This is a genomic window from Stenotrophomonas rhizophila (assembly GCF_000661955.1).
Taxonomy (GTDB): Bacteria; Pseudomonadota; Gammaproteobacteria; order Xanthomonadales; family Xanthomonadaceae; genus Stenotrophomonas; species Stenotrophomonas rhizophila.
In genome coordinates this window covers 1,370,869-1,428,539 of record NZ_CP007597.1, presented here as the reverse complement: position 1 = coordinate 1,428,539, position 57,671 = coordinate 1,370,869, and the positions used below count along the sequence as shown (strand labels likewise).

Annotated in this window: 44 protein-coding genes and 1 tRNA gene (1 of these 45 running past the window's edge); 18 read left to right on the top strand and 27 right to left on the bottom strand. The window is 67.9% G+C overall.

Annotated elements, in window-relative coordinates; translation table 11 throughout:
- From DX03_RS05970 to DX03_RS05955, 4 genes are all read left to right on the top strand, one after another.
- Positions 1 to 1,342, top strand: the 3' portion of a protein-coding gene (locus DX03_RS05970) for a TonB-dependent receptor domain-containing protein (protein ID WP_038687166.1). 1,463 nt of this gene lie to the left of the window's left edge; 1,342 of the gene's 2,805 nt are visible here — the last part of the coding sequence; its start codon lies beyond the left edge, outside the window; it ends in the stop codon at positions 1,340 to 1,342.
- An 836-nt stretch (positions 1,343 to 2,178) separates the two neighbouring features.
- Complete coding sequence (locus tag DX03_RS05965) at positions 2,179 to 5,079, top strand: TonB-dependent receptor domain-containing protein (RefSeq protein WP_051598756.1); 2,901 nt, start codon at positions 2,179 to 2,181, stop codon at positions 5,077 to 5,079.
- Positions 5,080 to 5,191: 112 nt separating this feature from the next.
- Positions 5,192 to 7,192 carry an alpha/beta hydrolase family protein gene (locus DX03_RS05960; protein ID WP_244880187.1) on the top strand — a complete coding sequence of 667 codons (2,001 nt, stop codon included), beginning with the start codon at positions 5,192 to 5,194 and terminating at the stop codon, positions 7,190 to 7,192.
- 138 nt (positions 7,193 to 7,330) lie between these two features.
- On the top strand, positions 7,331 to 8,161 hold the full coding sequence (locus tag DX03_RS05955; protein WP_051598755.1) for an SEL1-like repeat protein: 831 nt from the start codon (positions 7,331 to 7,333) through the stop codon (positions 8,159 to 8,161).
- A gap of 15 nt (positions 8,162 to 8,176) precedes the next feature.
- Here DX03_RS05955 and DX03_RS05950 read toward each other — a convergent pair whose 3' ends face one another.
- Complete coding sequence (locus DX03_RS05950; protein ID WP_038687165.1) at positions 8,177 to 9,775, bottom strand: phytoene desaturase family protein; 1,599 nt, start codon at positions 9,773 to 9,775, stop codon at positions 8,177 to 8,179.
- A gap of 231 nt (positions 9,776 to 10,006) precedes the next feature.
- Between DX03_RS05950 and DX03_RS05945 the strand changes: the two genes are divergently transcribed.
- On the top strand, positions 10,007 to 12,121 hold the full coding sequence (locus DX03_RS05945; protein WP_185753530.1) for a M13 family metallopeptidase: 2,115 nt from the start codon (positions 10,007 to 10,009) through the stop codon (positions 12,119 to 12,121).
- 668 nt (positions 12,122 to 12,789) lie between these two features.
- Positions 12,790 to 14,799 carry a M13 family metallopeptidase gene (locus DX03_RS05940; RefSeq protein WP_038687162.1) on the top strand — a complete coding sequence of 670 codons (2,010 nt, stop codon included), beginning with the start codon at positions 12,790 to 12,792 and terminating at the stop codon, positions 14,797 to 14,799.
- 165 nt (positions 14,800 to 14,964) lie between these two features.
- On the opposite strand, the gene DX03_RS05935 is transcribed toward DX03_RS05940, so the two are convergent.
- The 7 genes from DX03_RS05935 to DX03_RS05905 all read right to left on the bottom strand — a co-directional run bounded on the left by DX03_RS05935 (position 14,965) and on the right by DX03_RS05905 (position 22,184).
- Complete coding sequence (locus DX03_RS05935; RefSeq protein WP_038687160.1) at positions 14,965 to 16,626, bottom strand: saccharopine dehydrogenase family protein; 1,662 nt, start codon at positions 16,624 to 16,626, stop codon at positions 14,965 to 14,967.
- A 97-nt stretch (positions 16,627 to 16,723) separates the two neighbouring features.
- The gene (locus DX03_RS05930; protein WP_038687159.1) at positions 16,724 to 17,395 is read right to left on the bottom strand and encodes a rhomboid family intramembrane serine protease; all 672 of its coding nucleotides are present in this window, start codon (positions 17,393 to 17,395) and stop codon (positions 16,724 to 16,726) included.
- 99 nt (positions 17,396 to 17,494) lie between these two features.
- Positions 17,495 to 17,953: an MGMT family protein gene (locus tag DX03_RS05925; protein ID WP_081797163.1), complete on the bottom strand. Its 459-nt coding sequence runs from the start codon at positions 17,951 to 17,953 to the stop codon at positions 17,495 to 17,497.
- Positions 17,860 to 18,780 (bottom strand): DMT family transporter, encoded by a 921-nt coding sequence (locus tag DX03_RS05920; RefSeq protein ID WP_038687156.1) that lies wholly within the window; start codon positions 18,778 to 18,780, stop codon positions 17,860 to 17,862. Before DX03_RS05920 ends, DX03_RS05925 begins: the two co-directional genes overlap by 94 nt.
- A gap of 96 nt (positions 18,781 to 18,876) precedes the next feature.
- Positions 18,877 to 20,232, bottom strand: coding sequence for a glutathione-disulfide reductase (gene gorA, locus DX03_RS05915; RefSeq protein WP_038687154.1), 1,356 nt, complete (start codon positions 20,230 to 20,232; stop codon positions 18,877 to 18,879).
- Positions 20,233 to 20,346: 114 nt separating this feature from the next.
- Positions 20,347 to 21,606 (bottom strand): DUF418 domain-containing protein, encoded by a 1,260-nt coding sequence (locus DX03_RS05910; RefSeq protein WP_038687153.1) that lies wholly within the window; start codon positions 21,604 to 21,606, stop codon positions 20,347 to 20,349.
- 98 nt (positions 21,607 to 21,704) lie between these two features.
- Complete coding sequence (locus tag DX03_RS05905) at positions 21,705 to 22,184, bottom strand: FKBP-type peptidyl-prolyl cis-trans isomerase (protein ID WP_038691951.1); 480 nt, start codon at positions 22,182 to 22,184, stop codon at positions 21,705 to 21,707.
- A 110-nt stretch (positions 22,185 to 22,294) separates the two neighbouring features.
- Here DX03_RS05905 and DX03_RS05900 point away from each other — a divergent pair, with 110 nt between their 5' ends.
- The 3 genes from DX03_RS05900 (at position 22,295) to DX03_RS05890 (ending at position 25,740) form a co-directional block, all read left to right on the top strand.
- On the top strand, positions 22,295 to 22,822 hold the full coding sequence (locus DX03_RS05900; RefSeq protein WP_425598310.1) for a C40 family peptidase: 528 nt from the start codon (positions 22,295 to 22,297) through the stop codon (positions 22,820 to 22,822).
- A 131-nt stretch (positions 22,823 to 22,953) separates the two neighbouring features.
- On the top strand, positions 22,954 to 23,730 hold the full coding sequence (locus DX03_RS05895) for a C40 family peptidase (RefSeq protein ID WP_038687151.1): 777 nt from the start codon (positions 22,954 to 22,956) through the stop codon (positions 23,728 to 23,730).
- Between the two features lie 672 nt (positions 23,731 to 24,402).
- Complete coding sequence (locus tag DX03_RS05890) at positions 24,403 to 25,740, top strand: sigma-54 interaction domain-containing protein (RefSeq protein ID WP_038687150.1); 1,338 nt, start codon at positions 24,403 to 24,405, stop codon at positions 25,738 to 25,740.
- Between the two features lie 235 nt (positions 25,741 to 25,975).
- On the opposite strand, the gene DX03_RS05885 is transcribed toward DX03_RS05890, so the two are convergent.
- From DX03_RS05885 to DX03_RS05855, 7 genes are all read right to left on the bottom strand, one after another.
- Positions 25,976 to 27,280: a hypothetical protein gene (locus DX03_RS05885; RefSeq protein WP_038687148.1), complete on the bottom strand. Its 1,305-nt coding sequence runs from the start codon at positions 27,278 to 27,280 to the stop codon at positions 25,976 to 25,978.
- Positions 27,281 to 27,328: 48 nt separating this feature from the next.
- Positions 27,329 to 28,087: a hypothetical protein gene (locus tag DX03_RS05880; RefSeq protein WP_038687146.1), complete on the bottom strand. Its 759-nt coding sequence runs from the start codon at positions 28,085 to 28,087 to the stop codon at positions 27,329 to 27,331.
- An 8-nt stretch (positions 28,088 to 28,095) separates the two neighbouring features.
- Positions 28,096 to 28,794, bottom strand: coding sequence for a C39 family peptidase (locus DX03_RS05875; protein ID WP_038687144.1), 699 nt, complete (start codon positions 28,792 to 28,794; stop codon positions 28,096 to 28,098).
- Positions 28,795 to 28,929: 135 nt separating this feature from the next.
- The gene (locus DX03_RS05870; RefSeq protein ID WP_038687142.1) at positions 28,930 to 30,339 is read right to left on the bottom strand and encodes a hypothetical protein; all 1,410 of its coding nucleotides are present in this window, start codon (positions 30,337 to 30,339) and stop codon (positions 28,930 to 28,932) included.
- A 44-nt stretch (positions 30,340 to 30,383) separates the two neighbouring features.
- Entirely contained in the window at positions 30,384 to 31,022 is a 639-nt protein-coding gene (locus DX03_RS05865) for a hypothetical protein (protein ID WP_038687140.1), read from the bottom strand.
- On the bottom strand, positions 31,019 to 31,558 hold the full coding sequence (locus DX03_RS05860) for a hypothetical protein (protein WP_038687138.1): 540 nt from the start codon (positions 31,556 to 31,558) through the stop codon (positions 31,019 to 31,021). The genes DX03_RS05865 and DX03_RS05860 overlap by 4 nt, the downstream gene beginning before the upstream one ends.
- 767 nt (positions 31,559 to 32,325) lie before the next feature.
- Complete coding sequence (locus DX03_RS05855) at positions 32,326 to 33,654, bottom strand: dicarboxylate/amino acid:cation symporter (RefSeq protein ID WP_038687136.1); 1,329 nt, start codon at positions 33,652 to 33,654, stop codon at positions 32,326 to 32,328.
- Between the two features lie 149 nt (positions 33,655 to 33,803).
- Between DX03_RS05855 and DX03_RS05850 the strand changes: the two genes are divergently transcribed.
- The 5 genes from DX03_RS05850 (at position 33,804) to DX03_RS05830 (ending at position 38,592) form a co-directional block, all read left to right on the top strand.
- A complete protein-coding gene (locus tag DX03_RS05850) occupies positions 33,804 to 35,513 on the top strand; it encodes an alkaline phosphatase (protein ID WP_038687135.1) in 1,710 nt (569 codons plus the stop codon).
- Positions 35,513 to 36,073, top strand: coding sequence for a hypothetical protein (locus DX03_RS05845; RefSeq protein ID WP_038687132.1), 561 nt, complete (start codon positions 35,513 to 35,515; stop codon positions 36,071 to 36,073). Before DX03_RS05850 ends, DX03_RS05845 begins: the two co-directional genes overlap by 1 nt.
- A gap of 67 nt (positions 36,074 to 36,140) precedes the next feature.
- Positions 36,141 to 37,427 (top strand): tRNA lysidine(34) synthetase TilS, encoded by a 1,287-nt coding sequence (gene tilS, locus DX03_RS05840; RefSeq protein ID WP_038687130.1) that lies wholly within the window; start codon positions 36,141 to 36,143, stop codon positions 37,425 to 37,427.
- 36 nt (positions 37,428 to 37,463) lie between these two features.
- Complete coding sequence (locus DX03_RS05835; RefSeq protein WP_038687128.1) at positions 37,464 to 37,724, top strand: exodeoxyribonuclease VII small subunit; 261 nt, start codon at positions 37,464 to 37,466, stop codon at positions 37,722 to 37,724.
- A complete protein-coding gene (locus DX03_RS05830; RefSeq protein ID WP_038687126.1) occupies positions 37,714 to 38,592 on the top strand; it encodes a polyprenyl synthetase family protein in 879 nt (292 codons plus the stop codon). Before DX03_RS05835 ends, DX03_RS05830 begins: the two co-directional genes overlap by 11 nt.
- 449 nt (positions 38,593 to 39,041) lie before the next feature.
- Here the strand turns inward: DX03_RS05830 and DX03_RS05825 are convergent, their stop codons facing one another.
- Positions 39,042 to 39,419, bottom strand: coding sequence for a DUF4870 domain-containing protein (locus DX03_RS05825; RefSeq protein WP_038687123.1), 378 nt, complete (start codon positions 39,417 to 39,419; stop codon positions 39,042 to 39,044).
- 78 nt (positions 39,420 to 39,497) lie between these two features.
- On the bottom strand, positions 39,498 to 40,865 hold the full coding sequence (pmbA, locus tag DX03_RS05820; RefSeq protein WP_038687121.1) for a metalloprotease PmbA: 1,368 nt from the start codon (positions 40,863 to 40,865) through the stop codon (positions 39,498 to 39,500).
- Between the two features lie 69 nt (positions 40,866 to 40,934).
- Between pmbA and yjgA the strand changes: the two genes are divergently transcribed.
- Entirely contained in the window at positions 40,935 to 41,552 is a 618-nt protein-coding gene (gene yjgA, locus DX03_RS05815; protein ID WP_038687119.1) for a ribosome biogenesis factor YjgA, read from the top strand.
- Positions 41,553 to 41,635: 83 nt separating this feature from the next.
- Here yjgA and tldD read toward each other — a convergent pair whose 3' ends face one another.
- From tldD to DX03_RS05795, 4 genes are read right to left on the bottom strand one after another with little or no spacing between them, the layout of a single operon-like run.
- Entirely contained in the window at positions 41,636 to 43,081 is a 1,446-nt protein-coding gene (gene tldD / locus DX03_RS05810) for a metalloprotease TldD (RefSeq protein ID WP_038687117.1), read from the bottom strand.
- A 54-nt stretch (positions 43,082 to 43,135) separates the two neighbouring features.
- Positions 43,136 to 47,014: a YhdP family protein gene (locus tag DX03_RS05805; RefSeq protein ID WP_038687116.1), complete on the bottom strand. Its 3,879-nt coding sequence runs from the start codon at positions 47,012 to 47,014 to the stop codon at positions 43,136 to 43,138.
- Between the two features lie 45 nt (positions 47,015 to 47,059).
- Positions 47,060 to 48,547, bottom strand: a complete 1,488-nt coding sequence (rng, locus tag DX03_RS05800; protein ID WP_038687114.1) for a ribonuclease G — start codon at positions 48,545 to 48,547, stop codon at positions 47,060 to 47,062.
- On the bottom strand, positions 48,540 to 49,148 hold the full coding sequence (locus DX03_RS05795) for a Maf-like protein (protein ID WP_038687112.1): 609 nt from the start codon (positions 49,146 to 49,148) through the stop codon (positions 48,540 to 48,542). The genes rng and DX03_RS05795 overlap by 8 nt, the downstream gene beginning before the upstream one ends.
- A gap of 131 nt (positions 49,149 to 49,279) precedes the next feature.
- Here DX03_RS05795 and DX03_RS05790 point away from each other — a divergent pair, with 131 nt between their 5' ends.
- The 3 genes from DX03_RS05790 (at position 49,280) to DX03_RS05780 (ending at position 53,887) form a co-directional block, all read left to right on the top strand.
- Positions 49,280 to 50,014: an SIMPL domain-containing protein gene (locus tag DX03_RS05790; RefSeq protein WP_038691947.1), complete on the top strand. Its 735-nt coding sequence runs from the start codon at positions 49,280 to 49,282 to the stop codon at positions 50,012 to 50,014.
- Positions 50,015 to 50,234: 220 nt separating this feature from the next.
- Positions 50,235 to 50,894, top strand: coding sequence for an energy transducer TonB (locus tag DX03_RS05785; protein WP_038687110.1), 660 nt, complete (start codon positions 50,235 to 50,237; stop codon positions 50,892 to 50,894).
- Between the two features lie 194 nt (positions 50,895 to 51,088).
- A complete protein-coding gene (locus DX03_RS05780) occupies positions 51,089 to 53,887 on the top strand; it encodes a TonB-dependent receptor (RefSeq protein ID WP_038687108.1) in 2,799 nt (932 codons plus the stop codon).
- A 156-nt stretch (positions 53,888 to 54,043) separates the two neighbouring features.
- On the opposite strand, the gene DX03_RS05775 is transcribed toward DX03_RS05780, so the two are convergent.
- The 6 genes from DX03_RS05775 to DX03_RS05750 form a co-directional block, all read right to left on the bottom strand.
- Positions 54,044 to 54,120 (bottom strand) — tRNA-Asn (locus DX03_RS05775).
- A gap of 69 nt (positions 54,121 to 54,189) precedes the next feature.
- On the bottom strand, positions 54,190 to 54,660 hold the full coding sequence (gene rlmH / locus DX03_RS05770) for a 23S rRNA (pseudouridine(1915)-N(3))-methyltransferase RlmH (RefSeq protein ID WP_038687106.1): 471 nt from the start codon (positions 54,658 to 54,660) through the stop codon (positions 54,190 to 54,192).
- Positions 54,661 to 54,744: 84 nt separating this feature from the next.
- A complete protein-coding gene (gene rsfS / locus DX03_RS05765; RefSeq protein ID WP_051598970.1) occupies positions 54,745 to 55,149 on the bottom strand; it encodes a ribosome silencing factor in 405 nt (134 codons plus the stop codon).
- Between the two features lie 97 nt (positions 55,150 to 55,246).
- Positions 55,247 to 55,912, bottom strand: coding sequence for a nicotinate-nucleotide adenylyltransferase (gene nadD / locus DX03_RS05760; RefSeq protein WP_038687102.1), 666 nt, complete (start codon positions 55,910 to 55,912; stop codon positions 55,247 to 55,249).
- Between the two features lie 5 nt (positions 55,913 to 55,917).
- Positions 55,918 to 56,955 carry a DNA polymerase III subunit delta gene (holA, locus tag DX03_RS05755; protein WP_038687100.1) on the bottom strand — a complete coding sequence of 346 codons (1,038 nt, stop codon included), beginning with the start codon at positions 56,953 to 56,955 and terminating at the stop codon, positions 55,918 to 55,920.
- Between the two features lie 25 nt (positions 56,956 to 56,980).
- On the bottom strand, positions 56,981 to 57,580 hold the full coding sequence (locus DX03_RS05750) for an LPS-assembly lipoprotein LptE (protein WP_038687098.1): 600 nt from the start codon (positions 57,578 to 57,580) through the stop codon (positions 56,981 to 56,983).
- Positions 57,581 to 57,671 lie beyond the last annotated feature (91 nt).

Sequence of the window (57,671 nt, the reverse complement as noted above, 5' to 3'; positions counted from 1 at the left end):
GAACCTGGGCCGCGTGCAGATCACCAACGGCTCGCTGTTCACCCTGCCCGGCGGCGATGCGGGCTTTGCGGTGGTCGCCGAGGGCGGCAGCGAAGGCTGGTCCTACCGTCCCGACCAGCGCCTGCTTGATGGCGAGGTGTGGGGCACCACGGCCGTGTCCGGCGCCGGTCACCGCAGCAACTACGCGCTGACCACCGAGCTGCGCATGCCCTTGCTGGAGTCGCTCACCGTGACCGGCTCCGGGCGCTACGACGCGTTCAAGATCGCCAACAACACCGTGGACAAGGCGACCTACAGCATCGGCGTGGAATTCCGCCCGATCGAGAGCCTGCTGTTCCGCGGCAAATACGGCACCGCGTTCCGAGCGCCCAGCCTGTCCGACGCCTTCCAGGGCCGCAGCGGTTACTACGCCAACGCCTCCACCGACTACTACCGGTGTGGCCAGCTCGGCTATGACCCGGCCGATACCCTCGGCTGCGCCTACGACAACGAATCGGTGTTCGGCGAGCAGTCGGGCAACCCCGACCTGCAGCCCATCACCGCCGATGTCTGGAACGCCGGCATCGTGTGGGCACCGATGAACAATCTGTCGGTGTCGGTGGACTACTACAACTGGAAGATCAAGAACGAGGTCAACACCCTGTCCTCTGACCAGCTGCTGCTGGCCGAGTACTACTGCCGCAACGGCCTGACCAACAACACCTCGGCCAGCTGCCAGAACGTCGACGACTGGATCACCCGCGACGCGGCCGGCAACCTGGAGCAGATCTACACGCCCAAGTTGAATGTCGCCGCGCAGAACCTGCAGGCGGTCACGGCCAGCTTCAAGTACGTGCAGGAAATCGGCCGTTTCGGTGCACTGCAGTTCGGCGCCAACTACACCAACATGATCAAGCGCGAACTGCAGCCGCAGCCGGGCGATGCATTCCTGGACCTGCTGCGCGACCCGTACGCGATGTGGAACTACGACCAGTACGCCAAGGTGCGCACTGACGGTTCGGTCGGCTGGGCGAAGGACAAGTGGACCACCACGCTGTACTTCAACTACATCGGCAAGACCCCCAACCGCATGGCCTACCTGGGCAACGGGTACGACTACGTGCATTCGTCCGGTTACAAGGCGGGCAAGTGGGGCTCCTACACCACCTACAACCTGAGCGTGAACTACCAGGCGCTGGAAGACCTGACCCTGTCGGTGATGGTCAACAACGTGTTCAACAAGATGCCCGACGGGCAGGCGCACAGCTACGCCGGCAACGTGGGCGCGCCGTACAACAGCAACATCTACAACCCCTACGGCCGCGCGGTGTATGTGCAGGCCAAGTACGACTTCGGCAGGTAAGCGACGGCGTCAGCGGTCAGAAGGGCCCCGCTTCGGCGGGGCTTTTTTTTGGTTCTTCGCCCTTATTTCGGGCAAGCAGCAACGTGCCGTGACGATTCCCAACTACAGCGGTCGGTGGGTCGGGCGCTGGGGCCCCAGCGCCCGACCCACCGAAAGCGCCAGAAGAGCCTGGCTTCCCCCCGGCGCACCGCAAGCCGAGCCGCGTAGCAGCCGGTAGGCTCCTGGGCAAAATAAAGGAGGAGGCCGCCTCGCGGCCGGGGGACATTTGCACCAGGGGCCTACCGGCTGCTACGGGGCCCTCACGCTCGCGACCGGCCCGGTCGGAGACGCCAGCCGATCCAATCGGCGCCTGCACACCCGGCCACCCGCGTAGCGTCGTGCTCACTCTGGGACGGCCCTTGCAACAAGACGCCCTCCTCAGATGGGAGAAGAACCGTTTTTTTGCTCTGACGAGGGCTTATTCCAATATGTCATCAGCCATGAAAATGAACGGTCAATGTACGTCCCGCCGTGTCGCCCGGACAGCGCGGGACAGGCCCGAAATCTTCACATGGTCGTTTCAACCGCAACTAATTTTCGTGTAATCAATAACTTGGGCGAATCGCCCGCCATCATTGGCTTCAGCGCACCTATGTGCCGATCCTGCCTTTATGACGCGGTGATGAACAGTTGACAGTGCAAGTTAAGCTCGTGTTAACTTCTGGTCATCGGCTTGTGAAGCTGATTACAGGGGGCAGCGGTTGGGGCCCGTCGGGAGCACAAGGGTGTCGGATCCGGCCAAGAAGGCCTACATACCGCCACCTGGCGCACAGAACTGATTTCAAGGGGAACTATTCATGGCAAATCGCAACCTGCTCAGCCGCAACCCGCTGAGCTTTGCGCTGGCATCGGCGCTGCTCGTTTCGGCCGTCGCACCGGCCTTCGCACAGGAAGCCGGCAACGAGGTCGGCGGCAAGAACGCCACCAACCTGGACCGTGTTTCGGTGGTGGGCTCGCGCATCAAGCGGTCCGAAGTTGAAGGCCCGGCGCCGGTCACCGTGATTACCCGCGGCGACATCGACCGTGAAGGCTTCCAGACCGTCGGCGACATGCTGCAGACGCTGACCCAGAACACCACCGCCTCGTTCACCGGCGATCTGGCCGTGTCCGGCTTCACCCCCAACGCCCAGGTGGTCAACCTGCGCAACCTGGGTCCCGGCTACACCCTGACCCTGGTCAACGGCCGCCGCCCCGCCCAGTACCCGCAGCCCTACAACCGCGACAACAACGTCGCCAACATCAACTCCATTCCCAGCAGCATCGTCGAGCGCGTTGAAGTGCTGACCGGTGGTGCTTCGGCCATTTACGGTTCCGACGCCGTCGCCGGCGTGGTCAACATCGTGTTGCGCGAGCACTTCGACGGCAACCTGGTGCGCCTGACCACCGGCACCACCGCTGAAGGCGGCGGTGACACGGTGAATCTGGAGCTGACCGGTGGCCGTACCGGCGACCGCTGGAGCGCGGTGTGGGCATTGCAGTACAGCGACCGCGAACCGGTCTTCGCCAGCCAGCGCAAGTGGCTCTCGGACGTCCGCGAAGGGCCGCTGGGCAGCACCGCCACCCCGGGCCTGTCGCTGATCGCGATCCGCGGCCTGGCCTCGGCCAACGGCCCGGTCAACCACAATGCGTACTATCCCGGCCAAGCCAATTGCGATGCACTGGGCTTCACCACCGTAACCACCAACGCCCGCGGTACCTACTGCGGCTCGTATGACAGCAGCGCTTCGCGCTCGATCTCCAACAAGCGCCAGTTCTACTCCGCCTACGGTTACGGCACCTTCGATTTCACCGACACCACCCAGGGCTGGGCCAGCGCGAACTACTACACCACCAACGGCAAGGCCAGCTCCGGCACGGAGTTCTGGGCCACCAACGGTGACAAGTTCAACATCCTGTCCAACGGCAGCACCAGCGCCTTCTACTACGATGCCGGCCTGCGCGACATCGTGCAGCTGCAGCGTGTGTTCACCGCCGATGAGCTGGGCGGCAACGAAGCGGCCAGCACCACCTACGACGAATACACCTACGACTTCGCCGCCGGCGTGCGTGGCACCATCGCCGATCGTTTCGACTGGGAAGCCAGCGGCGGTTACGGCTACTACAACTACAAGATGGACCGCCCGCGCCTGCTGGCAAAGTCGGTGCATGACTACTTCCTGGGCCCGCAGCTCGGCTGGAGCAACGCGACCGGCACCGGTACCGGTGTCTATCCGATCCATGCACTGAACCTGCAGCGCTGGGGTTCGCCGATCACCCCGGAGATCTACCAGTCGTTCGCCACCCGCGTGATCAACCGCTCTGAAACCAGCGTCGCCAACGCCAGCTTCAACATCAGCGGCGACCTGTTCGAACTGCCGGCCGGTGCCGTCGGCTTCGCCAGCGTGCTGGAGTGGAACCGTCAGAAGATGGACATGGTGAGCGATCCGCGCACCGACCAGCTGCGCCCGATCGATGGCCAGACCATCTACAACCTGACCAGCTCCGGCGAAACCCACGGCACCCGCGACCGTTACGCCGTCGGCGCCGAGTTCCGCGTGCCGATCTTCAGCAGCCTGAGCGCGAACGCGGCGGCCCGCTACGACAAGTACGACGATATCTCGTCGGTCGATGCGGCCAGCACCTACAACCTGGGCCTGGAATGGCGCCCGTTCAGCAACCTCATGCTGCGCGGCAGCTACGCCACCAGCTTCCGCGCGCCGGACATGCAGCTGATCTACGCCGGCGGTGCCGCGTCCTACACCACCGAGCTGGATGAGTACGCCTGCCGTTCCGGTACCGGTGCGGGTGCTGCCCAGGGTCCGCGTACGCGCACCCAGTGCAACGCGCCGACCAGCGATCCGACCAAGTACTCGGTGCAGACCCAGGTTGCCGGCAACCCGAACCTGACCGAAGAAAAGGGCAAGTCGTGGGGCGGTGGTTTCGTGTGGGACATCACCGACGGCATGTCGCTTACGGTCGATTACTACCGCATCCAGCTGGAAGACGCCGCCGCCCAGCTCAGCAACGACTACCTGCTGCGTGCCGAAGCGGCCTGCCGCCTGGGCAGCGCCAGCGACGGTCGTGCCGTGCCGAGCCCGTCGGTGTGCGCCAACGTTCAGAGCCTGATCACCCGTGTCAACCTGCCCGGCTCGCCGGATGACGGTCGCATCCAGCTCATCAACAACGCCTACATCAATACCGCTCTGCAGGACACCAGCGGCATCGATGCCAGCTACAAGTACGCGCTGGACACCGACCGTTGGGGCCGTTTCAACGTCGACCTCGGCTACTCGCTGACGCTGACCAACAAGTACAAGCAGACGGCCGACGACGAGCTGATCGACTACCGCGATCTGCCGCCGGAGTTCTTCTACTCCGAACGCAGCCGCGCCCGCGGCAGCCTGACCTGGACCAAGGGTGACTGGGCATCGACCGTCTTCGGTACCCGCTACGGTTCGGCCTTCAGCCAGGCCGAGGCGGACGGCGTCAATGCCGCAGGTGCCTTCTACCCGCGTCGCCTGGCTCCGTACTTCCTGTGGAACCTGAGCGTGGGCAAGAAGTTCGGTGAAAACGTGCTGGCAACCTTCCAGGTGGTCAACGTGTTCGACAACCAGTACCGCAAGGACAACAGCCGCACTGCCTACCCGTTCTTCGACCCGTACATCGGTGCCGATCCGCTGGGCCGCCGCTTCTACGTGAGCCTGCAGTACAAGTTCTGATCACCTCCGGGTGATGTAAGGATGCGTGGGAAAGCCCGGTCCTTGACCGGGCTTTCCTTTTTTGACTGCCGCTGCCGGCGACGCAGCGGCCCTGGACAGGAAACAGGCACACATGCAGATGAAGTCGATGCTGTACGCACCCCTGGCACTGGCGATGGCACTTGCCGCATCGCTGCCGGCGGCACAGGCGGCCTCCCCGGCCAACACGCCTTACTCGATTGAAGATTTCGCCAAGCACGCCAGCTTCAGTTCGGCCAAGATCTCGCCCAACGGTGACTACCTGGCCATCAGCGTCGACCTGGGCGACCAGGACGTGCTGACCATCCTGCGCACCAGCGATCTCAAGGTGCTGAAGGTCAACCAGCTGCCGGACAAGAAAAGCGTCGGCAGCTTCCATTGGATCTCGCCCCAACGGCTGATGTTCAATGCAGTGAAGAAGCAGGGTGGCTATGCCCAGCCCTTCCCCACCGGGGAATGGTTCGCGGTGAACGCCGACGGCAGCCTGGCCCGCCCGGTGATCTTCTACGGCACCCGCGATGCCACCCAGCGCGGCAAGAGCGTCGGCAACGAGTCCTACTCGCTGCTGGACACCCTGCGCGGCGATGACCAGAACGTGATCATGCAGGTGCGCTACCCGCGCTCGTCCGAAGGCGCGGGCACCCAGGTGGTCAGCCTGGACACCATCAGTGGCCGGCGCACCCCGCTGGCCCGCGCGCCCAAGGAAAACTGCGACATCGCGCTGGACGCCGCCAAGGAGCCGCGGTTCGCGGTGTGCAGCTCCAGCCGCGATGAAAGCGGTGAGTACGACGAGCGCAGCGAGCTGTATCGCCGCGACGGCACCAACTGGACGCTGATCAATGCCTCCAAGGCGGACGGCAAGCACCTGCGTGTGCTGCGCACCACCGCCGATGGCACCGTCTACGCCGAGCAGGACGACGGCAAGCTGCCGGCGGCACTGGGTACGCTGGATACGGCCAGTGGCCAGTTCAACAGCCTGTTCCAGGACCCGGTCACCGATGTCTCGCAGATGATGTGGAGCACCGATGACAAGCGCTTGCTGGGCGTGATCAACCAGTCCGGCGCGCCCAAGGTCACGCTGATCGACGAAGACCACGCCGATGCGAAGTTGTACCAGTCGCTGGCCGCGGCCTTCCCCGACCAGATGGTGCAGTTCTCCAGCTATACCGAGGACGGCCAGAAGATCCTGGTGTCGGTCTACAGCGATACCAATCCCGGCGAGCTCTACCTGTTTGATCGCGGTACCGGCCAGGCCCGTTTCCTGCTCCAGGGGCGCGACTGGCTGGACCCCAAGCACATGGCCAGCGTCACCTCGTTCACGCTCAAGGCCCGCGACGGCCGCCAGCTGTACGGCTACCTGACCGTGCCCAAGGGCGCAGAGGGCAAGCGGCTGCCGATGATCGTCAACCCGCATGGCGGCCCGATCGGTCCGCGCGACAACTGGGGCTTCAACCCGGAAGCGCAGTTGCTGGCCAGCCGCGGCTACGCGGTGCTGCAGGTCAACTTCCGCGGGTCCGGTGGCTATGGCAAGGCATTTGAAGAGGCCGGGCATCGGCAGTGGGCCGACGGCATCCAGAACGACATTCTGGATGCGACCCATTGGGCCATCGCCCAAGGCGTGGCCGACAAGGACCGCCTGTGCATCTACGGGGGCAGTTTCGGGGGCTATTCGGCGCTGATGGCACCGATCCGCGAACCGGGCCTGTTCAAGTGTGCGTTCGGCTATGTGGGCGTGTATGACGTGGACATGCTGTTCACCAAGGGCGACATCCCGCAGCGTGAGTCCGGCCAGCGCTACCTGCGCCGCACCCACGGCGTGGATCCGGCCGAACGCGCCAAGGCGTCGCCGGCCAAGCGTGCTGCCGAAGTCCGCATTCCCGTGTTCCTGGCCGCCGGCGCGCGCGATGCCCGTGCGGTGCCTGAGCAAACCGAACTGATGGCCAAGGCGTTGACCGAGGCCGGCAATGCGCCGGAAGAGGTGATCATCCAGTCCGGGGAAATGCATGGCTTCTACGGCGTCCCCGCACGCGTGAACCTGTACACGAAAATGCTGGCCTTCTTCGACCGCCATATCGGTACCGGCAGCAAGCGCTGACCGCAACAGGGGCGCGCGGCCGTCAGGTCGCGCGCCCTGTCTTTTGGCATAGTGACGTACGCCGCATGCGCCCGACCCGATCGCCGCCGGACCATGCCCCCGTCGGCATCCGCCCCGGGCTGATCAAGGAATGATGCTATGAATACCCCGCGTTATCTGCTTTACCCCCTCTTCGCAGCGCTGCTGCTGCCGGCGGTTGCAACCGCCGCGCCACCGGCCGCCAAGGCCAAAACCGGCACCGCGTTGCCCAGTGATCCGGTCGACGATCCGTTGATGATCAGCGCCGGGTTCCTCAACGGCCACCCGGACCTGCGCTTCCGCATGCTGGGCATGGAAAAAATGCGCGGCAACGACCCGACCGCCGCGTTCGCGTTCTTCCAGCGCGCCGGGTTCTATTCGGACAAGGTGTCCCAGGCGATGGTGGCCGAGATGCTGTGGAATGGCACCGGCACGCCGGTCAACCGCGCGTTGGCCTATGCCTGGATGGACCTTGCCGCCGAGCGTGGCTACAAGGGCTTTGTCGAGCTGCGCGAGCGCTACTGGGCCAACTTGAGCGCCGCCGAACAGGCGCAGGCCGTCGCCGAGGGCGAGGCGATCTATGCCCGCTTCGGTGATGAGGCGGCGGCGCCGCGACTGAACCAGGCGATGCGCCGCGAGCAGCACCGCTTGACCGGCAGCCGCACGGGCTTTGCCGGCAACGTGAAGATCCTGGTGCCGGGTCCGAACGGCGTGGTCGAGCAGATCGACGGCTCCAAGTTCTATGACCAGCGCTACTGGGACCCGGACAAGTACCGGCAGTACCAGGACAGCATCTGGATGACGCCGCGGGTGGGCCGGGTCGATGTGGGCACGGTGAGCACGGTGCCGGTCACTGGCGACCGCAGTACGCGGATCCCCGAGGTCAAGCCGCAGGTAGATGCCAGCGAGCCGCAGACCGAAGAGTTGCAGCCGGATCTTGACGGAAAGTAGCCGCGTCGCTGCGGCTCAGCCGCGCAGGATCACCTGCGCGGCGTTATGCCCCGGCGCACCGGTGACACCGCCGCCGGGATGCGTGCCGGACCCGCACAGATACAACCCCGGCAACGCGCCGCGGTAGTCGGCCTGGCCCAGCATCGGGCGTGCACTGAACAGCTGGTTGAGGCTCAGCGCGCCGTGGAAGATATCCCCGCCGATCAGGCCGAAGGTCCGCTCCAGGTCCAGCGGGCTCAGTACCTGCCGGCCCAGTACCGAGGCGGCAAATCCCGGCGCATGCTGTTCCACCGTGGCGATCATCAGGTCGGCCACTTCATCACGATGATCGTCCCAGCTGCGCCCGTGCGGCAGCTGCGGCGCCACGTGCTGGCAGAACAGGCTGGCCACGTGCTGCCCGGGCGGCGCCAGCGAATCGTCCAGCGTGCTGGGAATGAGCATCTCCACGATCGGTTCGCGCGACCAGCCCTGCTGGCGCGCATCGGTGTAGGCGCGGTCCATGTAATCCAGCGACGGGGCGATGATGATGCCCGCGGTCAGGTGGTCGCCCGCACCGGGCAGGCAGCGGAAGTCCGGCAGCTGCGACAGCGCCACGTTCATGCGGAACGTGCCTGAGCCGCAGCGCCAGTTGGCCATGCGTTCGCGCGTGGGCGCCGGTACCTCGTCGGCGGCCAGCAGTTGCTCGTAGAGCAGTTTCGGGTTGACGTTGGCCACCACCGCGCGGGCGTCGATGCACTCGCCCTCCAGCGTCTCCACGCCCACCGCCCTGCCCGCCTCGACCCGCACGCGGCGCACGCCGGCATCGGTGCGGATCTGCGCGCCGGCCTGGATGGCCGCGCGCGCCATCGCCTGGGTGATCGCGCCCATGCCGCCGATGGCGTGGCCCCAGGCGCCCTTGACCCCGTTGCTCTGGCCGAACGCGTGGTGCAGCAGCACGTAGGCGGTGCCCGGCGCATACGGGCTGGCGTAATTGCCGACCACGCCGTCGAAACCGAACAACGCCTTGATCGGCGCACTCTCGAACCAGCGGTCGAGGTACTCGGCGGCGGAAATGGTGAACAGGTCCAGCAGCTCCTGGCGCAGCCCGGGCGACAGCGCGTGCAGCCGCCGCCCCAGCTGCCCCGCCCGCCACAGTTCGGGCAGGGCCTGCAGCCAATGTCCGCTGCCCACGTTGGGCGGCGCCTGCAGTGCAACGGCGCGCAGCACGTCGGCGAACACCTCCAGCCGCTGTTCGTAGGCCGGCAACTGCTGCGCGTCGCGCACGGAGAAGCGGCGCACCTCGGCCTGGGTAAGACCGGTGCCGGCCAGCAGGTAGCCGCCGTCGGGCAGTGGCAGGAAATTGTTGATGCGGCGCGGCACCACCGTCAGCCCGTGCCCGGGCAGGTCCAGGTCGGCGATCACCTTGGGCTGCAGCAAGGACACCGTGTAGGACGCCACCGAATTGCGGAAGCCCGGATGGAATTCCTCGGTGACCGCCGCCCCCCCGACCACCCCGCGGCGCTCCAGCACCAGCACGCGCTTGCCGGCGCGCGCCAGGTATGCCGCGCAGACCAGGCCATTGTGCCCGGCGCCGATGATGACCGCGTCCCACGCCTGCGCAGAAGGGTTTGCCATGGCCGTTGTATACACCGCCACGGCAGGGCGTGTCGCCCCACAGGCCACGACTTTGCCGCTGCGGTCGTCCGGCCGTGCCGAAGGCGGTGGCCGGCCCCACGCAGGGGCGGCTTGCCATCGGCCATGACCTTCGACACCCTTGCAGGCCGGGCCAGCGGCGTATCGTCTGGCCCACGGCCCCGCAGGGGCCAGCCCACGCATGACCCATCGGCCTGGAGGCCATTCACAGTGATCGCTCGCACTCCCAAGATTGTTCTGCTGACCCTGGCCGTTTCGGCCGCGCTGGTCGGCTGCGGCAAGAACGAAACCCCGGCTACGGACAGCGCGGCCTCCACCGCCGCACCGGCCACCCCTGCCGCTGCTGCCACCGAGTACAAGCTCGACGACAGCAAGCTGCCGGCCTACAACGCCTTCCACCCGTCCGACCTGGACACCAGCCTGGACGCCTGCAACGCGTTCGGTGACTACGTCAACAGCAAGTGGCTGGCCGCCAATGAGATTCCGGCCGACCGCACCAGCTGGGGCGCCTTCACCATCCTGGACGAACGTTCGGTTGCCGTGCAGCACCAGCTCGCCGAGCAGGTCGCGGCGGTGAAGAACCCCAGCGGGATCGAGAAGATCGTCGGTGACTTCTGGGCCACCGGCATGGACGAAGCCAAGATCAACGCGCAGGGCATCGAGCCGATCAAGGCCGACCTGGCCGCCATCGACGGCCTGCAGAGCAAGGACGCCGTCGCCGACTTCCTGCGCAGCAGCGCGGCCAAGGGCGAGAACGTGCTGTTCGGCTTCGGTCCGGAAGCGGACTTCAAGAACTCCAGCATGAACATGGCGTACGCCAGCCAGGGTGGCCTGGGCCTGCCGGACACCACCTACTACACCGACGCCAAGAACGCCGACAAGCTCAAGGCCTACCAGGCGCACGTGGCCAAGGTGCTGGAACTGTCCGGCGTTGCCGCCGCCGATGCGGCCAAGCAGGCAGCTGACGTGGTGAAGTTCGAAACCCGCCTGGCCAAGGCCTCCAAGTCCAGCGTCGAGCTGTCGCGCGATGTGTCGCTGTACTACAACCCGGTCACCCTGGCCGATGCCGACAAGCTGACCCCGAACTTCAGCTGGACCAAGTTCTTCGAGGCCCAGGGCGTAGCCGCGCCGGAGAAGTTCTCGCTGGCCATTCCGTCCTTCCACCAGGAAGTGAGCAAGGCGCTGGGTGACACCGATCCGTCGGTGTGGCGCGCCTACCTGCGCTTCCACACCGTGGACGGCGCCTCGCCGTACCTGGCCGATGCGTTCGTGGATGAAAACTACGCGTTCTACGGCAAGACCCTGAACGGTCAGAAGGAACAGAAGCCGCGCTGGAAGCGCGTGCTGGGCACCATCGAGAACGACGCCGGCGATGCGTTCGGCCAGCTGTATGTGAAGGTCGCCTTCTCGCCGGAAGCCAAGGCCAAGATGGAAGAACTGGTCAAGAACCTGGCCGCCGCGCTGAAGGAGCGTATCCAGGGTCTGACCTGGATGAGCGACGAGACCAAGGCCAAGGCCATTGCCAAGTGGGAAACCTTTACCCCGAAGATCGGCTACCCGGACAAGTGGCGTGACTGGAACGGCCTGACCACCGGTCGCGACAGCTACCTGGGCAACGTGCGCGCGGCCAACGCCTTCAACTACAAGTGGAGCCTGTCCAAGATCGGCAAGCCGGTGGACAAGACCGAGTGGGGCATGACCCCGCAGACGGTCAACGCCTACTACAACCCGCTGCAGAACGAGATCGTGTTCCCGGCCGCCATCCTGCAGCCGCCGTTCTTCGACCCGAAGGCCGATGACGCGCTCAACTACGGCGGCATCGGTGCGGTGATCGGCCACGAAATGACCCACGGTTACGACGACCAGGGCAGCCGCTTCGGGCCGACCGGCAACTTCGAGAACTGGTGGAACGCGGCGGACACCAAGAACTTCAGCGGCCTGACCGGCAAGCTGGTCAAGCAGTTCGACGGGTACAAGGTGGACGGCCAGGCGGTCAACGGCAAGCTGACCCTGGGCGAGAACATCGCCGACCTGGGCGGCGTGGCAACCGCCTACGACGCGCTGCAGAAGGCCTCGGCCGGCAAGGAAGATCCGAAGATCGACGGCTTCACCCGCGATCAGCGCTTCTACTTCAACTGGGCCACCGTGTGGCGCACCAAGTACACCCCGGAAAACGCCAAGGTCCGCCTGGCCACCGATCCGCACGCCCCGGCGCAGTTCCGCGCCATGGGCGCGCCGTCGAACCTGCCGACCTTCGCCGCTGCGTTCCAGTGCAAGGCCGGCTCGCCGATGGTCCGCGCCGGCGACCAGCAGGTCGTGATCTGGTAACCCGCACTACCGCCTGATCGGCCGCAGGCGATTGCCCGCGACCTTTCCGGCAATGCGGTTGAGTCAGGAAAAACGCCTCGATTCCTTTGGGAATCGGGGCGTTTTTTTGTCTTCCTTTTGGCGAAGAGGCTTGATAGGCACCGGTTGTGTGCGTCGCGAGCGTTGGGGCCCGTTGGCGGCCGGCAGACCCTTGTGCAAATGTCCCCCGGCCGCCTGCGGCAGCCTCCTCCTTGAGTTTGCCAAGGGTCTGCCGGCCGCCAACGGGCGCGGCTCGCGTCAGCAACGGTCCATCTCGATCCCTTGGACGCTGGCGCTTTCCCACAAAGACACCTGGACGCCAGTCAATGCACTTCCCGCGCCTGGTCGCGGCTGATCCGCCCGACAAAAGTCAGCTGCCATCGGCGCGTAGAGCGTAGGGGACAACTACTGCCGCAAGCCACGCCCCTTGGTGGCGAACAGGCCCTTGGCAAACTCAAGGAGGAGGTCGCCGCAGGCGACCGGGGGACATTTGCACAAGGGCCTGTTCGCCGCCAAGGGGCCCCAACGCTCGCGCGGCCCATTGCCGTTCGCCGTTGCTTCTCGCCCTTCGTAGTTATCCCCCCCATCACGCTCTTTTCGCTTTGCTTGGTACACTCGCGCGATCCCAATCCACACTGGATTCGCTTTACATGTCCAACCTCCGTCCGCTCGCCATTGCCCTGGGCCTTGGCCTGGCCTCCCTGGTCATCGCACACGACGCGCACGCTGCGCCGAAGAAGAAGGCCGCGCGTGCGCCGGCGGTCAGCGTCCAGTGCAGCGACTTCTATGAAGCCAGCAATGGCGCGTGGCTGAAAGCCAATCCCGTGCCGCAGACCGGCGCCACCACCGCCCTTGGGCAGCTGGCCGAGCGTACCCGCCTGCAGCAGCGCGAGCTGCTGGATGCGTCCATGAAGACCCCGCAGGGCACCGTGCAGAAGCTGCTCGGCGACTTCTGGGCCAGCGGCCTGGACGAAGCCGCGGTTGAAGCCGACGGCTCCAACCCCATCGCCCCCCTGCTGACCCGCATCAACGCCATCAAGAAGGCCAAGGACGTCCCCGCCTCGATCGCCGCGCTGCACCAGGTCGGCATCCCGGTGGCCTTCAACTTTGCCCCCGACGTGGACCTCAAGGCGCTCGACCGCCACATCGGGTACTTCATGCAGGGTGGCATGGGCCTGCCCGACCCGGCCTTCTACACCCGCACCGACGCCGACACCGTCGCGCTGATGGCCCGCTACCGCGCCTACGTCAAGCAGATCCTGGCCCTCACCGGCACCCCGGCGGCCAAGCTCGACGCCGAAGCGCAGGCCGTCATCGCGCTGGAAACCGAACTGGCGCGCAACGCACAGTCGCTGGCGGGCATCAACAACCCGTTCAACAACTATGCCCCCATCTCCACCAAGGACCTCAACAGCCGCTACCGCAACCTGCAGCTGGATGCGTTCCTCAAGGTCCAGGGCGTCAACGACGACCTCGTCTCGCTGGCCGACCCCGCGCTGTTCAAGCAGCTGGACGGCATGGTCACCCGCATCAAGCCGGACCAGTGGAAGGCCTACCTGCGCTGGCGCGTGGGCGATGCCATGGCCCCGTACCTGTCCAAGGCCTACCGCGATGCCGAGTTCGAATTCCGCGGCCGCGTGATCCGTGGCGAAACCATCGCCCCGGCGCGTTGGGAACAGACCCTGGATGCGATCAACGTCGCCGCCGGCCCGATGCTCGGCCGCGAATATGCCAGCAAGTACCTGTCCGCCGATGATCGCCGCCAGGCAGCGGTGATCGTCGACAAGATCCGCGAAGTGCAGATCGATGCGGTCAAGCGCAGCACCTGGCTCAGCAACGATGCCAAGACCGAAGCGCAGGCCAAGCTGGCCGCGCTGAAGATCGAAATCGGCACCCCACTGCGCGACCTCGACTACAGCGTGCAGCCGATGGGCCGTGGCAGCTTCGGCGGCAACATGCTGATCGCCTCCACCTGGCGCCACCGCGAAGAAATGAAGCGCATCGGCAAGGGCAACGCCGACCGCCGCTGGGACGTGCTGCCGCAGCAGCCCGCGCTGGCCTATGACATCGCGCAGAACCGCCTGATCGTCACCGCTGCCGTGCTGCAGGGCCCGGTGTTCAACGCCAAGGCCGATGCCGCCGACAAGTTCGGCAGCTTCGGTGCCCTGGTCGCCCACGAACTGACCCGCGCCATCGATGCGAAGGGCGCGCTGGTGGATGCCAAGGGCGAACTGCGCAGCTGGTGGACCCCGGCCGACAAGACCGCCTGGACCCTGCTGGGCAGCCGCGTGGCCACCCAGTACAGCGCGTACGATTTCCCGGGCATCAAGGGTGCCAAGGTCAACGGCGAACTGACCCGCGAGGAAAACCTGGCCGACGTGGCGGGCCTGGAACTGGCGTGGGAAGCCTACAAGGCAGTGGAACCGTCGGCCAAGCCGGCTGCCCAGCAGGGCTTCTTCCGCGCATGGGCCGCGCTGTGGGCACAGCAGCTGTCGCCGAACGAGGCCGCCCAGCGGCTCACCGCCGACGTGCTGGCCCCGGGCCGCTGGCGCACCAATGGCGCGCTGTCCAACCTGCCGGCGTTCGGTGCGACCTTCAGCTGCAAGCCGGGCCAGCCGATGCAGCGCGTGGACAACGACCAGATCAAGGTCTGGCGCTGAGTCCAGCCGCAGGCACGGTCAGGAAAAGGGCGCCTTCGGGCGCCCTTTTTCGTTGCGCGCCGACGGCCGCGACGGACCAGGCATCGACCCGGAACGCCCGCTGGTGGTAGAGCCACGCCATGCGTGGCTGCACGACTGGCTGCAACAGCCACGCATGGCGTGGCGCTACCGTGGGTCCGCCACCAAGCTGCCGCGGTAGCCCACGATCAAGCCGACCCACGGCGCGGCGATCTCCACGTCGAACACAAAGCGCCCATCGCGCTCGGTCTCGAACGTGTTTCCGCCAGGTAGCAGCGCCTTCGGCAGCGGAATGCCCAGGCACGACCAGCGGCGCGCCACCAACCGCAGGCAGTCGGCATCGACCACCAGTGCCAGCGCCACATCGACGATGCCGAAGCGCTCCACCAGCAGGTGCGTGTTCCTGCCCTGCCCGCGGCGCTGCCAGGAAGAAAACCGGCGGCCGCCGAAATCGCGGGTCCAGCGTTCGCCGCCACGCTCGGGGGTAAAGCCCACGCTGACCGGCACCGCGCTGGCCGCCGGTGGAAACCCGATCAGCGCGGCCACCATCCGTGCCAGCAACCCGCGCCCACGCCGCACCTCGGCGGTGCCCCGCCAGCGCCGCGCGCCCGCGTCGGCGTGCAACGCCTGCACCTGCGCCGGCAACTGCGCGAAGGCACTGCCCAGCACCTGCTGGTACAGCGGCGCGTGCGGGTCTTCGCTGCGGAAGCCGGTGAAGATTGCACGGCCCTCGAACAACCGGTCGTAGTCCGACAACGCCAACGCGTGCGTGGCGGGCCGCGCGCCCTCGGCCGGCGTCTCGCCCGCCAGCAGCTTGCGCACCACCGCCTCGATCGCCATCGACGGAATGTACGGGCCGTCCTCGCCCTCGGCGAGCAGGTGCCAGCTTTCCTCCACCGCCTGGCCGCCACGCGTGCCGGTGGCGTGCACGTACATGCCGCCGCGGTGCTCGCCGAACTTCATCCGGTTGAGCACCGTATAGAACAGCCGTGACAGCGGCACCAGCGATGGCAGGCCGAACCGGGCACGCGCCCTGGCCAGCAGGTTGAGCACCCGATGCAGCACTTCCGGCACCGGCCCGGCGCCCATCCAGATATCGGTCAGGGTCGGATGCTCGGGCGGAATCACCTGCAGGTCGGGCACGTCCACCAGCGAAAAATGCAGGTTGCGCAGCGGTACCTTGCCCGGCACGGCGATGGTGAAGCGCCGGCTCTCGGCCAGCCCCAGCCCGTGCGAAGGTGCGCCGTTGCGCTGCAGCTTCACCGGTGCGCCCGCATACCCCACTACCGCGCGCATCACGTTGAGCCCGATCCCGGCGTACGGCGACGGTGCAATGCCGCCTTCCACCGCCACGATATCCATGCGCCCGGCCATCTCGCGCAGCACCGCGGCGGTCAACACCGGAAAGCTGCTGACCCCGGACAGCACGAAGATCCCGGCGGCTTTGGCCTGCGCGTCGAACTGCGCCACGCCAAACACGAAATCGGCCGCATCGGCGAAGTCCAGGTAGGGAATACGCGCGGCAATACAGGCCTCGATCACGCTGTACGGGTGCTCGCCGTAATCCTGGAACGGACCGGAGGCATCCACCAGCAGGTCGGGCCGTTCGGCGTGCAGCAGCGGCGCGATGTGCTGCCGGTCGGCCTGCAGCGGGCGCACCAGCGGCGCGCCGGTGTAGCTGTCGCAGAAGGCGGTCGCCGCGGCGAGGTTGCGGCCGCAGATCAGCAGTTCGAGGTCGGCCCGGTCGCCCAGCAGTCGCGCCAGGCGCCCGCCGAAGACGCCATACCCACCCAGGATCAGTATTTTCATGCGCGAAACGTCCTTGCTTCTGTTCAACCCGTGGCCTGGATACGACGAAGGGCACCGTGGGTGCCCTTCGCGTGATGTGCCGCCTGCATGTTCGCCGCTAGCGGACGCTGCGGAGGTGGTTCTTGCGTGGACCGCCGCCCGGCGGGCGCTTGTTGAACGGCGGTTGGCCGCGCCAGTAACGGATCAGCAGCCAGCCAAACAACATGCCGCCCAGGTGCGCGAAGTGGGCCACGCCGGGCTGCCAGCCGGTGGCGCCGAGCATCAGCTCCATCGCGCCGAACACGATCACGAAGGTGCGTGCCTTCATCGGAATCGGCGGGAACAGCAGCATCACCCGCTGGTTCGGGAACAGCATGCCGTAGGCCAGCAGCAGCCCGAACACGCCGCCGGAGGCACCGAGCACGGTGGCCGGGTCGGCCATCATCATGCCCACCAGCAGCTGGCACAGCCCGGCGCCGACGATGCAGACCAGGTAATAGGTCAGGAAGCGCTTCTCGCCCCAGGTCTGTTCCAGCGGCGCGCCGAACATGAAGAGCGCCAGCATGTTGAAGAACAGATGGCCGAAGCCCCCATGCAGGAACCCGTAGGTCAGCAGCTGCCAGGGCTGGAAGTTGCCGCCCGGCGAGAACGGATCGAAGCCATCGCGCAGCGGCTGCAGCATGAACGGCTCGAAGGTGCCGTTGCCCAGCAGGAACGGTTGCTGCAGCAGGAACAGCACGATGTTGGCAATCAACAGTGCCTTGGTGACGGTGGGCAATCGCGGAAACATGAGGGCATCCTTTGGAACCGTGCCCATCATAGCCGCAGCGCCCCGCCCTGGCCGCCTCCTGCGTCGTCGCATTCAACCACCGCACACCCGTGCCGATGGTCAGCCCGGCCCCCACAGGGAGGCGTCGAGGTCGTCGCCGGTGCTGCGCGGCATCTGCGTGACCCGACCGCGCTCGATGGCCACGCCTTCGGCGCGCAGGCGCTGGCTCTGCTCACGCCACCCGTGCGACCCCTCGGGCATGGCGATGCGACCGTCCGAGCGCAGCACCCGATGCCAGGGCAGGTCCGGGTCCTCGTTCATGCCCAGCACGCGCGCGGTGAGCCGCGCCCTGCCCGGCAGGCCGGCCTTGGCCGCCACCTGGCCGTAGCCCATGACCTGCCCGCGCGGGATCGCGCGGATCACCGCCAGGATGCGCTCGCGCGCCTGCGCGGCCGCATCGGCAGCCGAAGCGACCTCGGCCGGTGTCACGCGCGTACGCGGCTGACCAGCAGCACCCCGAGCAGCACCAGGGCGGTTCCCAGGATCTGCCAGGGACCCATGGGTTCGTCGAGCAGCCATAGACTCATCACGATGGTGGATACCGGGCCGAGCATACCCACCTGGGCCGCCAACGACGAGCCGATCCGCTTCACCGCAAGCATGATGGCCAGCACCGGCAGCACCGTGCACAGGGTGGCGTTGATCAGCGACAGCCAGTACACCGGGGTGGGTGCCTGCCCCAGCGCGGCCAGCGGATGCAGCACCGCAAAGTGCAGCACGCACAGCACGCAGGCCACGCAGCTGGCGTAGGCGGTGAGCCGGATCGCGCCGATCCGCGCCACCACCTGGCCGCTGCCGAACAGGTACAGCGCGTAGCTCAGGGCACTGGCAAACACCAGCGCACTGCCGAGCAGGATGCGCCCTCCCTCCAGCTGCAGGTCATGCCCGAACGCCAGCAGCACGCCCAGGTAGCTCAGCCCCAGCGCGACCAGCTGCCAGCGCCCGGGGCGCTTTTTCAGCAGCACCAGGCTGATCAACAGCACCAGGGTGGGATTCAGATACAGGATCAGCCGTTCCAGGGTCACGCTGATGTACTGCAGGCCCTGGAAATCGAGCAGGCTGGACAGGTAGTAGCCGGTGAAGCCCAGCCACAGCACCCGGCCGCGATCGCCCCACGACAACGCCGTTGCCCGCCGCGCCGACCACACCGCCAGCAGCGCGAACAGCGGGAAGGCCATCAGCATGCGCAGCGCCAGCAGCGTGGTGGCATCCACGCCATGCCGGTAGGCCAGCTTGACGATCACCGCCTTGCCCGAGGCGGCGATGGCACCCACCGCGGCCAGCGCGATGCCGCCGGCAGCGATGCGGGCGGAAGAGGTGGGCAGCGCGGAAACAGGTGGCGGCATCGGGACGGCAGACGGCCGCACGGGGCGGCCGGAGGATGGAATGGAGATCGAATTGTCGCACGCTGGGGGAATGCGCGAATGCGCGAATGCGCGCGCCTACCGCATCAAAACGATCTCTTCGGCCGACGTCGGGTGGATCGCCACGGTGTCATCGAACTGGGCCTTGGTCGCGCCCATCTTCACCGCCAGCGCGAAGCCCTGCAGGATCTCGTCGGCAGCGTCACCCAGCAGGTGCACGCCCACCACGCGTTCTTCTTCGCCCACGCAGACCAGCTTGAACAGGCTGCGCTGGGTGCCGTCGGACAGCGCTTCCAGCATCGGGCGGAAGTTGCTGCGGTACACGCGCACGTCGCCATGCTGCTCGCGCGCCTCTTCCTCGCTCAGCCCCACCGCGCCCAGCGCCGGGTGCGAAAACACCACGCTGGCGACGTTGGCATAGTCCATCTTTGCCTGCGGGTTGCCCCCGAACAGGCGGTCCATCAGCTTGCGCGCGGCCGCGATCGCCACCGGCGTCAGCCCGACCTTGCCGGCAATGTCGCCCACCGCGTGCACGCTGGGCACGGCGGTGGTCTGCCAGTCGTCGACCTCGACCTCGCCCTTGTCGCCCACCACGATCCCCAGCGCTTCCAGCCCCAGGCCGGCGCTGTTGCCACGGCGGCCGGTGGCGAAGAACAGCTGGTCGAACACCGCCTCGTGCGGGCCATCGTGGCCGTACGCCACCACCGCCTCGCCCTCACGACGCAGTTCGCGCAGGCGATAGTTGAAATGCACCTGCACGCCCTGGTGACGCAGGTTCTCGGCCAGCTGCGCGGTGAGTTCGGCGTCGAAGCGTTCCAGCAAGCGCTCGCCCCGCACCAGCAACGTAACCTTGCTGCCCAGCGCCTGCAGCAGCCCGGCCAGTTCAACGGCGATATAGCCGCCGCCGACGATGGCCACGCGCGCCGGCGCGCTGCACAGGTTGAAGAAGTCGTCCGATACCGCGCCCAGTTCCGCACCCGGAATGTCCGGCCGCTGCGGATGGGCGCCGGTGGCAATCAGGATGTGCGTGGCGCTGATGCGCACCCCATCGCTGCATTCCACCGTATGCGCATCCACCAGCCGGCCCTTGCGCGGCACCCGTACCACGTTGTTTTCGTTCAGGCGCTTGAGGTAGCTGGCATGGATGTTGGCGATGTAAGCCTGGCGATGCACCACCAGTTCCTTCCAGTCCAACGCCGGCCGCACCGGCACGTCGAAGCCCATCGCCGCGGCCATGCCGATCTTGGCCGACAGGTCGGCCGCCAGCCACATCGCCTTCTTGGGCACGCAACCCACGTTGACGCAGGTGCCGCCCAGTTCGCCCGGCTCCAGCATCGCCACGCGCTGCCCATGTTGCGCAGCGCGGAACGCCGCCGCCAGGCCGCCGGAGCCGCCGCCCAGCACGATCAGGTCATAGTCGTAGTGATTGCTCATGGATAATGCTCGACTCGGTAAGGTGCGCCACACGGTGCAACGCTGTTGTCGCCACCGCGCATGCAGGCCATGAGCATGCCATGTCCGGCTGCGATCCAGCCGTGAGGACGGCGCTCAACGTGGGGTGGCCGCGCGTCGCAACGGCGGCCAGTGCAGGTAGGTCATCGCCCGCCACACCCACTCCAGCGGGCCGAAGCGGAAATAGCGCAGCCACACCGTGCTGGCCACCACCTGCAGCGCGAACAGCGCCATCGCGAACGGCACCTGGCCGGCGCGTGGCATTTGTTCAAAGGCACCCAGGCCATACCCGTAGAACACCCACGTGCACACCAGCGACTGCGCGATGTACTGGGTCAGCGCGGTCCGCCCGACCGGTGCCAGCCATGCAAGCCGCGCGCGTACCTGCACGATCCAGGCCAGGTAGCCCAGACACATCAGCAGCGACGCCACCGAATTCAGCGCGAAGGCCGCGCCACTGGCGGCGGTGAAGGTTCCCGGCGCCAGGTAGGGCTGCCAGATCGCACTGGCCACCATCATGGCCAGCCCGATCGGCAGTGCGACCCAGCGCAGCCACCGGTACAGCCGCGCGAAATTGTCCGGCGTGGCCAGCGCACCGCTGCGGGCGAACCAGCTGCCGATCAGGAACATGCCCAGCACTTCCGGGCCCACCACGATGACGGCGCTGAGCTGGGCGAAGAAATCACGCAGGCGCTGCACCACCGCCTGCAGGTAAGTGCCATGGCCATACGCCTGGCGCTGCATGTCGATGGTGTGCCCGGCCTGGGCCACGGCATCACGCACCTGCGTGCCCGCCGGTTCCAGGTGCGTCGACAGGCCCATCAACAGGCCCAGCAGCAGCATCAGCGCTGCCGCGCACAGATAGGTCAGCACGCCCATCGCGGGCAACCAGCGCGTGGGGGCCTCGCGGCAGGCCAGCAAGGGCAGCGACACCAGCGCGTACACCACCAGGATGTCGCCGGACCAGACCAGCAGCGCGTGGCACAGGCCGATCAGCAGCAGGGCCGCACTGCGCCGCAGGTAGAACGGGGTGAACGCGCGCCGGGCCGCGTCGGCGCGCTGGGCCATGATCGCAAAACCGGCGCCGAACAACAGCGAGAACAGGGTGAAGAACTTGCCTTGCACCAGCACGTAGATGGCCGCGTCAGCGGCGTAGTCCAGGCCGTGCCAGTGCGGGTCGATGCCGGTGAAGGCCAGGTCCAGCGGACCGCTGAAGGCCTCCATGTTCATCAACAGGATGCCGAACAGGGCGAACCCGCGCAGGATGTCCAGCACCGCGATGCGGTCGCCGGCGGCAACCGGCTGCAGAAGGGGGGAAGCAGCGTTCACAGGCACTCCGTCCGGCAAGGCGGTCATTATGCGGCGGCGTTGGCGCTCACGAACGCAGCGTGCGGGGCGCCCAACGGCAACGGCCCGCCGAAGCGGGCCGTTGGATCAGGCGGGTTGGCCAGCACTCAGTGCTGGTGGCCACCGTCGCCGTGCACGTGGCCGTGCTCGAGTTCTTCAGCCGCCGCTTCACGCACGTCGACGATCTCGACCGAGAAGTGCAGGTCCTTGCCGGCCATCGGGTGGTTCAGGTCGACGTCGACCACGCTCATGCCGACCTTCTCAACGGTGACCGCACGCGGGCCGAAGTTGGTCTGCAGCACGACCTGCTGGCCCGGGACCAGCTTGCTGGTGCCGAAATGCTTCTTCGGCACGCGCTGGGTCAGGCCCTCGCGGCGTTCGCCGTAGGCATCGGCCGCCTTGACGTCCACCTCGAAGGTGGCGCCGGCTTCCTTGTCCATCATGGCGCTTTCCAGGCCCGGGATGATGTTGCCGTGGCCGATCAGGATCGCCAGCGGATCACGGTCCTTGGAGCTCTCGATCGGCTCCTGGCCCTGCTCGGCAACGGTGTAGTGGAAACGGACGACGCGGTCTTTTTCGATCTTCATGCGCAACTCTGGCTGGTCGCTGCCGATGGCAGACGGGTGGGGCGGGTTGTTCCCCGCCGGATACGCCGCCATCATGACGGCCTTCTGAGGCCGCGCATTATCCGGACAACCTGCACATGACGCCAGTTCCGCGCACGACCCGACTGGCCCTGCTGGCCCTCACCGCCCTGTTGAGCGCCTGTGGCGGCGGCAAGACCACCCGCCCCGCCGCCCCGCCCGCCTCCACCCAGGTCTGGCCCAGCGTGGTTCCCAACGACCCGCAGGCGGCCAATGCGGTGCTGATGCGCGCCATCGGCCTGGTCGGCACGCCCTACCGGTACGGCGGCAACACCCCCGAGTCGGGCTTCGACTGCAGCGGCCTGGTGACCTACGTGTACCGCGAGATGCTCGACCTCAAGCTGCCCCGGACCTCGCGCGACCTGGCCGCCGTGCAGGGCCCGAAGATCGAACCCAAGCGCCTGGCGCCGGGTGACCTGGTGTTCTTTGGCAGCCGCGGCAACGTGTCACATGTGGGCATTTACGTCGGCGAAGGACGTTTCGTGCACGCTCCGAGCACCGGCGGCACGGTCCGGCTGGACTCGCTCGGGGGGGCCTACTGGAAGGACCACTACACCGGTGCAAAACGCGTTCTGCACTAAGCTGAACAGGGGTAAGGGTCAAATTTGTGATGTGCATCACGTGTTTGTAAACGAAAAATTAACGAAATTTGTACCTAATCACTGCGCTTACACGGCATCATCACCCATCGTTTTTATTAAGTGACCGCCGCGTGACGACAGCCGACCTGCCAAGCCAAGGCCAGACCGCCGCCCCCCAGCGCTGCACCCGCTCCGTTTTTCTCGCCCTCGCGCTCTGTCTGGCCAGCCTTCCGGCCTGGGCCCAGACCGCACCGGCCACCGCTGTCGATGCCGCTTCGGCCGGCGCCAGCACCCCCGAATCCCCCGCGGTGGCAAAGCCCAAGGCTGACGCCCCCGCCCGCAGCAAGGCCGACGCCGCTGCCAGTGCCACCCTCGCCGCCCTGCTTCCCCATCTGGCCGCGAACGACACCATTCCCCTGATGGACCGCTCGGCGATGTTCGCCGGCGACCTGAGCCGCCTGCTCGCCAACTACGACGCCAGCAGTGGTGCCAACGGCGCCGTTGTAGGCGGCGCGGCCGACAACGGCAAGGTGCAGTCGCTGCTGCGCCGCGCGATGACCCTGCTGGGCACGCCGTACCGCTGGGGCGGCACCTCGCCGGACAGCGGTTTCGACTGCAGCGGCCTGGTGGGCTACGTGTTCCGCACCGCGCTGGGCATCGAACTGCCGCGCGTGTCGCGCGAGATGGCCCATGACGGCGAAGCCGAGCTGATCAACGACCGCAACGCGCTGGCTGCCGGCGATCTGGTGTTCTTCGGTCGCAAGGGCCGGGTTGACCACGTGGGCATCTACGTTGGTGAAGGCCGCTTTCTGCACGCCCCCAGCACCGGCAAGGACGTCCGCGTGGACAGCCTGATGACCGGCTACTGGAGCGCCAAGTTCATGCAGGCCCGCCGCGTCGACCTCTGAGTCACCGCCGCCCGCCTGTTGAAAAAAACCGCTGCCCTGCAGCGGTTTTTTTTTGGGTCTTCTCCCATTTGAGAGGAGCGTCTGTTGCAAGGGCCGTCGCAGAGTGAGCACGACGGTACGCGGGTAGGTGCCGTTTGGATCGGCTGGCGTCTCCGATCGGGCGGTCGCGAGCGTGAGGGCCCCGTAGCGGCCGGCAGGGCCCTGGCGCAAATGTCCCCCGGCCGCGGGGCGGCCTCCTCCTTTATTTTGCCCAGGGGCCTACCGGCCGCTACGGGGCTCGGCTTGCGGTAAGCAGGGGAAGCCAGGCTTTTCTGGCGCTGTCGGTGGGTCGGGCGCTGGGCCCCCATGCCCTTGGAGGCGAAATAAAGGGGGAGGGGGCGGCCGCAGGCCGACGCCGGAGGACATTCGCCGGAAAGGGCATGGGGGCCCAGCGCCCGATCCACCGACGGCTGCGCCTGGAAAGCATCAAGGCACGTTTCTGCGTACCCCGCCTATTGGCCGCTACCGCGCCCAACCCGCGTTGTCCTTCATTGTCGAACACGCAACAGCCAGCAAACCAAGTGCCTGCCCGCCTCGTCGGTCCAGGCCGCGGACCCGGACGTGGGGCGGCACGTCCAAGGCCACCGGACCAGCATCAGATTCCGCCCGTGATCCTCGTCTACAAGGTGACGCATGGCGGCAGTCCCTGAATTTCCGGCCCGGTGTGTAATCTGGTTTGGGTCTCCGCAGACGGCCGAACGCACCGCCCTGGCGGCCGCAGGCTGGCAGGTCCGTGGCGTCGCCACCGACGACTGCGTGGCCATCGGCATGCGCGGCAGTGACCACGTGGTCGGCCTGCTCGACCTGCGCACCGCCTTGCCGGCCAACCTGGCCCGCCTGCAGGCCCTGCTCGACGAACACCGGCACATGACCCTGCTGGCCATCCTGCCCGCCGGCGCCCCGCCGCCCTCGCCCGCCCTGCAGGCACTGCTGGCCGTGTGCGTGGAAACCTTTGCCGCGCCGCTGGACCTGGCCCGCATCGTCCAGCGCCTCCAGCAACTGGCTGGCGATGCCAAGCAGCCGCCCACGCACGGACCGCAGCAGCTCATCGGCGACAGCCCCGTCCTGCAGGTCGCGCGCAGCGCCATCCGCAAATTCGCCCCGGTCGACCTGCCGGTACTGATCACCGGCGAAACCGGCACCGGCAAGGAACTGGCCGCCCAGGCCCTGCACGCATTGTCGCCGCGCCATGCCCGGCCGTTCCTGGCCGTCAACTGTGGCGCCATCCCGGCCGCGTTGGTCCAATCCGAACTGTTCGGCCACGAACGGGGCGCCTTCACCGGCGCCGCCAACCGCCGGCTGGGCCTGTTCGAGACCGCCAGCGGCGGCACCGTGTTCCTCGATGAAATCGGTGACCTGCCACTGGATGCGCAGACCAATCTGCTGCGCGTGCTGCAGGAAGGCACTGTCGAACGGGTCGGCAGCAACAAGCCGCTGGCGGTGGACGTTCGCGTGCTGGCCGCCACCCACGTCGACCTGGAACAGGCGGTGGAGCGCGGCCAGTTCCGCCGCGACCTGTTCTACCGCTTGAATGTCCTGCGCCTGCCGCTACCGCCACTGCGCGACCGCGGCAGCGACATCCTGCTGCTGGCCCAGCACTTCCTGGCCAGCTTCCGCGACCGCCACGTCACCCGCGCACGCGGCTTCAGCGCCGATGCCAGGCGCGCCCTGGAACGCTTCCACTGGCCAGGCAACGTGCGTGAGCTGCTCAACCGCATCCAGCGCGCGGCGATCGTCACCGACGGCGAACTGATCAGTGCCGCCGACCTGGAGCTGGTGCCGGCGCAGCTGGAGATGCCGCAGCGGCTGCTGCATGACGCACGCAGATCGGCCGAACGCGACGCGCTGCTGCACGCGCTGCGCCAGAACGAATTCAACATCACCGCCTGCGCCCGCGACATGCAGGTCTCACGGGTAACGGTCTACCGACTCTGCCGCAAACACCAGCTGGCCCTCCCCGAGTTGCGCTGAGCAGATCTACCGACAGCTGTCGCGCGCCGAACGACACCGACCTTCGCAGCCGGCAGCAGAGCGCGCCGTTGCATCCTGCAAGCCGAGCCCCTTGGCGGCCGGCAGGTCCTTGGCAAAATAAAGGAGGAGGCCGACGCGCAGGCGTCGGCCGGGGGACATTTGCACAAGGGCCTGCCGGCCGCCGAGGGGCCCCGACGCTGCCGGCACGCCCGAACGGAGCCGCACACCCCGCCACTCACAGCATGTACGGCACTTTGAAGGCGAGGGTGAAGTCGGGCGCGTCCGGGGTCAGGCCGATGCCCAGCAGGCTCACCAGCGTGGTATTGCGGTTCAGCGCGTAAGTGATGCCCAGGTTCAGCGTGCCAGCGTTGGCGTCGCTGCCGATCACCTTGAACCACTGCCCATCGCGGTAGCGCGTGGAGGCCCGGCTGCTCAGCTTGTCGCTGAAGGAAATGCTCAGGCTGGTGCGCTCGTTGAAGGCGAATGCCACGCCCGCACCGAAGTAGTACGACCCGCCCAGCTTCACCTCGCCCGGGTTGACCGTATCCGGGTTGGCATCCAGGTCGTCGAAGCTGCGCGGGAAGGAATGGATGTAGCCGATATTGGCGAACAGGATCGCCGGGTCGGCGGTCTTCACCGCCGACAGGCCCACGTTGGCCTGCCACACCCCGTTGCCGGTGGGCTGCTGTTCGGGCACCGCGAAACGGATGAAGTCATCGTCGTCGCGCTCCAGCACCTTCCAGTCCAGGCCATACGGCGCGCGTCCGGTGGGTGCGGTCGCGCCTACGGTAAGCACCGTTTCCGGCCAGCGACCATGCTCGGCGAACAGCCGGTAGTTGGCGCTCAGGCCAACATCCCCGATGCCGTTGCCGGTGGTCTCTTCCTGGGCGATCGCCGCGGCCGAACCGCCGGCACCGCCCTTCTGGAACACGGTCTTGCGCGCCAGGTAGGGCACGTCCAGGTTCAGGGTAAGCCGGGGGCTCACGCCCCAGCGCGCGGCCAGGTTGTAGGTGAGCGTGTCCGACTCGACGTTCTCGATGGCGATGTTGCCCAGGAAGATCGCATCCAGCGCCAGGAAGCCGTTGAGCGTCACCTGCTTGCGGTCATAGCGCGAGTAGGTGAGGCTGTTTTCCACGGTGAAGCGTCGGCTGAACAACGCCGCCTGCTGTTGCTTCACGTCATCCACGCTGCGCCGCGAGGCCTGCTTGGCCTGCTGCGCCTCTTCGGCGCTGCTGGCGTAGCCGTCCGCGCTGGCGGGGGCGGCCGGGGTACCGGCGGGCAGCGGTGGGGGTGGCGGGGCTGCACCGGCCACCGGCGCGGTCTTGCCCGTGAGCCGGGCCTGCATCGCCTGCACCTGCATGTCCAGTTCGCGCAACCGGCGCACTTCCTGCGCGTAGTTGGCCTTGAGGGTTTCCAGCTGCGCGATCAGCGCCTTGACGTCGGCCTCATCGGCCGGCGCGGCCTGCGCATGCGCGCCGGCCGCGGCCATCAGTGCCAGCGCCGCCAGCGCCAGCGGTGTTACGCGTGTCGAGGTATGCATTGCCTTGGTCCACGTTGTGGTGTCACTCCCCCTGCCCGGCCACGGGGACTACTGGCCGGGACCCATGCCGACACCCCGCACCAGCGTCATCGCCTGGGCCACGTTCTGGCTGAGCGGGACGTTGCTGGCCAGCGATTGCCGGACAAGATCGATCTGCATGCGATTGCTTACGGCCTGGCCGTCGCTGCCCAGGGCGATGCTCTGCCCGACACTGCCGCTGCGGATCCACTGCTGTACCGCGCCGACGCCGTCGATCTGCAGCTGCACCTTGGCGTTGTTGCCGTCCAGTTGCGCCACCGCGCTGACCCCGCCCTGCTGCAGGCTGGCCAGGTGCTGGCCCTGCGCCGCCGGTGCGGGTGCATCGCCGTCGCGCACGTTGAGGTGGGTGGTATTGCTGGCCACGTTGCCGTCACCGGCAACCTGGATGCTCTGGGTCAACCCGGCCACGTTCTGCAGGCCGCTGGCATCGATGCTGCGCCCGGTGGAGACCGGCAGCGGCGCATCGGCGGCAGTGACCGTCACCGACGGGGTGAAGCTCACCTTCGGCGCACCGCCGGCACGGAAATCCATGCCCAGGGTGAGCGCGCTGGTGGCGGCCTGGTTGCCGCTGTTCCACTGGGTGATCATGGTCACCCCGAACCACGCCACGCTACTGCCATTGACCGTGTAGCGCCCGCGCATCAGGCTCAGTTCGGGATCGGGGATTTCACTGAGGCCCTTGCCGGGCCGTCCTTCATCGGCGTGTGCCGGCAGGGCCCCCAGCAGGGTCAGCAGCAATACACCGTGCGTCCAGCGTGCGATATTCATGGTGCCTCCTAGAACAAGTCGGCATGGGTGAAGCCGAAATCCACCAACTCCGCGTCGGTGATCGGCCCCTGCCGGGCATACAGCGAGCGCGCACTGGGCCGTTCGCCGGGCTGCAGCAGCACCGTGTTGCGATCGAAGTCACTCCCGATCACGATGAACACGGCGCGCGACGGCCACGCCTGCAGAAATTCGCTGACGGGAATGCTGCGGTTGCCCAGGATCGGGTCGGCCACGTCCACCACATCGTTGCGGACCTGCTTGAGGACCACGAAATGGCGGAAGCCACGCACATCCATCAACACCAGACCGGGCACGCGCAGTGAGCGCAGGCGCTCTTCGTTGACGCGGTAGCCGCGTCCGCGCATGCCCATCGATTCAACGTAACGTTTGATGTCCAGCAGCGAGAACCCCCGCTGGTGGACCAGTTGCGGGTCCGAAACCCCCATCATGCCTTCGATCACCGTTCCTTCGTCCGCCTCCAGGTGGTAGGCGTATCGCAGGATCGTGGCCAGGGCCGCCGCGCCACAGCTGTAATCGGTGTGTTGCCGCACCACGTTGCGGAAGCGCCGTTCCTGCATGCTTTCCACACGCTGGGTCAGCACCGCGCCGTTGGGCAGCACGCCACTGAAGCCGACATCGCCGGCACGCGCGGCGCCGAACGGCAGCATCAGCAGCAACAACGACCCGTACAGCGCGTGCTTGAACATTGGCGTGGCTCCGGATAAGGAAGGAGCCCCTGCCCCAAAGGGGGAGAATGGGACAGGGGCCCCCGGGGGCCCGGCCATTGGCGGATGGCCGGGTTTGTTGCGCTCAACGCGTACTGCTTGCGAAAACGGACAAACTTACTCGCCGGTGCCGCCGCCACCGCCCCCGGTGGACGGCTGGGCAACTGCCAGGGCCAGACTGTTGGCCTGCAGGTTGCCGGTACCGGAGGCCACGTTCACCCCGATGTTGCCGGAGGCGCCGGAGAACGCACTGCCGGACAACGCCGCGGTGTTGGTCGCATCCACGTTCACCCAGCGGGTGGTGGACACGGTGCCGCTCAAGCTGGCATACAGATCGGCCACGCCGAGTTCGACGAACCGGCTGGTGCCGCTCTCATCGGTATCAAAGGCGATACCGCCCACGCCTTCCCGGTTCGGGTTGGCCGTTGCATTCTGGATCTCGTTGTCCATGTCGATGTGGCCGGTTGCATTGCCACTCGGATGGTCGAGTTCACCATTCCAGGTATCCAGGTAGTAGTTGTCCTTCTGGTACGCATTGCCGCTGCCGCTGTAGGTACCGGCGCCGACGGCGAGCGTGCCACCGGCCACGCGCCCACGCAGGCTGACGTTGACGGTGTCGGTCATGGAGCGCAGGTAGCCGGCGTTGGCAACGGTGTTGCCGGTGGATACCTGGTTGGAGCTGATGCTCGAGGTGGCATAGGCACTGGTGGCCACGGAGGCAGCGAGCGCATTCTTCTGCTCGTTGTTGTTGCCCGAGGCGACGTTGGCACCGATGTTGCCCGAGGCGCCGCTGAAGGCATTGCCGCCCAGGCCCGCAGCGTTGGTCACGCCGGAGTTGAGGGTGGTGTTGCCCGCGCCGTACTGGTTGACGAACACTTCGGCGTCGGCCATGCCGAAGCTGAAGGAGGCGTCTGCCGCGGACAGCGAGGCGGCGTTGTCCTGCGCGTTGTTGTCGCCGGCTGCCACGTTGAAGCCGAGGTTGCCGGAGGCATCGGCGCCGACGTCATCGGCGATCGAGGCGCTGTTGGTGACCAGGCTGTTGGCGGCGTTGTTGTTGGTGATCGACTGGCGGTTGTCGATGATGGCGATCGCGGCCGAATCGAGGTCGATCGAGCCGGTGATTTCCGGGTCGCCGGAGAAGTTCACATCCGAGCTCAGGCGCATGTCCTTTTCAAGGTTCACGTCGACGCCGTGGTTGTTCTTTTCCTTGCGCTCGTCAGCCTGGATGTTGCTGTTCTCGTTCACCGTAACGTTGCGGTTGCGGGTGACGTTGCTGTTGACGGTGGTATTGCTGGTGGAGTTGTTGTTGGTGGTGGTGTTGCGGGTCCGGTTCCAGGTACGCGAATCGGTATCCGTATCGGTGTTGGTATTGGTGTTGGTGCGCGTCTCGGTCACGTTGTGGACGTGGTTGATGTTCGCATTCTGGTTCTGGTTGTCGCGATCGTTGCCCCAGCCGTTGGCGCCGGCGGAAGCAGACGCGGCGGCAATGGCCAGCGCAAGTACGGTCCGTTTCATGTTGGTGTTCATGGTGCCCTCTCTCTCATCACAGACAATCGGGTGGATGTGACTACTCACGGGGTGGACTGCACCGAGATGCTCAGTTGATTGGCGGTGGCGTTGCCGGATCCCGCGATCTGATTGAGTTGCAGGACGCCGTCGAAGCCCTGCAGCGCGGTGGCTTCCACCGCCACGCTGCGGGTTCCGGCCGGCCGGCCGCGAGTGACGGCCGCCTGCCCCCCTGCTGACACGAGCGCCCCCGATGAGGCCAGGGCCTCGTCGTTCGACTCGCGTATGCCCTGTTGCGCCAGCGTGGCGGTGACGACGTTGAGCGTCGCGTTGCCGGCCCCGCTGGCCTGGTTGATCATGGCGACGCCGCGGGCGCCGCTCAGTGCCTGTCCGCCGATGGTGGCGCTGGCATCCATCGGGCCGTCGCCGAGCACCTGGTTGGCGCTGTGTTGCTGGCGGGCGTTGATGGCAATGTGTGCGTTGGTGCCGTTGGCGATGCCAAGCAGGTTGGCCTGCTGGTTGAGGTCGCCGGCGGTCATGTTGACGGTGATGGCACCGTCGGCGCCGGACAGCGCGCGGCCGTCGATGCGGCTGGTATTGAGGTAGGTGAGCATGGTGGCGTAGTCATCGGGCTGCTGCGCGTGGAGCGGCAGGGGCGATGCGATGACGGTGGCCAGCAGGAGGGTGCGGTGCAGGCGGTTCATTTGCCGGGCCCGCCCGCAGGTTGGCCGAGCGGGAACTGCGCAAGCGCGCCGCGCACCTGGTCGCCGATGCCGCGGGTGGCGCCAGTGACGGCGCCCATGGGCCCGCCGATGGCGTTGCTGAGCTGGCCGCCGGAGAGCATGCCGCTGTCGGTGACTTTGCCCAGGGTGGAGGTGACGTTGGTACCGGTGACGCGTTCGATGGTGGTCTGGGTGTGGGTTACGCCGGCGCCGGTGTTGGAGCCCAGGGATGCATAGTCGTCGTCGCTGAGTTCGTCCATGCCGGTGGAGGTGCCCAGGGCCTGGCTGACTTCGCGCTTGGGCGAGGGGTCGGCGATGAGGGCCATGCCGGGAGGCGCGGGCCGGTAGGCCGGCCGGGCGGAGACGTCGCGCAGGAGGACGATTTCACCGGGCTGTGCTTTGACGCCCTGGCGTGCGCCGGAGGCCTGGGCGGCCATCGGCAGGGCCAGCGCGGTGGCGAGCAGCCAGAGTGCGGTGGTGGTGGTGGTGGTGGTGCGGTGTGCAACAACGCTGTCCATGGCGCCCTCCTCGAAACATGCGGAGGGGTAACGCAGCAATCGTGCCAACTCCACACGCGAGCAAACACGGGCCTTCGCCGCCGCCCAGGGTGTAACGCCGCAACAGCGTTGTTACAGATTCGTTGGAGATAACATCTGCTGAACAAGCGCATCACACGACCGACAAGCCCGCCGCTGCTCGGTTCTTCGTGGGTGTATCACCTGTGTTACACCGGCTGATACACCGTTTACAGCGCGTAGTCAGGTTGGTCGCACGCACTCCGGGGGCGAAGAGCGGCGGTTGCCTTGTGCTCCTAAGCTGGGCTGGGGTGGGTGGGCAGAGCAACAGGCAACAGCACGGCAATCCTCTGACTCCATTGCGACACCAGCGTTCGAGCTTCGGCTAACTGGGGAAAGGAAGTGCATGTGCCTTTGCAGTGCAACTCTTGCTCTCCTGTGCACACCGACTCAGTGTGGATGGGTCGGCATGGGTGGGTAGCCGGGACCCTGAGCGCCATGGATGGCGCGACGGAGCCTACACGGGTGAGGACGCATTGCTTGCGAGGCATTGCCTCGCATGCGTCCGAACGCACAGCCGCCAGCGGCTGGGCCGGGCCGCGGAGCGGGACTTGCGGCGTGTCCCGGATACCCACCCATGCCGACCCACCCCAGCAACACTCGGACACCGGCTTTGAGCAGTTGAAGTTGAAGTTGAAGTTGCTTTCAGCTTCTAAAAAAAAACAGGCCCGCTTTCGCGGGCCCATCCTCATCACCTTCGAACGTACCACTCAGGACGCGCGTTTCTCCAACTCGTCCACGCCCAGATTGGTGGATGGATTGTCGTACACCGACTTGTCCAGCAACCCGGTCTCCTTGGCCACCAGCACCGGCACCAGCATCTGCCCGGTCACATTGGTCATCGTGCGCATCATGTCCAGGATCCGGTCGATCGCATACAGATACCCGATGGTCTCCAACGGCAGGTTCGCCGCGCTCAACACCACCGTCGCCATCACCACCGCCGTGCCCGGCACGCCCGCCGTACCGAAACTGCCCAGCACCGACGCGATCAACACCACGATGTACTGCTCCGGCGTCAACGGCACCCCCGTGTACTGCGCGATGAACACCGCGCACAACGCCGGATAGATCGCACCACAGCCATCCATCTTGATGCTCGCGCCCAACGGCACCGCGAACGACGCGTAATCCTTGTTCACGCCCAGATTGTGCGTGATCGACCGCATCGCCGCCGGCATCGCCGCAAAGCTCGACGAACTCACGAAGGCTACCTGCATCCCCGGCGCCGCCCCGCGGAAGAACTTCAGCGGATTCAACCCGTGCGACAGCAGCAGCCCGCCGTACACCACCACGATATGGAACGCGCAGGCCACGTACAGCGCCAGCACGAAGTTGCCCAACGGCAGCAGCTTCTCGAACCCATAACTGCCCACCAGCCCGGCGATCAACCCGAAGGTTCCCAGCGGCGTCATCTCCAGCACGAAGCGCGTCACCTGGATCATGATGTCGCTCATCTGCCCGGTCAGCTTGCGCGCCTCGGCCACCTTGTCGCCCAGCTTCACCATCGCAAAGCCCAGCAGCCCGGCGAAGAAGATCACCGGCAGGATCGACCCGCGCCCCGCCGCCAGCACCGTCTCACCGGCCGCGTTCACCCGCGTGCCAATGCCCGTCAGCGCGTAGAACACGTTCGACGGCACCACGTCCATCAGCACCTTCACCACGCTGGGCACTTCGCGCGGCGTGTAGCCGTGGTCCATGCTCAGGCTCAGGTTGCCCGTGCCCGGCTGCAGGATCGTGCCCACCGCCAGCCCCACGCACACCGCAAGCGCCGCGGTGATGATGAACCACAGGAACGTGCGCCCGCCCAGGGCTGCCACCGACTTTTGCCCGTGCAGCGAAGAGATTGCGTTGATCACCGCGAAGAACACCAGCGGCACCGCGATCATCTTGATCAGCGTCACGTACAGGTCGCCCAACGGGCCGAACCAAACCTCGGCCGCCGGACCCAGCAACCACCCGGCCAGCGCACCCAGCACGAAGCCGCCCAGCACGCGTTGCCAGAACGGAATCCGCAACCACGCAGAAACCAGCTTCATGAGCTTTCCAGAGAGAATTCGACAGCTAGGCACCTTAGCCCAACCGCGCCCGCGGAACGAGGCGCACACGGAAAATCAGCGTGTCATCGGCGTGCCTTGCGCCGTTCTGCATAATGAACGCCCGATTCACCTGTGAGATATGCCCGTCCATGTCCCGTTCCACGTCCCTGGTGGCGGCCATCGCCACCACCCTGCTGCTCGGCGCCTGCGCCACCGGTACCCCCGCCGCCACGGCCCCCGGCGCGGTTGCCATCGATGTTCCCGCCGTGGCCCACCCGGCCGGTGAAACCCCCCAGTGGTGGTACCGCAGCGGGGCCGCCCGTGCCGCCGGCAGCGGCGCCATGGACGGCAAGGCCAAGAATGTCATCCTGTTCCTGGGTGACGGAATGAGCCTCACCACGGTCGCCGCCGCGCGCATTTTCGAAGGCCAGCGCAACGGCAACCCGGGTGAAGAGAACCTGCTGTCCTGGGAGCGCTTCCCGGCCACCGCATTCAGCAAGACCTACAACACCGACTCGCAGACCCCCGATTCGGCCGGCACCATGACCGCCATCACCACCGGCGTGAAGACCCACATGGGCGCCATCGGCGTCAGCGCCGGCACCCGCAACGACTGCGCCGACAGCCTCAACAAGGGCCTGCTGACCTGGCTGCAGCTGGCCGACAGCGCGCACATGGCCACCGGCATCGTGTCCACCGCGCGCCTGACCCACGCCACCCCGGCCGCCACCTACGCGCACTCGCCCGAGCGCAACTGGGAAAACGACACCGACGTGCCCGACGCCGCCAAGGCCGCCGGCTGCACCGACATCGCCCAGCAGCTGCTGTCCACCGCGCGCTATGGCCGTGGTCCGCTGGTTGCCCTGGGCGGCGGCCGCGGTGAATTCACCACCGTGGAAGAGCGCGATCCCGAGTATGACGACAAGGTCGGCCAGCGCCTGGACGGCCGCAGCCTGGTCACCGAATGGCAGCAGGCCCACCCGCAGGGCGCCTATGTCTGGAACGCCAAGCAGCTGCAGGCCGCGCGCAATGCCCCGGCGCTGCTGGGCCTGTTCGAGCCGGACCACATGCGCTACGAGATCGAGCGCAAGGACGACCCGTCCGGCGAGCCCAGCCTGGCCGAGCTGACCAAGGCTGCCATCAGCACCCTGTCCCGGCACAAGGAAGGCTACGTGCTGATGGTCGAGGGCGCGCGCATCGACCATGCCAACCACAGCGGCAACGCGTACCGCGCCCTCAGCGATACCGTGGCCCTGTCCGATGCCGTGCGCGCAGCCGTCGAGGCAACCTCCGACCAGGACACCCTGATCATCGTCACCGCCGACCATTCGCACACCCTGAACTTCGTCGGTTACCCGGCCCGCGGCAACCCGATCCTGGGCAAGGTCAAGGACAAGGGCGGCGAAGACGGCGTGGGCGGCCTGGACGTGGCCCGCGACGGCCTCGGCCTGCCCTACACCACGCTCAGCTACGCCAACGGCCCCGGTTACACCGGCGCCACCAACCAGCAGCCGGCCGGCCCGAAGGTGTATCCGCACAACCCGAGCAGCTTCGACCCGGCCGCCGGTCGCCCGGACCTGAGCCACGTGGACACCGAGCACCCCGATTACATGCAGGAAGCGCTGGTGCCGACCAAGAGTGAAACCCATGGCGGCGAAGACGTCGGCATCTGGGCACGCGGCCCGGGCAGCAAGGCCATCCGCGGCACCATGGAGCAGAACACGATCTACCACATGATCGTGCAGGCCACCCCGCGCCTGCGCCAGCGCCTGTGCGAGGCCGGCACATGCGACGCCAAGGGCGTGCCGGTGGACCTGCCCACGCCGAAGGCGTTCGAGCGCAAGGCCGACGCCAACTGATGCCGGCACGCACGCCGGCCGCACGCCGCAGGGGCCGCCACGCGCGGCCGCTGTTGCTGGCGGCCGGGCTGGCCTGGGCTGGCACCGCGCTGGCCCAGGCACCGGCCTGCCAGGTGCTCACCGAGGAACACGGCCTGTGGGCGTTGCCCGGCTGCGAGGTGGTCAATGGCGCGCCACGGATCGCCGCCAGCGTCCTGCCCGATCTCCCCTACGATGCCGACGGGCTGGCGGCGGTATATGCCGCCGGCAGCTTCCACTACGTGACCCGTACCGGCCGCACCCAGGCCGTGCTGACCTGGGACAGCGGGCCGGATTACGTTGAGGAGGGCCTGCTGCGCGGCCGTATCGGCCCACGCGTCGGCTACTTCACCGCCGCGCTGGAGCAGGCGTTCCCGGCCACGTTCGATTTCGCCTGGCCCTTCGCCGACGGCATCGCCCAGGTCTGCAATGGCTGCCGCCCCGGCACACCCGACGGCGAGGGCCACACGCCGGTGGAAGGCGGCCACTGGTTCCATATCAATCGCCAGGGCATCCGCGTGCCCGAACCGACCACCCCCTGACCGCCGTGCGTGGCGAGCCTGGCCCGCAGCGTCGATACTGCCTCCCTGCCTGAGCCTGCCCGAACCGATGTCCTCGCCCCTGCCCCATCTCTCCGCTGCCCCCCGCCCGGTCCTGGTGGGCTTCAGTGGTGGACTCGATTCCACCGTGCTGCTGCATTGGCTGGCGCAGTCGGCTGCGCAGCGCGATGCCGGCCTGCGTGCGGTGCACGTGCACCATGGCCTGCAACCGGCTGCCGACGCGTGGGCGCAGCATTGCCAGGCGATCTGCACGGCCTGGAACATCGACCTGCAGGTGATCGGCGTCGACGTGGCCCGCGACAGCGGCCACGGCCTGGAAGCGGCCGCGCGCCATGCCCGCCGCGATGCGTTCGCCAGCGCCCTGCGCCCGGGCGAACAGCTGGCCCTGGCCCATCACCGCGACGACCAGGCCGAAACCTTCCTGCTGCGCGCCCTGCGCGGGTCCGGGGTGGATGGGCTGGCCGCAATCCGCAGCGAGGCGCCGTTTGCCACCGGTACGGTGTGGCGCCCGCTGCTGCAGGTGCCGCGCGCCGCGCTGCTGGCCTATGCGCAGTCGCAGGCGCTGCACTGGGTTGACGACCCCAGCAATGCCAGCGACGAGGCCGACCGCAATTTCCTGCGCCTGCACGTGTTGCCGCTGCTGCAGCAACGCTGGCCGCAGGCCGATGCCGCCTTCGCACGCAGTGCCGCACTCTGCGCGCAGGCGCAGCAGTTGCTGGACGTGTCCGACCAGGACGCCCTGCGGCGCTGCAGCCTGGCCCCCGGCGTGCTGGATGGCACGCGCCTGCTGCGGCTGCCGCGCGAACGCCGTGCCCGCCTGCTGCGCCAATGGGTGCGCAACTGCGGGCTGCCGCCGCTGCCTGCCGCCGGGGTGGACGCCATCGAGCGCGACCTGCTGCCGGCCGCACACGACGCCGACGCCCAGTTCGCCTGGCAGGGCGCGCGGATCCGCCGGTGGCGCAGCGAACTGCACCTGCTGTCGGCCACGCTGGCGCTGCCCCCGCACTGGAGCGTGCACTGGGATGGCCGTGCGCCCTTGGCGCTGCCCGACGGCGGCCAGCTGGAGCTGTTGGGCGCCAGCCAGCTGGCCACGCCCCTGCAGGTGAGCGCGCGCCGCGGCGGTGAGCGTATCCAGTTGCCCGGGCGCACCCACTCCCATGCGCTCAAGGACCTGCTGCAACAGCGGGGGCTGCCGCCGTGGCAGCGGCGCCAGCTGCCGCTGTTGTTCGACGGCGCGGTGCTGATGGCGGCCGGCGACCGGGTCATCGCCGCACCGCTGCAGCATTGGCTGGATGAACACCACGCACAGCTGCGCTGGACCCCGGGCGCGGCGTGAATTGACCCCGCTGGGTTGGCGCATCACACTTGTCCCATGCCCAAGAAGTCCCCCAACGAAACCTCCCCGGTCGTCCACTTCGAGCAGTCGCTGGAAGAGCTGGAACAGCTGGTGGAGAAGATGGAAGCCGGTGATCTGAGCCTGGAACAATCGCTCAGCGCCTACGAGCGCGGCGTCGGCCTGTACCGCCAGTGCCAGCAGGCGCTGGAACAGGCCGAACTGCGCGTGCGCCTGCTCAGCGACCCGGCCCGCCCCGACACCGCCGAACGCTTCGATCCACCCGGCCATGATGGTTGAGCCTACGTTCGCGCGTTGGCGCGACCGCATCGAAAGCCAGCTCGACGCCAGCCTGCCTTCTCCCGAACACGCACCGCAGCGCCTGCACCAGGCGATGCGCTACGCGGTGCTCGGCGGTGGCAAGCGCATGCGCCCGCTGCTGGTGTATGCCAGCGGCCAGGTGTTCGGTGCCGACGAGCACGCACTGGATGCACCGGCAATGGCGGTGGAACTGATCCACGCCTATTCGCTGGTGCACGATGACCTGCCGGCGATGGACGACGACGCGCTGCGTCGCGGCCGTCCCACTACGCACATCGCCTTCGACGAAGCCACCGCGATCCTCGCCGGTGATGCGCTGCAGACGCGTGCGTTCGGCCTGCTGGCCGATGCCGCGCTGCCGGCGCTGTTGCGCGTGCACTGCCTGCAGGCGCTGACCCACGCTTCCGGCGCCGCCGGCATGTGCGGTGGCCAGGCGCTGGACATCGATGCCACCGGCCATGCGCAGCCGCTGGCTTCATTGCAGCGCATGCATGCACTGAAGACCGGTGCGCTGATCCGCGCGGCGGTGCGGATGGGCGCGTTGTGTGGCGATGCGCCGCAGACCGACCTGCTGCAGCTGGATGATTTCGCCAGTGCACTGGGGCTGGCGTTCCAGGTGCGCGATGACATCCTGGACGTCGAAGCCAGTTCCGAACAGCTGGGCAAGACCGCCGGCAAGGACGAGGCGCAGGCCAAGTCGACCTTCCCCGCCCTGCTCGGCATGGATGGCGCCAAGGCCGAACTGGCCGCACTCAGCCAACGCATGCACGACAGCCTGGCCGGCTACGACGAACGCGCCGATGCCTTGCGTGCGCTGGGGCGGCTGGCGGTCGAACGCGATCACTGAGCGGCAAACAGCACCACACAGAAAAGGTCCTTCGCCCCTATGCGGGGCGAGCAGAAACGTGCTTTAGCCCTTTGCAGACGCAGCTGTCGGCGGGTCGGGCGCTGGGCCCCGATACCCTTTCCGGCGAATGTCCTCCGGCGTCGGCCTGCGGCCGCCCCCTCCCCCTTGATTTCGCCTCCAAGGGCATCGGGGCCCAGCACCCGACCCGCCGACCACCGTCCCAAAAGCGTCGCGTCCACCTGCGCACCGCAAGCCGAGCCCCGTAGCCGCCGGTAGGCTCCTGGGCAAAATAAAGGAGGAGGCCGCGCCACGCGGCCGGGGGACATTTGCACCAGGGGCCTACCGGCGGGTGCGGGGCCCTCACGCGCGCGGCCGGCCCGATCGGAGATGCCAGCCAAAAAAACGCCCGGCAGTGCCGGGCGTTTTTTGTTTCCACACTGCGGGACTGATTACTTGATCAGGCGCAGGGTGAACGGGTAGCGGTACGCTTCGCCGTTGTTCGCCTTCACCGCGGCGATGATGCAGAAGACCAGGTTCAGGATGCCGACCAGCGGGGCCAGCAGGCCGCCGATGATCACGATCATCAGCACGAACGAAATCAGCATCGCGATGGTGATGGTGATCTGGAAGTTCAGCGCTTCCTTGGCCTGGTCGGTCACGAACGACTTGCTGCTGTCATCCTTGTTGATCATCCAGATGATCAGCGGGCCGATGAACCAGGTGAAGATGCCCAGGATGTGGGCCACCAGCGCCATGGTGCGCTGATCGGCCGGCGCGGTGCCGGTCGGGGCCGGCGGCGGGGCGGTGACGTTGTCGAATTCGCTCACGGTGAAACTCCTTGTTCGGTGTGTGTAGGTATTGCGCGACAGGCTCCCCGCCTGCCAGAGCAGCCGGGATAGGATACGTCAATCGTTGCCTGCAACGGTCATCCGCCCGACCAGGATCGAACCGACCTGCACGTGCGAGCGACGGTCCACGTCACTGCCCACGGCCTCGATGCTCGCGAACATGTCCTTGAGGTTGCCGGCAATGGTGACGCCATCGACCGGATAGCTGATTTCGCCGTTCTCCACGCGGAAGCCACCGGCACCGCGCGAGTAGTCGCCGGTCACCCCGTTGACGCCCTGGCCCATCAGCTCGGTGACCAGCAGGCCCTCGCCCATCTGCCGGGCGATGGAGGCCAGGTCGCCGGCATTGGCCGCCACCTTCAGGTTGTGCACGCCGCCGGCATTGCCGGTGGTGGTCAGGCCCAGCTTGCGCGCCGAGTAACTGCCCAGGATGTAGCGCTGCAGCACGCCGTCGGTGATCAACGCCGCGTTGCGGGTGGCCACGCCATCACCGTCGAACGCCGACGAACGCAGCCCGCGGCGCAGCAACGGCAGCTCCTCCACCTGGAACCAGTCCGGGAACAGGCGGGTGCCGACGCTGTCGAGCAGGAAGCTGGCCCGCCGGTACAGCGCGCCGCCGGATACCGCGCCAAGCAGGCTGCCGATCAACGACCGCGCTACCTCCGGCGAATACAGCACCGGCATCTGCGCGGTCGCCATGGAGCGCGGCTGCAGCCGGGCCACGGTGCGTTCGGCGGCACGGCGGCCGATCGCGGCGGCCGATTCCAGGTCTTCACGGGCCAGCGCGCTGCTGTACCAGCCATCGCGCTGCATGCCGTCGCCCTGCCCGGCGATCAGCGCGCAGCCCACCGAGTGGTGGCTGCTGCGCTCGCGGCCGATGAAACCATGTGAATTGGCGTACACCGACAGGCTCTGCGAGGTGGCGGCCGAGGCGCCATCGGAGTTGCTGATGCGGCCATCGGCCTCGCGCCCGGCCGCTTCACAGGCCAGGGCCAGGTCCAGCGCCTCGTCGGCGCCCAGGTCCCAGGGGTGCCAGCCGTCCAGATCGGGGAACGCGCGCGCCATCAGGGCGGCCTCGGCCAGCCCGGCCGCGGCGTCGTCCTCGGTGTGCCGGGCAATGGCGCAGGCCTGGGCCACGGTCGATTCCAGGCTGGCGTCCTGCAGGTCGGCGGTGCTGGCGCTGCCCTTGCGCTGGCCGAAGTAGACGGTCACCGCAATGCCGCGGTCGCGGGTGGATTCCACCGTTTCCACCTCGCCCAGGCGCACATTCACGTCCAGGCCGCGCTCGTCGCTGCAGCTGACCTCGGCCTGGCTGGCGCCCATGGCTTTGGCCCGTTCCAGCAGGCGTTGGGAGATGTCGGCCAGCTGTTCCAGGCGCTGCAGGCTGTCGTCGGCCGGGGAGACTTCAGGGGAGATCACGTTCAATGCTTTATCCTGTACGGGTGAGTGCCTGGCGCAACGCGGGGCACAGTTTACGGATGTGGAAATAAGACGATGCGCGGACGCGACGAAGATACCGGTGAATTCCTAGACATCAGCCGTAGCCAGAACCGCCGGGACGCCCTGGACGTGCTGGCGCTCGGCGAGAAGCTGGTCGCGCTGACCCCGGCCCAGCTGGCCCGGGTGCCGGTGCCCGAAGACCTGCTGCCGCATATCGCCGAGGCCAAGCGCATCACCGCGCACATCGCCCACAAGCGCCAGCTGGCGTTCCTGGCCAAGCACATGCGCCGCGAGGACGATGCCGCGCTGGATGCCATCCGCGATGCGCTGGATGCCAACAGCGAAACCTCGCGCCGTGAAGTGGCCACCATGCACCGCGTGGAAGACTGGCGCGAGCGCCTGTTGAAGGACGGCGACAAGGCGCTGGGCGCGCTGCTGGACGAATACCCGCATGCCGACCGCCAGCAGCTGCGCACGCTGGTGCGCAACGCCCAGGCCGAGAAAGCCAAGAACAAGCCGCCGCGCGCCTACCGCGAGATCTACCAGCTGCTGCGGACGCTGCTGCTGCCGGCCGCGCTGGGCCTGGATGCGGCCAACCTGACCTCGGCCGACGACCTGGATGACCAGGACGACCGGCACGACCAGGACGGCGACGACACCGCCGAAGACTGAGCCCGGCTGCCCACGCGGCGGTGCCAGCCCAGGGCTGGCCCCCGCGGGGCGCTCGAACCGGCAGCACGGGCGCATCGCCTGGCTCAGGCCTGGGTGCCGCCCACGGTGATGCCATCGATCAGCAGCGACGGCTGGCCCACGCCCACCGGCACGCTCTGGCCATCCTTGCCGCAGATCCCCACGCCCTCGTCCAGGGCCAGGTCGTTGCCGATCATGCGGACCTTCTGCATGGTTTCCGGCCCGTTGCCGATCAGCGTGGCGCCCTTCACCGGCGCGGTCACCTTGCCGTCCTCGATCAGGTAGGCCTCGGTGGCCGAGAACACGTACTTGCCGCTGGTGATGTCGACCTGGCCGCCGCCGAAATTGACCGCGTACAGACCCTTCTTCACCGAGCGGATCATTTCTTCCGGATCGTGCTGGCCGGCGCGCATGTAGGTGTTGGTCATGCGCGGCATGGTCATGTGCGCGAACGATTCACGGCGGCCGTTGCCGGTCGGGGCCACGCCCATCAGGCGCGCGTTGAGCGAATCCTGCATGTAGCCGACCAGGATGCCGTCCTCGATCAGCGTGGTGCACTGGGTGGGATGGCCCTCGTCGTCGATGTTGAGCGAACCGCGGCGCCCGTCCAGGGTGCCGTCATCGACGATGGTCACGCCCGGGGCCGCCACGCGCTCGCCCACGCGGCCGGCATAGACGCTGGTGCCCTTGCGGTTGAAGTCGCCTTCCAGGCCGTGGCCCACCGCCTCGTGCAGCAGCACGCCGGGCCAGCCCGGGCCGAGCACCACGGTCATCACCCCGGCCGGGGCCGGGATCGCCTCCAGGTTCACCAGCGCCTGGCGCAGCGCTTCGCGGGCAAACCGCTCGGGGCGGTCGTCGGCGAACAGTTCGGCATAGCTGTAACGGCCGCCGCCGCCGGAATAGCCGGACTCGCGGCGCCCGTGCTGCTCCACGATCACCTGCACGTTCAGCCGCACCAGCGGCCGGATGTCGGCCGCCAGCACGCCGTCGCTGCGCGCGATCAGCACCGTGTCCACGCCGCCGGACAGGCTCACCATCACCTGCTGCACGCGCGGGTCGGCGGCGCGCAGGTACCGGTCCAGGCGCTTGAGCACCTCGACCTTGGCTTCGTTGCCCATGCCGTCGATCGGGTCCAGCGCCGGGTACAGCGCGCGGCCGTTGCCACGCACCAGCGAGCGCGCCTGCTGCGCCCCGCCCTCGCGTGAGATCGCGCGGGCCGACTGCGCCGCCGCCAGCAGCGCGTCGCGGTGGATGTCGTCGGAGTAGGCAAAGCCGGTCTTTTCGCCGGCGATGGCGCGCACGCCGACGCCCTGCTCGATCGAATGGGCGCCGTCCTTGACGATGCCGTCCTCCACGCTCCAGCTTTCGCGCCGGGCGTGCTGGAAATACAGATCGCCAAAATCGATGCCCGGGCCCAGCAGGGTGCCGAAGGTACGTTCCAGTCCACCGGCATCGAGCCCGGCGGGCAGCAGCAGGCGGTCGTTTGCAAGGGTAAGTGCGTTATCGGTCATGTCATCTATCTGAGGGCGCGGGCCACGTTCGCAACCCGGGCGCGGGAAAGGAGGTCAGCGTACCGGGGGCGGCAACGCAGCGGGAGCCGCCCGTGGCGGCGGGGCATCGTCACGGTCGATCACCTCGACCTTGGGTTCGGCCCAGGGGCCGGTTACCCGGTAGGTCTTGGCCCCGATCGCCCCCAGCGGCTTGCCCAGCACCGCATTGGCCGCCGCACCCACGGCGGCGCCCACCGGTCCGCCGGCGACCGCGCCGACCACGGTGAGCAGGTTGCCGGCACGCGGGTTGACGTCGATGGTCTGGTCGAACTGCTGGCGGCGCAGGTCGGTCTGGCCGCGGATGCTGATGTTGGCCGCCGGGCCTTCGATCAGCACCTTGTCGGTGGTGGCCATGCCGTTGGCGAACTCGAGCGCGCCCTCGACCTGGTTGAAGGCAAAGCCCTTGGAGAAGAAGTCACGGAAATCGAACATCAACCGGCGCGGCAGCTGGGTCACGCTGAGCAGGCCCAGCACACGCCCGGCGCCGGGCTCCAGCTCCAGCAACTGGCCGTTGCGCGCGTGGACCTGCATCTGCCCCTGCAGCGCGCCCAGCTGGAAGTCCGACGGACCGCCCTGCCAACCGGCGTCCAGGCTGAGCTGGCCCTGGCCACCGCGCAGCTGGCCGCCGTAGTCGAGGTTCTGCATCAGGCCGCCCAGGTCCTCGCTTTTCACGTCCACATTGACCTGGGTGCGTGCAGCGGCGCCCATGCCCAGCCAGCGGCCCTGGATGTCGATGGCCTGCTTGGGCGCGCGGAACTGCAGCTGGTCCACGCTCAGGCCGTTGCCGAACGGGCGCGTGCGCAGCACCGCCTGGCCCAGCTTGGCCTTGCCGAACTGCAGGTCCTCGATGTCCAGCGCCAGCGGCGGAATCTTCGCCGGGTTGGTGTCGTTGGCACTGGCCTGGACCCGGGCCGGCAGGGTGGCATCGGGCGGCAGAAGGATCGGTGCGCCATCGGAGGGCACCTTGGCCGGGGTCGGCAGCGACTGCCAATGCACGCGGCTGAGCTTGCCGACGATGGTGCCGCCCTCGGCATTGGGCACGCTCAGGGTGCCCGCCAGCGAGGGGCCGTCCAGGCGCACTTCCACCGTGGACGGCGTAGGCCGCAGCTGCAGCCGGGTCTGCGCGAACACGCCCCCGGCCAGCAGCAGCTGCCCGACCTGCACATCCACCTGGCGCAACGGCATGGCGTCCTTGCCGTCACCGCCATCGGGCGTGCGCGCCAGGCCGATCCATTCCAGGGCATCCAGCGACCCGCTGCGGCCATTGACCGCCAGCCCACTGGCCGGCGGGTCGCGGTCGACCCGGTCGCTGCCCAGCGTCACCTGCACGCCGGTCTGGTTGTTGTGGGTGCGGGCGGCCAGGGCCAGGCGCTGGCCAAAGGCCACGTCCACCCGGCCGCTGCCCATCGGCAGCTGGGCGTTGACCGTGGTTGCCAGCGGCACGCCCGGGTCCTTGTCCAGCGGCGCCGGCAGGTCCAGGCGGGTGCCGACCAGGTCCGACCGCAGGGTCAGCAGGGTCGGCGGCTCGGTCTTCGCGCCGGCGGCCACCTTGGGCAGGGTCACCCCGATCGTCCAGCGCGCGTTGCCGGCGATGTAGGGCTTGAGCCAGTTCAACTCGGGCGCGCGGTCCAGCAAGGCACCGGCATCCAGCGACGCGGTGAGTTCGGATTCGAAGGCCTGCTGCGGGTCGCGCACGAAGCCCCCGGCGCGCAGGCTGAGCAGCCCGTCCTGGCCCAGGTGGCGCACGTTGAGCCCTTCGGCACCGAAACCGTCGCGGCTGTAGCGGGCCTGGCCCCGCATGCCGTCGAAGGCCAGCGCGAAGCGTTTTTCGGTCAGCGCCACGCCCTGCAGGTCGACCGTGCCCAGCATGTGGCCCGGCCCCTGGTCGGGATGCAGCGGCTGCAGCAGGTCATAGCTGACCTTGGCCGGGCCCTTGGCGGTTAGATTGTCCAGGGTCTCGGCATAGGTGGCGTGCAGCGGGCTCTGCTTGAGCATCGCCAGCAGGGCCCCGGTCTCGGTCTGGGTGGTGGCCTTCACGTACAGCGGGGTTTCGCCGAAATCCACGATACCGGCATCGAAGTGGTTCACCGCCACGCCGGCCAGGTCGCCGCCGCCGTGCAGTTCAAAGCCGGGCCCGATGAAGGCGATGTCGGCGTCCACCTTGCCCATGGCCGGCCAGTCATGCTGGAAGCGGATGGTGCCGTTGCTGATATGCCCGGTGGCCTCGAAGCGACCGTTGTTGCGGTCGAACGGCCAGTCGTCGAGGTCACCGCTGACCAGGCCCACGCCGTTGCGGACCTGCCCGGCCACCAGCGCGGCATCCAGCCAGTCGGTGGCCCCCTTGCTCATCCTGGAGTGGATCCAGAAGCGCTTGGCCACGGTCATCGGCACGTCGTCGATGCGCGCGGCCAGTTGCAGCCACGGCCGGGTGCCGTCGCCCTGGAACCAGACACTGCCGCGCACATCGGCGGCGTAGTCGGTGCCCTGCACGCGCAGCGCCGGGGTGCCGAACCGCCAACCGCCGGCTTCGTCGCGCCAGCCCACCAGCTGCCCGGCCAGGCGCACGTCGTGGCGCTGGCCGAAGCCGGTGGGCCAGTCGAAGTGCATCACCCGGTTCGGTTGCAGGTCCAGCTGGAAACCGTCGGCGTCGGCGCTGAAGCGCCCGCCCACGCCACTCAGCCCGGGCGCATGCCCGGACGGTGCAAAGCCGACGTCGGCCAGTTCGCCCTGGATCGACACCGGGCCGCCGCGTTCGGCGGCGACCCGCACCTGGGTCATGCGCGCATGCGGCGCGGCGTGCTGCAGCCACTCACGCAGACCTGGTTCGATGCGATCGCTGAGCGCCAGCCCGCGCAGCAGCGCGGTGGCATCGATGTTGTCGCCGGCCAGGGCCATGTGCTGGCCGCCGGCCAGCAGCAGGCCGTCCAGGCGCTGCACCTCGCTGCTGCCGGCCAGGCCGATGCGCAGCTGCGGCGCGTCGGCGCGCCAGCCGCCGGTCACCCAGCGCCAGCGCGCGCGCAGCTGCAGGGTATCCAGCGCCAGCTGCGGGCGTTTGCCATCGGCCAGCGGGGCGCCGCGCAGCCGCAGATCCTGCAGGTCGGCGTCGGCGGTGACCATCACCGGGCGGTGGTCGCGCAGGTCGACCCAGGCATTGAGCTCCCCGGTGCCTTGCTGCAGCGATACCCCGGCGAACTGGAGCAGGTGCGACCAGGCGCGGAAATCGGCCGGGTCGGCCGACAACCAGGCCTGGCCATCACCGTGGCGGCGGTCGAAGTCCAGCACGGCCGTCAGCGGCTGGCCGTTGACGTCGGCCCACGCGCGCGCGCCCACGCGCAGGCGTTGGCCATTCACGCGCAGGCGCAGGTCGATGCGCGGCAGCTCGGCCTGCAGGTTCAACGAGGGCGCATCCACCCGCAGCCGACCGCCGATCACCTGCAGCTCGCCGAGGCGACGCAGCGCCTCGAGCGGGTCGCCGCTGCCGGCCTGCGGCAGCCCGCGCACCGACCAGCGGCCATCGTCGGCCCGCTGCAGCACCAGGGCCAGGCCGCGCAGGCGCAGTTCGGTCAGCGAGTGGCCCGGCAGCAGCCCGGCATACATCGACACCAGCACCTCGGCCTCGCCGATGGCGATGCCCTGCCCTTCGCCGATGCGCAGGCCCTTCAGTTCCAGCAGGGGCCCGCGGCGGGTCCAGGCGGTATCCAGATGATCGAAGCGCACCGGCTGCCCGGCACGCGCGCTCAACCAGGCCGCCACCTTGTCGGGGTGGCGCTCGGCGAACGGCAACACTTGACTGACGGTGCCCACCAGCACCGCCACGCACACCAACACGATCGCCAATGCATACACGGCATGGCGGCGAATCCTTCGCAGTCGCAGTCGGAGCGGCGTGCTCATCGCAACGCGAAGGCACCGGCGCGCACGCGCGCCAGTGGGCGGGAATCAGAGCAACACAACATCGAACTGCTCCTGCAGGTACTGCTCGTCGGCCTGGAAGCGGATCGACTTGCCAAGGAACTCCTCCAGCTCGGCCACGGCCGTGGATTCCTCATCGGTGATGCGCGCCACCACCTTGGACGAGGCGATCACCAGCAGGCGGGCCGCATCGAACTGGCGCACCGCGCGGGTGATTTCGCGGAAGATCTCATAGGTGACCGTTTCAGCGGTCTTGATCGACCCGCGCCCGCTGCACTCCGGGCACGGCTCGGACAGCTGCCGCTCCAGGCTTTCCACGGTGCGCTTGCGGGTCATTTCGACCAGGCCCAGCGGCGAGAAATCGTAGACGGTGGTCTTGGCGTGGTCGCGCGCCAGGGCTTTTTCCAGGGTGCGCAGCACCTGGCGGCGATGCTCTGCGTCATCCATGTCGATGAAGTCGATGATGATGATGCCGCCCAGGTTACGCAGCCGCAGCTGGCGGGCCACCGCCTGCGCCGCTTCCAGATTCGTGCGGAACACCGTCTCTTCCAGGTTGCGCTGGCCCAGGAACGACCCGGTGTTGACGTCGATGGTGGTCATCGCCTCGGTCTGGTCGATCACCAGGTAGCCACCGGACTTGAGCGGCACCTGCTTGTCCAGCGCACGGCCGATCTCGTCCTCCACCCCGAACATGTCGAAGATGGGCCGGTCGCCGCTGTACAGCTCGATCTTCTCGGCCAGCACCGGCATGTACTTGGCCACGAACGCCTGCAGCTGGGTGAAGGTTTCCTTGGAGTCCACCTTCACCTTGTCCACGTCCTTGCGGATCAGGTCGCGCACCGAGCGCAGCGGCAGGCTGAGGTCTTCGTAGATCACGCTGAGCGGAGCGGCATCGCGGCCGCGCCGCTCCACCACGTTCCAGACCCGCGACAGGTAGGCCACGTCCTCGGCGATGGCTTCGGCCGGCTGGCCCTCGGCGTTGGTACGCACGATGTAGCCGTAGCCCCCGTGCTGGGCCGACAGTTCGGTGACCAGCGACTTCAGGCGTGCGCGCTCGGCCTCGTCCTCGATCCGCGCCGAGACCCCGACCACCTTGGACTGCGGCAGCAGCACCATGTAACGCGAGGGAATGCTGATCTGGGTGGTCAGGCGCGCACCCTTGGTCCCGATCGGGTCCTTGACCACCTGCACCACGATGTCCTGGCCGTCGCGCAGCAGCTCCACGATCGGCACCGACGACGGCGGCGGCAACGTGGTGCCCTCGGTATCCGGGCTGGCCACCGGGGCCGGGCGGATCACATCGTTGGCGTGCAGGAACGCCGCGCGCTCCAGGCCCACTTCGACGAAGGCCGCCTGCATGCCCGGCATCACCCGCTGCACCTTGCCCTTGTAGATGTTGCCCACCACCCCGCGGCGCCAGCCACGTTCGATGTGCAGTTCCTGCAGCATGCCGTTCTCGATGACGGCCACGCGGGTTTCGCGCGGGGTGACATTGACCAGGATTTCTTCAGACATGGGCGACACCCTCCGTTGGCGTGGTGAAAGCAGCGGGCGAAACGCCAAACGCCTGCAGCAACTGCTCGGTCTGTTGCAGGGGCAATCCCATCACACCCGAATAGCTTCCCGCCAGATGGCGGATGTAACGTTCGGCGCCGCCCTGGATGGCGTACGCCCCGGCCTTGCCCATCGGCTCGCCGCTGGCCACGTAGGCCGCGATGGCGGCCTCGTCGATCTCGATGAAGCTCACCTCCGACACCACCAGCACACCGTCCTGGCGGCCGTGGGCCACGACGGCCACCGCGGTCATCACCTGGTGGGTGCGCCCGGACAGGGCGCGCAGCATGGCGGCGGCGTCTTCGGCGTCGACCGGCTTGCCGAACACCCGTCCGTCCAGCACCACTTCGGTGTCCGAGCCGATCACCACCGCCTCGGCATCGGCGGCCACCAGGGCCAGCCCGGCCTGCGCCTTGTCGGCGGCCACGCGCTGCACATAGCCAAGCGCCGACTCATCGGCGGCACGGACTTCAGGTACCTCAAGGTCCAGCGCCCGGAACGGTCGGTCCAGGCGCGTCAACAGTTGGGTACGTCGGGGGGAACGGGAGGCAAGATAAAGCATCGCGGAAGCATAACCTGCGGCCCGTGTCTGAATCGAAAGCAACCGCACCCAATCGCCCCTCAACCCCGGAAAAGCTCACGGAGCGTTCATCGCCCCGACACCAACCTCAACGCCTTCACAAGGAGATGTACATGCGCCGCCCATCCCTGTCCCCGCTGCTGCTCGCCCTGTCCCTTGCCCTGGGAACCTCGATGACCGCCCACGCCCAGACCTCGCCCGCCGTTGCCGTCGCCGCCGACAGCACCCTGCTCAACATCTCGGCCAACGCCGAAGCCAAGCGCGTACCGGACGTGGCCACGCTGTCGGCCGGTGTGGTCACCCAGGCCGTCGATGGCAATACCGCGATGCGCCAGAACGCCGAGCAGATGGTCAAGGTGCTGGCCGCGATCAAGGCCGCCGGCATTGCCGAACGTGACGTGCAGACCAGCGGGGTCAACCTCAACCCGCAGTACCGCTATGTAGACAACGAGCCGCCGAAGATCACCGGCTACCAGGCCAGCAACACGGTCAGCCTGAAGGTGCGCGACATCGCCAAGCTGGGCAAGGTGCTGGACGCGCTGGCCGCCCAGGGCGCCAACCAGATCAATGGCCCGCAGTTCGAGATCGACCAGCCCGAACCGGTGTATGACGAAGCCCGCCTGGCCGCGCTGAAGAAGGCCCAAGCCCGCGCCGAGACCTACGCCAAGTCGCTGGGCCTGCGCGTGCGCCGCATCGTGAGCATCTCCGAGAACGGCGGCGGCAACTTCCGCCCGGTGATGATGCGTGCGGCCGCCGCGCCGATGGCCGCCGATGTGTCCACCCCGGTGTCGCCGGGCGAGTCGTCGGTGTCGGTGAACCTGGACGTGGTGTTCGACCTGGGCCGGTAACGGCCAGCGGTCCATGACATGACGGCGCCTGCGGGCGCCGTCATGCGTTCCGGGCCCGGTTCCTGAGCGCCAGCCAAACACCCACATGCCCCCTGACTTCCGGGCCGCGCCCCGCTCCGGTATTGCTGTCATTGCGCGGCCCCGCCTTCTGCGTCCTGCAACCCCACCGGCCGCGCCCGCACGTTTGATGTTCCCGCACATCTGGCAAGGAGAGTGGAGCATGGTCCGTACCCAACCCCGCGTAGTGCCGCTGCAGATCGACGTTTCCCGCGTGCTCGGCTGGAGCACCGCCCTGGCCCTGCATGTGCTGGCGCTGATGCTGCTGCTGATCCCGGCAGCGTATGTGGCCGCGCCCCTGCCACGTGAACGCATGCAGATACGGATGCTGGTACCGCCGGAACCCACCCCGCCGGTCCCGGTGCCGATCAAGCCGGACGTCCCCACCCTGGTGCAGCCGCGCACCGTGCCCACGCCGCAGGTGGCCCCGCTGCCGCCGCCGACCGCCAACGCCGACGATGCCTTGGCGGTGGCGCCGCTGCCGGCCAGTGAACCCCAGGCCCCGGTCCTGGCCCCCAGCGTGCCGGGGCCGGCTGCCGGTGGTGCCGGGGCGCTGCTGCAGTACCGCAGCGCACCGCCGCCGGCCTACCCGATCGCCGCCATCCGCAACCATGAGCAGGGCACGGTGCTGCTGCGGGTGCGGGTGGAGGCCGATGGCCGGGCCTCCAGCGTGGTGATCGAGCGCAGCAGTGGCTCGCGGGCGCTGGACAACGCCGCCCGCCAGCAGGTGCTGCGCCAGTGGCGGTTCGTGCCGGCCATGGTGGACGGCCAGCAGGTGCCGGCCGATGGCCTGGTGCCGGTCAGCTTCACCCTGCCGGACTGAGGCCGCAGTGACGTAATAGGCGCGGGGGACCGGCCACGGCCTCCCCGCGCCTTTGGTCGCCGACAGACGGCGACCCGAATTAAGCAATTTTTCACGACTTCGTCACCCTCCGGAAACCTAGATTGTCGCCGTCGTCACTCATTTTCAGTGCCGATCCATCGTCATTGTTGGTTTTCCCAGTCAGGAGAGAAGCTGTGAAACACCCGGTCCAACGGCTCAACAGCAGCCGCAATAGCCTCGCCCAATCCATTTCCACCGTACTCGCCAGCAGCACCCTGTTGCTGGTCGGAGCGCTGGCATCCTCTTCTGCGTTCGCGCAGGAACAGGCCACCAACCTTGACCGGATCACCGTCACCGGGTCCAACATCCCGCGTACGAACACCGAAACCCCCTCGCCCGTCCAGGTGATCACCCGCCAGGAGATCGACCGCACCGGCAAGACCACGGTCGCCGAATACCTGCAGACCCTGACCGCCGACGGCTCCGGCTCGATTCCCAAGACCTTCGGCAACGGCTTCGCTGGCGGCGGCGCCGGCATCTCGCTGCGTGGCCTCGGCGCCGGCTCGACGCTGGTGCTGTTGAACGGCCGCCGCATGGCCACCTATGGCCTGGCCGATGACGGCCAGAAGGTCTTCACCGACCTGAGCACCATTCCGCTGGATGCGGTTGAGCGTATCGACGTCCTCAAGGACGGCGCCTCGGCCATCTATGGTTCGGACGCGATCGCCGGCGTGGTCAACATCATCCTGCGCAGCGACTTCCAGGGCGCCATCCTGCGTGGCTCCTACGGCACCTCCGGCGATGGCGATGGCAATGCCAAGAAGGCCACGTTGACCGCCGGTACCGGCGACCTCAACAGCGATGGCTGGAATGCGTTCTTCAGCCTGGACGTGGGCAAGACCGACGCGATCAAGATCAGCGACCGCAAGAACCGCAAGTGGATCGGCACCGGCGACACCCGCCCGTGGGGCTACGCGGCTACCGACGCCCAGTTCCTCGGCGGCGCCTTCCTCAACGGCGGCACCGGCGGCGGCACGGGCCCGAACGGCTCGGTGTTCGACGCCACCGGCCACCTGGTCGCGTTGCCGGGCTGCGCCGGCCTGACCACCATCCCGGGCCAGACCGATGCCACCGCACAGGCGCAGGGCTGCCTGTGGGATCCGAACCAGCAGTACCGTGACCTGACCCCGGAAGAGAAGTACGTGAACGTGTTCGGCCGCGCCAGCTTCGCCTTCGGCGAAGGCGGCGAGGTGTACACCGAAATCGGCTACTCCAAGAAGGACACCACCTTCACCAACACCCCGTCGGGCGTGTCGGGCGGTTGGGGCTATCCCGGCGGTCCGGTCAACGCCAACAGCGGCGCTGGCGCCACCGTGCTGGGCCCGGGCCACCCGGACCTGCCGCCGGCACTGTCGGCCACCGGCGCACGCCTGCGCTACTCGGCGTGGGACGTGGGTCCGCGCGTGACCAACAACACCAACGAGTTCAATCGTTTCCTGGTCGGCGTGAAGGGCAACTGGGGCGAGTGGAGCTATGACACCGCGTACTTGCATTCGGGTACCGACCTGACCAACAAGCGCACCGGCTTCCTGCGTTACAGCGCCGTGCGTTGCGCGCTGGGCAATGCGGCCTGCCCGGGTGGCGTCTGGCGCATCGGTGACAATGCCGGTCTGAACTCGCAGGCGCTGTACGACTACATCTCGCCGGACATCAGTGCTCGCGCCAAGTCCAGCCTGGACATGTTCGACTTCACCGTGTCGCGCAGCCTGATGGACCTCAAGGGCGGCCCGCTGGGCCTGGCGTTGGGTACCGAGTGGCGCAAGACCAGCAACAGCCTGACCCCGCAGACCTACACCGACCAGGGTGACATCATCGGCCTGGGTTACTCGGCCTATGACGGCACGCAGAACGTGTACGCCGGCTACGCCGAACTGTCCGCACCGGTGCTGGAGCAGTTGGAACTGAGCGCCGCGCTGCGCTATGACAAGTACGAAAGCGGTGAAGGCAAAGCCACGCCGAAGCTGGGCGTGAAGTGGAGCCCGGTTGACTGGCTGGCGCTGCGTGCCAGCTACGCCGAAGGCTTCCGCGCCCCGAACCCGGCCGAAAACGGTGACGGTGGCCTGGCCGCCTTCTCCAACGCGGTCGATCCGGTCCGCTGCGGCATCACCGGCGCAACCGCCGATTGCCAGGCCCGCCAGGTGGCGATCATCACCCGTCCGAACCCGGACCTGAAGCCGGAAGAGTCCAAGAGCTACTCGGTCGGCATCGTGATGCAGCCCACCTCGACCACCTCGCTGACGGTGGATGCATGGGAGATCAAGCGCACCAACGAAATCGCCCCGGGCGACACCGACGATGCGATCGCCGCGGGCAATGTGCTGCGTGACAGCAACAACCTCAATGGCGTGCCCAACAGCGGCACGATCCTTGCGGTCAACACCGACTACGTCAACGCCACCTCGTCGCGGGTACGCGGTATCGACACCGATATCCGCCAGACCTTCGATATCGGCCCGGGCCAGCTGGAGATGGATCTGCAGTGGAGCCATGTGCTCAAGTTCGAGCGCACCAGCGGCACCACCACCGATGACTACGCGGGCACGCACGGCAACTGCGACGTGACCAACTGCATCGGCACGCCGAAGGACCGTATCAACTTCGGCACCACCTGGAAGCAGGGCGTGTGGAGTGTGAGCGGCGTGGCCAACTACATCTCCAAGATGGACAACATCGACAAGCGCGGTGGTTCCTACCAGGCCTTCTACGCCGACGAGACGCCGGTGACGAAGATCTCCTCGTTCACCACCTTCGACCTGTCCGGCCGTTGGAACGTCACCGAAGCCTTCGAGCTGAACGCCTCGGTGCAGAACGTGTTCGACCGCATTGCGCCGCTGGATCCGACGACCTACGGCGCGGTCAACTACAACCCGCTGCACTTCAGCGGTGCCATCGGCCGTTACTTCACCGTGGGGGCCAAGTACACCTTCAACTGATGTAACGCATGTGGGGAACGAAAAGCCCGGGCAGTGCCCGGGCTTTTTGTTGGCGGCGGCGTGGGCGTTGGTTTCGATCATTGCCGCGTTGCGCGCGATGCCCCCCGGATGGCGGGCAAAAAAAAGCCTCGCATCGCTGCGAGGCTTTTCAAAACTTGGCGCCCGAAGTTGGACTCGAACCAACGACCCCCTGATTAACAGTCAAGTGCTCTAACCGGCTGAGCTATTCGGGCGGGGTGCGCATTGTAGCCCGTTTTTCACAGGATGTAACCCGTTTTCGCAGGTTTTCTTCCAGCCCGTTGTCAGGCGCGATGGTACGGGTGGTTGGCCAGCATCGCCGCCGCGCGATACAGCTGCTCGGCCACCACCAGGCGCACCAGCATGTGCGGCAACGTCAGCGGACCGATCGACCATTTTTCATCGGCCAGCGCGGACACTTCCGCCGAGTGGCCTTCGGGCCCACCGATCAGGAAGGCCATGTCCCTGCCCTGCCCGCGCCAATGTTCCAGGCGCTGCGCCAGCTGCTCCGAACTGAGCTGGCGGCCCGGCACATCCAGCGCCACCACGTAGGCATTCTTCGGCAGCGCGGCAATCACCCGCTTGCCTTCATCGTCGGTGGCACGGCGCGCGTCGCGGCCCTTGCCACGCAGGCCCGGCTCGATCTCCACCAGCTCGAAGGGCAACCAGTGCGACAGGCGCTTCTGGTACTCGGCAAAGCCCTGCGCCACCCAGGCGGGGGCGCGTTCGCCGGTGGCGATCAGCCTGGCTTTCATCTGCAGTCTCCCGGCATCTGCGGCGATGCCGTTGAAATGACAACGGCGCCATCGGCGCCGTCATCGTGTCCGCGACGCGCCGCTTCAGCGTGCGCCGTGGCCGTACTCGTCGCCTTCTTCGGCGTCGTCGTCCAGCAGGCTCGGCGGCTGGTCGCCGACCGTCCACAGGCGCTCCAGCGCGTAGAACTCGCGCACGCGCGGCAGCATCACGTGCACCACCACGTCGCCCAGGTCGACCAGCACCCACTCGGCTTCGCGCTCGCCTTCCACACCCAGCGGCATCACGCCCAGGGCCTTGGCGAACTTGACGACCTCATCGGCGATCGACTTCACGTGACGGCTGGAGGTACCCGAGGCGATCACCATGTAATCGGCGACGCTGGACTTGCCGATCACATCGATTTCGACGAGATCCTTGGCCTTCAGTTCTTCGGTGGCCTTGCGCACGCACTCCAGCAGCTGCGCGTTGGAGGGTGCCGGGTTCGGCATCTGGACCTTGATGGTCTGGGGCTGGGCTTGGTTGCTCAAAGCGGGTGAACTCGATAAATGTGGGGCCGATTATACGGGCCCGAGGCCCCGCGCGTATTCACACACGCCCGGCGCCGTACAGGCCCCGGTCGGCGATGTAGTCGGCCACGGCAGGCGGCAGCAGGCTGCGCCAGTCTTCGCCGGCGGTGATCCGGGCGCGGACGGCACTGGCCGATTCCTCGCGCAGCGGGGTCTGCAGGCGCAGCACGCGCCCGGCCGGGGCGCCCAGCAGCGCGCGCTCGTGGTCGGCCCAGCGCCCGGCCAGGGCGGCCTCCAGCGCGGGCGGCAGGGCCTGCTCCAGCGGGCTGCCCGGGCGGTCGGCGACGATGAAGTGGGCCAGCCCGAACAGGGCCTCCCAGTCATGCCAGCCGGTCAGGCCCAGCAGGCTATCGGCGCCCACCAGCCACGCCAGCGGCTGATGGGGGCCCAGCTCTGCGCGCAGCTCGCGCAGGGTGTCCACCGTATAGGACGGCACCCCGGGCTGGCGCGCGGACCGTTCCAGCTCACGCAGATCGAGCAGCAGGCCCGGCTCGTCGCCGATCGCCAGTGCCAGCATGTGCGCCCGCTGCCCGGCATCGGCGCCCGGCGCGGCCCGGTGCGGCGGGTCGGCCGCGGGCAGCAGGCGCACCGCCACCTGCAACTGGTCGCGCGCCGCGCGCGCGATCGCCAGGTGGCCCAGGTGCACAGGATCGAAGGTACCGCCGTAATGAATGCGCAGGCCCATGCCGCTCAGGCGCGGGCCAGCAGGCGCACGGCGCGGGCCTCGGCCACGGCCAGCAGCAGGCGTTCCAGCCCGAGCCACGGGTCGCCGTCGGCACGGCCCTTGGCCATGCGGTCCACCAGCCCGGCCTCGGCCACGAAACGCTCCCAACGCTTGGGTTCGGGATGGCGCTGCAGGGCGCGCTTGAACGGCGCCTGCCGCGATTCCCAGATCCCGCGGCTCTTCATCTCGGCGGCCAGGTTGCCGCCCCGGGCCTGCACGCGGGCCAGCCCGGCGGTGGACAGCAGCTCGCGGATGACCATCGGGGTCAGCGCCGCCACCGCTTCGCCTTCGCCCCGCAGCCCGGTCAGCATGCGCAGTACCGCCACCGGCTGCCCCGAGAACGTGGCCTCCAGCAGGCGGAACACGTCATAGCGGGCGGCGTCGGCCACCAGCGATTCCATGGTGTCCACGTCCAGGGTCTGCCCGGCGGCCAGCAGGGCCAGCTTGTCGATCTCCTGCGCGGCGGCCAGCAGGTTGCCTTCCACCCGCTCGGCCAGGCGCTGCACAGCGGCCGGTTCGGCGCGAAGGCCCTTGCTGCGCAGGCGGCGTTCGATCCAGTCCGGCAACTCGTGCGGCTTGATCGCCCAGGCCACCGACAGCACGCCGACGCGATTGACCGCCTCGGCCCACTTGCCCTGGTGGGCCTTGCTCCATTCGTTGCAGGTGATCAGCAGGATCACGTCCGGCGCAGGATTCGCGCAGAACTGGCTGATCACTTCGGCGCCTTCCTTGCCCGGCTTGCCGCTGGGCAGGCGCAGTTCCATCAACCGCCGCGGGCTGAACAGGCTGGGCGCATTGAAGCTGGCCTCGACCTGGTGCCAGTCGAAATCGCGGCCGTCCGCATCGAAGACCTCGCGCTCGTCGATGCCGTCGGCGCGGGCGCGGGCGCGCACCACGTCGGCCGCTTCCAGCACGCGCAGGGTTTCCGGGCCGGCGATCAGATAGACCGGGGCCAATGCCTGGCCAGCCGGCTGGCTGGCGAATTGTTCGGGTCGCAGTTCCATCCTGGCGCCGGTCCGGAGGGACCGGTCAGTGCCCCGGGATGGGCGTAGCAGGGGCCGCCGGCGGCGGCACCGGCGGTTCAACCGGCAGGCTGTCCGGGGTGGCCGGCTTGACCGGGATGCGGCCTTCCATCTCGGCGCGCACCACGCTGTCGATGCGGCGCATGATCGAGGCCGACATCTCACGACGCAGTTCGTCGGCGAGGATCTCGCGCTCGGTGGTGGTACCGGTGGCGTCGGTGGGCGGGGACACGTAGTCGCGCGACAGCTCGATCACCTGCTGCGGCACCAGCTCGCTGCCATCCTCACGCAGGAACTTGAAGATCACCGCGTAGCGCAGGCTGTATTCCTGGGCACGGCCCTGGGCATCGATGGCAATGGGCAGATCACCCCAGCGCTCGGACAGCACCTGCAGCTGGGCCGCCTTGGCGGTGTCGTCCGACTCGGCGATCTGCGCCCCCGACGACTGCAGCCCCCGGCGCAGCAGCTTGGCCAGCTCGCTGTACGGCGCGGTGGACACCACCTTCACCGCGGCGGTATCGGCCGGCAGCATCAACTTGTTGCGCAGGTGGAAGCCGCAGCCGGCAAGGGACGCGGTCAGGACAAGGGCAAGCAGGAATCGGGTCATGGGCACAGTCTGGGGGAGCCGGGCGGGCGCGGCAACAGGCACTGAAGATGCCCGATGCCGCGTGAACGTAGAGCGGGGCTCTGCCCCGCTC

What these genes read in the sequence shown, in the direction of transcription:
- DX03_RS05910 (WP_038687153.1), bottom strand. Translation starts at nt 21,606, where the DNA reads ATGACCGCCTTGCCGGACGGAGTGCCTGTGAACGCTGCTTCCCCCCTT.
- DX03_RS05830 (WP_038687126.1), top strand. Translation starts at nt 37,714, where the DNA reads ATGATGGTTGAGCCTACGTTCGCGCGTTGGCGCGACCGCATCGAAAGC.
- DX03_RS05920 (WP_038687156.1), bottom strand. Translation starts at nt 18,780, where the DNA reads ATGCCGCCACCTGTTTCCGCGCTGCCCACCTCTTCCGCCCGCATCGCT.
- DX03_RS05875 (WP_038687144.1), bottom strand. Translation starts at nt 28,794, where the DNA reads ATGTTCAAGCACGCGCTGTACGGGTCGTTGTTGCTGCTGATGCTGCCG.
- DX03_RS05890 (WP_038687150.1), top strand. Translation starts at nt 24,403, where the DNA reads ATGGCGGCAGTCCCTGAATTTCCGGCCCGGTGTGTAATCTGGTTTGGG.
- rsfS (WP_051598970.1), bottom strand. Translation starts at nt 55,149, where the DNA reads ATGCCGAACCCGGCACCCTCCAACGCGCAGCTGCTGGAGTGCGTGCGC.
- yjgA (WP_038687119.1), top strand. Translation starts at nt 40,935, where the DNA reads ATGCGCGGACGCGACGAAGATACCGGTGAATTCCTAGACATCAGCCGT.
- DX03_RS05785 (WP_038687110.1), top strand. Translation starts at nt 50,235, where the DNA reads ATGGTCCGTACCCAACCCCGCGTAGTGCCGCTGCAGATCGACGTTTCC.
- tilS (WP_038687130.1), top strand. Translation starts at nt 36,141, where the DNA reads ATGTCCTCGCCCCTGCCCCATCTCTCCGCTGCCCCCCGCCCGGTCCTG.
- holA (WP_038687100.1), bottom strand. Translation starts at nt 56,955, where the DNA reads ATGGAACTGCGACCCGAACAATTCGCCAGCCAGCCGGCTGGCCAGGCA.
- gorA (WP_038687154.1), bottom strand. Translation starts at nt 20,232, where the DNA reads ATGAGCAATCACTACGACTATGACCTGATCGTGCTGGGCGGCGGCTCC.
- DX03_RS05885 (WP_038687148.1), bottom strand. Translation starts at nt 27,280, where the DNA reads ATGCATACCTCGACACGCGTAACACCGCTGGCGCTGGCGGCGCTGGCA.
- DX03_RS05865 (WP_038687140.1), bottom strand. Translation starts at nt 31,022, where the DNA reads ATGAACCGCCTGCACCGCACCCTCCTGCTGGCCACCGTCATCGCATCG.
- DX03_RS05880 (WP_038687146.1), bottom strand. Translation starts at nt 28,087, where the DNA reads ATGAATATCGCACGCTGGACGCACGGTGTATTGCTGCTGACCCTGCTG.
- nadD (WP_038687102.1), bottom strand. Translation starts at nt 55,912, where the DNA reads ATGGGCCTGCGCATTCATTACGGCGGTACCTTCGATCCTGTGCACCTG.
- DX03_RS05870 (WP_038687142.1), bottom strand. Translation starts at nt 30,339, where the DNA reads ATGAACACCAACATGAAACGGACCGTACTTGCGCTGGCCATTGCCGCC.
- DX03_RS05935 (WP_038687160.1), bottom strand. Translation starts at nt 16,626, where the DNA reads ATGAAAATACTGATCCTGGGTGGGTATGGCGTCTTCGGCGGGCGCCTG.
- DX03_RS05965 (WP_051598756.1), top strand. Translation starts at nt 2,179, where the DNA reads ATGGCAAATCGCAACCTGCTCAGCCGCAACCCGCTGAGCTTTGCGCTG.
- DX03_RS05860 (WP_038687138.1), bottom strand. Translation starts at nt 31,558, where the DNA reads ATGGACAGCGTTGTTGCACACCGCACCACCACCACCACCACCACCGCA.
- DX03_RS05955 (WP_051598755.1), top strand. Translation starts at nt 7,331, where the DNA reads ATGAATACCCCGCGTTATCTGCTTTACCCCCTCTTCGCAGCGCTGCTG.
- DX03_RS05805 (WP_038687116.1), bottom strand. Translation starts at nt 47,014, where the DNA reads ATGAGCACGCCGCTCCGACTGCGACTGCGAAGGATTCGCCGCCATGCC.
- DX03_RS05950 (WP_038687165.1), bottom strand. Translation starts at nt 9,775, where the DNA reads ATGGCAAACCCTTCTGCGCAGGCGTGGGACGCGGTCATCATCGGCGCC.
- DX03_RS05835 (WP_038687128.1), top strand. Translation starts at nt 37,464, where the DNA reads ATGCCCAAGAAGTCCCCCAACGAAACCTCCCCGGTCGTCCACTTCGAG.
- DX03_RS05845 (WP_038687132.1), top strand. Translation starts at nt 35,513, where the DNA reads ATGCCGGCACGCACGCCGGCCGCACGCCGCAGGGGCCGCCACGCGCGG.
- DX03_RS05905 (WP_038691951.1), bottom strand. Translation starts at nt 22,184, where the DNA reads ATGAAGATCGAAAAAGACCGCGTCGTCCGTTTCCACTACACCGTTGCC.
- tldD (WP_038687117.1), bottom strand. Translation starts at nt 43,081, where the DNA reads ATGACCGATAACGCACTTACCCTTGCAAACGACCGCCTGCTGCTGCCC.
- DX03_RS05855 (WP_038687136.1), bottom strand. Translation starts at nt 33,654, where the DNA reads ATGAAGCTGGTTTCTGCGTGGTTGCGGATTCCGTTCTGGCAACGCGTG.
- DX03_RS05750 (WP_038687098.1), bottom strand. Translation starts at nt 57,580, where the DNA reads ATGACCCGATTCCTGCTTGCCCTTGTCCTGACCGCGTCCCTTGCCGGC.
- DX03_RS05960 (WP_244880187.1), top strand. Translation starts at nt 5,192, where the DNA reads ATGCAGATGAAGTCGATGCTGTACGCACCCCTGGCACTGGCGATGGCA.
- rlmH (WP_038687106.1), bottom strand. Translation starts at nt 54,660, where the DNA reads ATGAAAGCCAGGCTGATCGCCACCGGCGAACGCGCCCCCGCCTGGGTG.
- DX03_RS05930 (WP_038687159.1), bottom strand. Translation starts at nt 17,395, where the DNA reads ATGTTTCCGCGATTGCCCACCGTCACCAAGGCACTGTTGATTGCCAAC.
- DX03_RS05940 (WP_038687162.1), top strand. Translation starts at nt 12,790, where the DNA reads ATGTCCAACCTCCGTCCGCTCGCCATTGCCCTGGGCCTTGGCCTGGCC.
- DX03_RS05795 (WP_038687112.1), bottom strand. Translation starts at nt 49,148, where the DNA reads ATGCTTTATCTTGCCTCCCGTTCCCCCCGACGTACCCAACTGTTGACG.
- DX03_RS05850 (WP_038687135.1), top strand. Translation starts at nt 33,804, where the DNA reads ATGTCCCGTTCCACGTCCCTGGTGGCGGCCATCGCCACCACCCTGCTG.
- DX03_RS05925 (WP_081797163.1), bottom strand. Translation starts at nt 17,953, where the DNA reads ATGGCTGCTCGACGAACCCATGGGTCCCTGGCAGATCCTGGGAACCGC.
- rng (WP_038687114.1), bottom strand. Translation starts at nt 48,547, where the DNA reads ATGTCTGAAGAAATCCTGGTCAATGTCACCCCGCGCGAAACCCGCGTG.
- DX03_RS05790 (WP_038691947.1), top strand. Translation starts at nt 49,280, where the DNA reads ATGCGCCGCCCATCCCTGTCCCCGCTGCTGCTCGCCCTGTCCCTTGCC.